This window comes from Streptomyces sp. NPDC056161 (genome assembly GCF_042268025.1).
Lineage (GTDB): Bacteria > Actinomycetota > Actinomycetes > Streptomycetales > Streptomycetaceae > Streptomyces.
In genome coordinates, this window is sequence record NZ_JBHJUV010000074.1 from 1 (window position 1) to 43,091 (window position 43,091).

Genomic DNA, 43,091 nt, shown 5'->3' on the forward strand with positions numbered 1-43,091 from the left:
CCGGTGGCGAGGGACCCCGGCTAGTGGTGAGATGACCCGAATGGAGAGGTACGGGTGTTCGTATCCTGGGATGCCCGGCTCAGCGGATTACCCGGCGGAGAGCTGGGCACAACGCATGAAGGCTTGCTGCGCGGGGGTCGCGGGGCGGGCGGATCGGGCGGCGTGCCCCGTTGCCGCGGGACTCAAGTCGATTTATCGTCCCAGCACGATTCGCGAGCAAGGTCACAATATGTGAAGGGGCCGCGGCCATGGTGGCGAAAAAGAGCGCCGTACGGCAGTCGGCATCGGGCAGGTCCCGGGCCGTCGCCGGGGCCGCGTCCGGCGGCCCGGCGAAGGGCACGAGGAGCAAGAAGAGCGCGCAGGGACGGACCGCCAAGAAGCCGTCCGCGTCGAATCGGGCGCCCTCGAAGAAGGCGGCCGACGCGGTGGTCGTGACCGGCCCGGCCGGGGAGGCCACCGAAGCGACGGCACCTTCCGGGACGGCCCCCGCGCGGCAGCGGACGGCAGGGAAGGCCGTCACGCAGAAGGCAGCAGCTCAGAAGGCAGCAGCTCAGAAGAGAGCCGTCCCGAAGACGGCCGCCAGGAAGTCTGCTGCCGGGAACGTTGTTGCCGCCAAGGCCGTCCCTGGGGAGGCGTCCTCGAAGAAGGGCGCCCTGAAGGAGACGGTCGGCAGGAAGGCGGTCGACAAGAAGGCCGTCGACAAGGTCGACAAGAAAGCGGTCGACAAGGTCGACAGGAAGGCGGTCGACAAGGTCGACAGGAAGGCGGTCGCCGAGGAGGCGTCGGCTGCCGGGACGGCGGCGGCCCCCGGGGAGCAGGCCGCGAAGAAGGCGGCGACCGGGAAGTCGGCCCGGAAGACCACGGCCGGCAAGAAGGCGGCATCGAAGGCGTCCCAGAAGGACGTGGTCGCTCAGCAGGACGCGGTCGCCGGGAAGGACCCAGGCAAGGACACCGGCCGGAAGGCGGCGGCCGGGGGTCCGGCCGGCGGGCGGACGGCGGCCGAGGAGGGCGGCTTGGCGAAGGACACCGCCAAGGGCGCGGGCAGGAAGAGCACGGCCAAGAAAGCGGGCGCGGCGCAGGCCGCGAAGCAGACGGGAGCCACGACGGTGGTTGCGAAGAAGACTCCTGGCACGGCCACGGCGGCCAAGACCGCCGTCCCCAAGGCGCGGGTGGCCGCGGTGGTGGAACCCGGTGAGCTCGCGGTCCGTCCGGGCGAGGACCCCTGGACACCCGAGGAGGTCGAGGAGGCCCGCGCGGAGCTGCTGTCCGAGGACGAGCGGCTGCGCAACGAGATCAGCTCCTCCGAGGCGTCCCTGGTGGGCCTGATGCGTGACTCCGGGGACGGCGCGGGCGACGACCAGGCGGACACCGGGACCAAGAACATCACGCGTGAGCATGAGATGGCGCTGGCCGCCAACGCGCGCGAGATGCTCATCCAGACCGAGCGCGCCCTGCAACGGCTGGACGCGGGCACCTACGGACTGTGCGAGAACTGCGGCGACCCCATCGGGAAGGCCCGGATGCAAGCCTTCCCGCGGGCCACTCTGTGCGTCGAGTGCAAACAGAAGCAGGAACGCCGTTACTGAGAGCACGGGGTGTCGGTGGCGTGCCGTAGTCTCGTCCCAGTCAGGTACCTAGGCTGAGGGACTCACGTGGCAGAGGCGGAGCGCATCATCGGTACGCCGGACACCCCGGACGACAGCGATGAGCTGACGGCCGGAGCGGACGAACAGGACATTCCCGCCGAGCGGCCCCGTGATCGCCGCAGGCTCGCCGTGCTGTTCGCGGTGGCCGTGTTCGCGTACGTCCTCGACCTGGTCAGCAAGATGATCGTGGTCGCGAAGCTGGAGCACCACCCGCCGATCGAGGTCATCGGGGACTGGCTGGAGTTCAACGCGATCCGCAACGCCGGCGCCGCCTTCGGCATCGGACAGGCGTTCACGATCATCTTCACCGCGATCGCGGCCGCCGTCGTTGTGGTGATCGTCCGCCTGGCCCGCAAGCTCTACAGCCTGCCCTGGGCGATCGCGCTCGGCCTGCTGCTCGGCGGCGCGTTCGGCAACCTCACCGACCGGATCTTCCGCTCGCCGGGGGTCTTCAAGGGCGAGGTCGTCGACTTCATCGCGCCCAAGGGCTTCGCGGTGTTCAACCTGGCGGACTCGGCGATCGTCTGCGGCGGCATCCTGATCGTGCTGCTGTCCTTCCGCGGCCTCGACCCGGACGGCACCGTCCACCGGGACTGACCGCACCGGCCCGCACCGGCCGGGCCGCGGCCCCGGGTCCCCTGCCGCGGGGGTTTCGGTCGTACGGTCCCACGGATCTCGTACGAGGCTGTCGGACCCGTCCGGCATACTCGACGCGTGAGCACGATTCCCGAGATCCGTACCCTGCCCGTGCCCGACGGCCTGGAGGGCGAGCGCGTCGACGCCGCCATCTCCCGCATGTTCGGCTTCTCCCGCACCAAGGCGGCCGAACTGGCCGCGGCGGGCAAGGTGCAGGTCGACGGCGCGGTGGTCGGCAAGTCCGAGCGGGTGCGCGGCGGGGCCTGGCTGGAGGTCGAGATGCCGCAGGCGCCCGCCCCGGTGCAGGTGGTCGCCGAGCCGGTCGAGGGCATGGAGATCGTGCACGACGACGAGGACGTCGTCGTGATCGTCAAGCCCGTCGGTGTCGCCGCCCACCCGTCGCCGGGCTGGAGCGGGCCGACGGTCATCGGCGGCCTCGCCGCCGCCGGCTACCGGATCTCCACCTCCGGCGCGGCCGAACGACAGGGCATCGTGCACCGCCTCGACGTCGGCACCTCGGGCCTGATGGTGGTCGCCAAGTCCGAGTACGCGTACACGTCGCTCAAGCGCCAGTTCAAGGAGCGCACGGTCGACAAGCGGTACCACACGCTGGTCCAGGGCCACCCGGACCCGACGAGCGGCACCATCGACGCCCCCATCGGCCGCCACCCCAACCACGACTACAAGTGGGCGGTCACCGCCGACGGAAAGCCCTCCGTCACGCACTACGACCTCATCGAGGCGTTCCGCGCGGCCTCCCTGCTCGACGTCAAGCTGGAGACCGGCCGCACCCACCAGATCCGCGTCCACATGGCCGCCCACCGCCACCCCTGCGTCGGCGACCTGACCTACGGCGCCGACCCCACGCTCGCCAAGCGGCTGCGCCTCGACCGCCAGTGGCTGCACGCCGTACGGCTCGGCTTCGAGCACCCCGGGGACGGCAAGTGGGTCGAGTTCGCCAGCGACTACCCCGACGACCTGCAGCAGGCGCTGGACCGGGTCCGTGAGGAGACCTACGCGTGAGCGCTGACCACGAGGTGCGCACCGCCGAGGACCCGGCGGACCTGGAAGCCTGCTTCGCGGTGCGCAAGGAGGTCTTCGTCGCCGAACAGGGCGTCCCGGAGGACATCGAGTACGACGCGTACGACGCCGTCGCCGTGCACGTCCTGGCGGTCCGCGCGGACGGGGTGCCGCTCGGCACCGGCCGGCTGCTGTACGGCGCCCAGGCAGCCGGGAAGACCGGCGGTGACCCGACGCTCGGCTCGCTGGGGCGGCTCGCCGTCCGGCGGGAGGCGCGCGGGCTCGGCATCGGCGTCGCCCTGGTGCGGGCCATCGAGGAAGCCGCACGCGCGCGTGGCCTCGCGGCGGTCGACCTGCACGCCCAGACGCACGCCCAGGGTTTCTACCAGCGACTGGGCTATGTGCCGTACGGGCCGGAGTACCAGGAGGCGGGGATCCCGCACCAGGGGATGCGGCGCGTCCTGTAGCCGGGGCGTCCCACGGACGGGCGCGAGGGGGGACGTGGCAGGCTGAGCACCGTCGTGTGATCGTCGACTCCCGGAGCGTCGGCCTTGGATCAGTTGGCCCTGTTGTTCGTCCTGCTGCTCGGGGCTCTGGTCAGCGTCCCCGTCGGGGACCGGCTCGGGCTGCCGGCGCCGATCCTGGTGACCCTGCTCGGGATCGTCCTCTCGCTGCTCGACTTCGTCCCGAACGTGAACATCCCGCCCGAGCTGATCCTGCCCGGCCTGCTGCCACCGCTCTTGTACGCGGCGGTGCGGCGGACGTCCTGGCGGCAGTTCGCGGCCAACAAGCGGCCCATCTTCCTGCTGGCCGTGGCCCTGGTGTTCGTCACCACCGTCTCCGTGGCGCTCGTCGCCAACGCGATCGTGCCCGGCCTGCCGATCGCCGCCGCGGTGGCGCTGGGCGCGCTGGTCGCCCCGCCCGACCCGGTCGCCGCCACCGCCGTCGCCGGACAGCTGGGGCTGCCGCGCCGGCTGGTGTCGATCCTGGAGGGCGAGGGGCTGTTCAACGACGTCACCGCCATCGTCCTGTACCACGTGGCGATCGCCGCCGTCGTCAGCGGCGCCTTCTCGCCCTGGCGGGCCGGGCTCGACCTCGTGCTGTCGGCGGTCGTCGCCGTCGTCGTGGGTCTCGCCCTGGGCTGGGGCGCGAACAAGCTGATGGACGTCCTCGGGGACGCGACCCTGCAGATCGGGCTGACGCTGCTCGTGCCGTACGTGTCGTACGTACTCGCGGAGAAGCTGCACGGCTCCGGCGTGCTGGCGGTGCTCACCACCGCGCTGTTCATCTCCGAGTACGCCGCCGATGCCGACGACGTGATGACCCGGCTCGCCGGGCACGCCTTCTGGGACATCGTCGACACGCTCGTCACCGGGGTCGCGTTCGGGCTGATCGGGCTCGAACTGCACAACGCGATCCGGACCGCGTCCGGGCGCTGGCCCGAACTGCTCGGCTGGGCCGCCGCCGTGGTCGGCGTCGTGGTGGTCGTGCGGCTGCTGTGGCTGCTGCCCGCCACCTGGCTCACCAAGCGGATGCACGCGCTGCGGAACTACGACGAGGACATCCCGACCTCGCTGCGGGAGACCGTCGTCATGTGGTGGTCGGGGATGCGCGGGGTGGCCTCGGTGGCGCTGGCCCTGGCCATTCCGCTGACCACCGAGGACGGCTCCCCGTTCCCCGACCGGGACGAGATCGTGTTCGTCGCGTTCGGGGTGATCCTGGCGACGCTGGTGCTCCAGGGGCTGACCCTGCCGTTGCTGGTGAAGCGGCTCGGGGTGCGGTCCGACACCCAGCGGGAGAAGGAGTTCGAGAAACACCTGGCGGTGCGGGCGGCCCGCGCGGCGAAGCGGCGGTTGCAGGAGATCGAAGACGTCGAGGAACTGCCGGACGAGCAGGCCGAGCAGTTGCTGCGGCGGGCCTTCGAGATCGGTGTGCGGATCAGCCCGGACATCGGCGAGGAGGAACGCCGGGAGGCGCATGAGAAACGGGTGCGGCGGGTACGGCGGCTGCGGCGGATCTACGCGGAGATGCTCAGCGCGGCACGGCACGAGGTGCTGGCGGCGCGGAGCGAGCCGGGGGCGGACCCGGAGATCGTGGACCGGGTGCTCCGCCATCTGGACGTGCGCAGCATGCGCTGACCGGCTCGCGCGGACTTGACCCGGTCGGGTTCGCGGGGTCCTCACCCGGTCGGGTTTCCGGGGCCCTGGCCTGATCGGGCTCGGGCTGGTTCGGTCATGTCCGTGCTGTCCCCGTCATGATCGGACTGGCTCGGTCACAGCTGCGGTGGCCAGCCGCGCCTGGGCTGATCCGGTCGGGCCCGTGTGGCGGCCTGGTCACGTCCGCGTCGGCCGGTCGCGCCTGGGTTGCCCCGGTCACGTCCGCGCTGACCCGGTCACCCCAAGACGGTCCGGTCATATGAACACACGGCGGCTGTGGATATCCGGAGGCCCGGGCGGCGTCCCGCTCGTACTCTCGGATCATGGCTCGCAACATTGTGATCAGTGGTGGTGGTACGGGGATCGGGCTCGCGACGGCTCGGGTCTTCGCGGCGGACGGCGACCAGGTGCTGCTGCTCGGGCGGCGCGCGGGGGTGCTGGAGGGAGCGGGAGTACAGGGGGCGCTGACGTACGCCGTCGACCTCGCCGACCCGGCGGGCGTGCGCGGTGTGGCGCGGTTCGTCGCCGAGGAGTTCGGCACCGTGGACGTGCTCGTGCACAGCGCGGGCGGCAACGGACTCCGCGAACCGGAGGCACCCGCCGACGATCCCCTGCAAGCCGTCGCACACAACTGGTCCGTCAACTTCCGGATCAACACCCTGACCGCCGTGCTCCTCACGGAAGCGCTCGCAGAACGGCTCGCCGAGCCCGGCGGCCGGGTGCTGTTCCTCAGCTCCATAGCCGCGTACCGGGGGTCGGGAACGGGGGCCTATGCCGCCGCCAAGGCCGCCCTGCACCCCTACGCCCACGACCTGGCCCGGCGGTTGGGCCCGCGCGGCATCACCGTGAACGTGGTCGCTCCCGGCTATGTGGAGGACACCGAGTTCTTCGGGGACGCGCTCGGGGAGAGACGGCGGGAACAGCTGATCGCCGAGACGTCCACCGGCCGGGCCGGCACACCGGGGGACATCGCCGCCACCCTGCACTGGCTGGCCTCGCCCGGCGCCGGGCACATCACCTCGCAGATCATCCAGGTCAACGGAGGTGCGGAACGCGGCCACTGAACCATCGGGCGCGGCCGCCGGCCGCCGCCGTCATCCGCGGCCGGGCCGCGGCGGTTCGTGCGCACGCCGTGCGGCCGGGCCGTCCTGGGCCGGGATGCCGCCCGGCGGCGGCACGGCGTCCGCCGTGTTCACCCGGGGCAGCGCGTACGGGTGTTCCGCACACAGCCACCGGATCATCTGCTCGCGCACGGTGACCCGGACCGTCCAGATGTCGTCCGCGTCCTTGGCGGTCACCAGGGCACGCACCTGGATGGTGTTCGGCGTCGCGTCGGTGACCGCGATGCCGCCGGAGCGGCCGTCCCAGGCCGGGCACTCGCTCAGGATGTCGCGCAGCTTCTCCCGCATCGCCTCCAGCGGTGCGGAGTGGTCGAGGTGCCAGTAGACGATGCCGCTCATCTGCGGGGTGCCGCGCGACCAGTTCTCGAACGGTTTGGAGGTGAAGTACGACACGGGCATGGTGATCCGGCGCTCGTCCCAGGTCCGTACGGTGAGGAACGTCAGCGTGATCTCCTCGACGGTGCCCCACTCGCCGTCCACGACCACCACGTCGCCGAGCCGCACCATGTCCCCGAAGGCGATCTGCAGCCCCGCGAACAGATTGGCCAGCGTGGACTGGGCGGCGACACCGGCGACGATGCCGAGGATGCCGGCCGAGGCCAGCAGCGAGGCACCGGCCGCGCGCATCGCCGGGAACGTCAGCAGCATCGCCGCCACGGCCATCACGCCGACCACGGCCGCCACCACCCGCATGATCAGCGACACCTGCGTGCGGACCCGGCGCAGCCGGGCCGGATCGCGGTGGACGCGGGCGTAACGGGAGTAGGAGGTCTCGACGATCGCCGCCGCGATCCGCACCACCAGCCAGGCCGCCGATCCGATCAGCACCAGGGTCAAGGTCCGGCCGACCGCGACCCGGTACGCCGGCAGCAGCCGCGCCTGCTCGTAGGAGCCTCTGAGCAGGGCGGCGCACAGCACCAGTTGGTACGGGATCCGGCCGCGCCGCAGCAGGCCCCACAGCGGCGTATCGCTGTGCCGCTCGTCGGCCTTGCGCAGCAGCAGGTCCGTGACCCAGCCGATGAGCAGGGTCAGAACGACGCATCCACCGACCACGATCAGGGGACGGAGCACGTTTTCCATGTCTGAGAACGTAACCGGCACCGGCCGCCGTGCACACGCGGGACCGGCACCGGAACGGATCCGGCCGCACGCCGCTGTCGTACCCGGCTGGCACGATGGCGCCATGAACATCATGCTCTTTCACTCGGCCTACGGCCTCAGACCCGCGGTGCGCGCCGCGGCCGACCGGTTGCGGGCCGCCGGGCACGAGGTGTGGACACCGGACCTCTTCGGGGGGAGCACCTTCGAGACGGTCGAGGAGGGCATGGCCCGCAAGGAGGAGATCGGCAAGGACGAGCTGCTGAGGCGGGCCGTGCTGGCGGCGGCGCCCTACTCGGAGCGCGGGCTGGTGTACGCGGGGTTCTCGTTCGGCGCCTCCGTCGCGCAGACCCTGGCGCTCGGCGACGAGAAGGCGCGCGGGCTGCTGCTCCTGCACGGCACGTCGGACATCGCGCCGGGCGTCTCGGTGGACGGCCTGCCGGTCCAGCTGCACGTCGCCGAACCGGACCCGTTCGAGACGGACGACTGGCTGAGCGCCTGGTACCTGCAGCTGGGCAGAGCGGGAGCGGACGTCGAGGTGTACCGGTACGCCGGGGCCGGCCACCTCTACACAGACCCCGGTCTGCCGGACTACGACGAGGAGGCCGCCGAGGCCACCTGGCGGGTGGCGCTCGGCTTCCTCGGCACCCTGTAGCGCACGGCTGCACCGGGTCGTAGGCGCGGTCTTCTGGGTGCCGCTGCGGGTGCGGTGGATACGCGCCCTGGACGTGATCGCGTCCGCGTCGGCGCGGTCGGACAGCGCGTAGTGGTCCGTCCGCGCGCGGTCGGCGGTGATGTCCGGCGGCTACGAGCGAGGGCGGGCGAACGTGGGACGTTCGCCCGCCCTTCGGCCGGGGGTCGGATCCGACCGGTCGTCAGCCCTTGAGGGCGGCGTCCACCACCCGGTTGAAGTCGTCCACCGTCATCGGCGGGTTGCCCTGGCTGTCGGCGGTGAGCATCTTGCCGTCCATGACGAAGCTCGGAGTGCCGGTCACGCCGTCCTTGTTGGTGTCGAAGCCCTTGGACATCGCCACCGCCCAGGCGTCGTAGGTGCCGTTCTTCACCGCGTTCTGGAACTTGGCGTTGCCCTTCAGGGCGGGAACGGTGTCGGCGACCTCGATCAGGTAGCTGTCCTTCTTGAACTTGTCGTCCGTCTCGTCCGGGTGCCACTTCTTCGAGTACAGGGCGGTCTTGTAGTCGACGAACGCCTCCGGGCTGACGTTCAGCGCGGCCCCCAGGGCGCTCAGCGCCTTCTTGGAGCCCTCGCCGTTGCTGCCGATCTTGCCCTTGCCCAGCGAGTCGCCGTCGATGAAGGTGCCGCCGACGTACTGGATCTTGTACTTGCCGTCGTCGACGTCCTTCTTGACGGTCGCGCCGACGGTCTGCTCGAACTGGGCGCAGACCGGGCAGCGCGGGTCCTCGTAGACCTTGAGGGTCTTCGTCGCGCTGCTCTTGCCGATGGTCACCGTGGTGCCGTCGGTGCCGGAGGTGTTGGCCGGCGCGACGACCTTGGCGTCCTTCTCGGACTCCCAGTAGCTGGGCTTGCCTGCCTGGACGACGGCGTAGCCTATGCCGCCGGCGGCGGCCAGCACGGCCACCACCGAGCAGGCCACGACGATCTGCCGCCTGACCTTGGCCCGCTTGGCCTGCCGTTCGCGCTCCTCGCGCAGCCGCTCCCGGGCCGCCGTCTTCGCCGCCTGGGTGTTCCGCTTGCTCATAGTGATGATCTCCCTGTGGGACGCGCGCCTGAGGTGCGCGCAATACGTGTGAGGGACTTCTGGTGCTCGGCCGTGCCCGCCTCGCCGGACCGGGCCGGCGGCCTCGCTCAGGCGAGGGCCAGGGGTCCCGGGGAAGCCGGAGAGGCCGGGGAGCACGAGCACGGTGGTCCACGCCGTCCCAGGGAGTGCACGAGGATCCGCTCACGGGCGGCGGTCGCGCGCGGCGCGGGGCGCGGCAGCCGGCGTGCCGGGGCGAGCCGCATCACCACCGCCACCACGGCCACCGCCAGCAGCAGCGGCCGGAACGTGGTGGCTACGACCGCACGCAGCAGCTGGGCCAGCGCCCGCTCGCCGCGGCGCAGCCAGACGGCCGCCAGCAGCCCCACGCCGACGTGCGCGGCGAGCAGCAGCCAGGCGGCGGCCGGGTCGGCGTGCGCGAGGAGCCCGGAGGCGCTGCCGGGGCCGCCGGTCACCTGGGCCAGCGGGGCGCCCAGGGGGCCGCCCTGGCACAGCACGTCGAGGCCGACCGCGCGCAGCGGACCGGCGACCGGGCCGCCCGCTCGGCCGTAGCAGGCGTGCTGACCGGTGGTGAACACCGTGTCGGCGGTCAGCTCCAGCGGGATCAGCAGGGCCGCGATACGGCCGAAGCCTCGCTCGCGGCCCGCCAGCGCGTAGGCGGTGACAAAGATGCCCGCGGCGACCGCGGCCACGGTCGCCATCGGCAGCGGGGCCCGGGACAGCAGCACGTGCGACGCGGTGCTGAGCGTCACGACGAAGGCCGTGAACAGCGCCGCGCGCACGGCTCTGAGCTGGGTCCCGGATATGTCCATAGCGGAGGAGAGTCTGTCACGTCCTCAGGTAAAGGACCCCTAAAGGGTGCCTGTGAGTCCTGCTGTTCACAGCCCCGGGATCCGGCCGTTGCGGAACAGGTCGACGAAGATCTGGTGGTCCGCCCGCGCGCGTGCGCCGTAGCGGTGGGCGAAGTCCGTCAGCAGGGCCGCGAAGCCCTCCTCGTCGGCCGCGATGGCCGCGTCGATGGCCCGCTCCGTGGAGAACGGCACCAGGGACTCGCCCGAGGTGTCGTCCGCCGCCGCGTGCATCGTCGCGGTGGCCCGGCCCAGGTCGGCGACGACGGCCGCGATCTCCTCCAGGTCGTCGATGTCGCCCCAGTCCAGATCCACGGCGTACGGCGAGATCTCGGCGACCAGCTGGCCCGCGCCGTCCAGCTCGGTCCAGCCCAGCCACGGGTCGGCGTGCGCCTGCAGGGCACGCTGGGAGATCACCGTGCGGTGGCCCTCGTGCTGGAAGTAGTCACGGATCGCCGGGTCGGTGACATGCCGGGAGACGGCCGGGGTCTGGGCCTGCTTGACGTAGATCACCACGTCGTTCTCCAGGGCGTCGCTGTTGCCCTCCAGGAGGATGTTGTACGACGGCAGACCGGCCGAGCCGATGCCGATGCCGCGGCGCCCGACGACGTCCTTCACCCGGTAGGAGTCCGGGCGCTCCAGCGACGACTCCGGCAGCGTCTCCAGATAGCCGTCGAACGCGGCGAGCACCTTGTAGCGGGTGGCCGCGTCCAGCTCGATGGAGCCGCCGCCGGGCGCGAAGCGGCGCTCGAAGTCACGGATCTCGGTCATGGAGTCCAGCAGCCCGAAGCGGGTCAGCGAGCGTGCGTCGCGCAACGCGTCGAGCAGCGGGCCCCGCGCGGTGTCCAGCGTGAAGGGCGGCACCTCGTCGCGCTTGGCGCCGGTGGCCAGGGCGTGGATGCGCTCCCGGTAGGCGGCGGCGTAGACGGTGACCAGATCGGTGATCTGGGCGTCGCTCAGCGCCTTCGCGTACCCGACGAGCGCGACGGAGGCGGAGAAGCGCTTCAGGTCCCAGGTGAAGGGGCCGACGTACGCCTCGTCGAAGTCGTTGACGTTGAAGACCAGCCGGCCGTTGGAGTCCATGTACGTGCCGAAGTTCTCCGCGTGCAGGTCGCCGTGGATCCACACGCGCGCGGTGCGCTCGTCCAGGTACGGGCCGCTCAGTATCCGCCCGGCGCCCCTTTCGGCGTGCCCGGCGTCGAGGTCGTGGTAGAAGAGGCACGCCGTGCCCCGGTAGAACGCGAACGCCGAGGCCGCCATCTTGCGGAACTTCACACGGAACGCGGCCGGGTCGGCGGCCAGCAGCTCGCCGAAGGCGGTGTCGAAAACGGCGAGGATCTCCTCGCCGCGCTGCTCGTCGTTGAGCTGGGGGACCGACATCGCTGGGTGCCTCCTGGTACGGATGGTGCGTGACATGGGGGCGGATCCTCCCCTCCCGATCAACGTGCGGCGGAGCGGGGGAGTGCCCGTGCTCACCGCACGAAGGTACGCGGGGCAGCCCGCCGGGTGTCAGTGCTCCGGCATAGAATTCGACCCTGTCCCCCCGGACCGTCCGCTGCCGTTCGGAAGACCGTCGACACCCCGCCCGCCCGTCACCCGACCACCACCCCTCAACGAGGCGCTTCGCGCCGCACCGCCCGCCCGTCACCCGACCACCACCCCTCAACGAGGCGCTTCGCGCCGCACCCCTCGATCTCGGAGGCTCGAACCGTGTCAAAGCCGCCCTTCACGCACCTGCACGTCCACACCCAGTACTCGATGCTGGACGGTGCCGCGCGGCTCAAGGACATGTTCAATGCCTGCAACGAGATGGGCATGACGCACATCGCCATGTCCGACCACGGCAACCTGCACGGCGCGTACGACTTCTTCCACTCCGCGAAGAAGGCCGGGGTGACCCCGATCATCGGGATCGAGGCGTACGTCGCCCCGGAGTCCCGGCGCAACAAGCGCAAGGTCCAGTGGGGCCAGCCGCACCAGAAGAAGGACGACGTCTCCGCGAGCGGTTCGTACACCCACCTGACGATGTGGTCGACGAACAGGACGGGTCTGCACAACATCTTCCGGCTCTCCTCGGACGCGTACGCCGAGGGCTGGCTGACGAAGTGGCCCCGGATGGACAAGGAATCCATCGCCAAGTGGTCCGAGGGCATCGTGGCCTCCACCGGCTGCCCGTCCGGCGAGGTGCAGACCCGGCTGCGGCTGGGCCAGTTCGACGAGGCGCTGAAGGCCGCCGCGGACTACCAGGACATCTTCGGCAAGGACCGTTTCTTCCTGGAACTGATGGAGCACGACCTCGAACTGGAGCGCCGGGTCCGCGACGACCTGCTGGAGGTCGGCCGGAAGCTGGGCATCCCCCCGCTGGTCACCAACGACTCGCACTACACCTACGCGCACGAGGCAAGTGCCCACGACGCCCTGCTGTGCATCCAGACCGGCAAGAACCTCTCCGACCCGAACCGCTTCAAGCTGGACGGCGGCGGCTACTACCTGAAGTCGACCGAGGAGATGTACGGCCTGGTGTCCTCGGACATCTGGCGGCAGGGCTGCGACAACACCCGGCTGGTGGCCGAGATGGTGGACACCACGGGCATGTTCGAGAAGCGCGACCTGATGCCCAAGTTCGACATCCCCGAGGGCTACACCGAGGTCACCTGGTTCAAGGAGGAAGTGCGGCGCGGCATGCAGCGCCGCTTCCCGGGCGGCGTCCCCGACGACCGCCAGAAGCAGGCCGACTACGAGATGGACGTCATCATCTCGATGGGCTTCCCCGGTTACTTCCTGGTGGTCGCCGACTTCATCATGTGGGCCAAGAACAACGGCATCGCCGTCGGACCCGGCCGCGGATCGGCGGCCGGCTCCATCGTGGCCTACGCCATGGGCATCACCGACCTCGACCCGATCCCGCACGGTCTGATCTTCGAACGGTTCCTCAACCCCGAGCGCATCTCGATGCCCGACGTCGACATCGACTTCGACGAGCGTCGGCGCGTCGAGGTGATCAGGTACGTGACGGACAAATACGGCGCCGACAAGGTCGCCATGATCGGCACCTACGGCACCATCAAGGCCAAGAACGCGATCAAGGACTCCGCGCGCGTGCTCGGCTATCCGTACGCGATGGGTGACCGCATCACCAAGGCCATGCCCGCCGACGTCCTCGGCAAGGGCATCCCGCTGTCCGGCATCACCGACTCCTCCCACCCCCGCTACTCGGAGGCGGGCGAGGTCCGCGGGATGTACGAGAACGAACCGGACGTGAAGAAGGTCATCGACACCGCGCGCGGTGTGGAGGGCCTGGTCCGGCAGATGGGCGTGCACGCCGCCGGCGTGATCATGTCCAGCGAGACCATCACCGAGCACGTCCCGGTGTGGGTGCGGCACACGGACAACGTGACCATCACGCAGTGGGACTACCCGAGCTGCGAGTCGCTCGGCCTGCTGAAGATGGACTTCCTCGGCCTGCGCAACCTCACGATCATGGACGACGCCGTCAAGATGGTGAAGTCCAACAAGGGCGTCGACATCGACCTCCTCGGTCTCCCGCTCGACGACCCGACGACCTTCGAGCTGCTCCAGCGCGGCGACACCCTCGGCGTCTTCCAGTTCGACGGCGGCCCGATGCGCTCGCTGCTGCGGCTGATGAAGCCGGACAACTTCGAGGACATCTCCGCCGTGTCGGCCCTGTACCGGCCGGGTCCGATGGGCATGAACTCGCACACCAACTACGCGCTGCGCAAGAACGGCCAGCAGGAGATCACGCCGATCCACCCGGAGCTGGAGGCGCCGCTCAAGGAGGTCCTCGACGTCACCTACGGCCTGATCGTCTACCAGGAGCAGGTGCAGAAGGCCGCCCAGATCATCGCGGGCTACTCGCTCGGCGAGGCCGACATCCTCCGCCGCGTCATGGGCAAGAAGAAGCCCGAGGAGCTGGCGAAGAACTTCACCATCTTCCAGACCGGCGCCCGCAAGAACGACTTCAGCGACGAGGCCATCCAGGCCCTGTGGGACGTGCTGGTCCCGTTCGCCGGCTACGCCTTCAACAAGGCGCACTCCGCCGCGTACGGACTGGTCTCCTACTGGACCGCTTACCTCAAGGCGAACTACCCCGCCGAGTACATGGCCGCGCTGCTGACCTCCGTCAAGGACGACAAGGACAAGTCCGCGGTCTACCTCAACGAGTGCCGCCGCATGGGCATCAAGGTGCTCCCGCCGAACGTGAACGAGTCGGTGCACAACTTCGCGGCCCAGGGCGACGACGTGATCCTCTTCGGCCTCGAAGCCGTGCGCAACGTCGGCGCCAACGTGGTCGAGTCGATCATCAGGAGCCGCAAGGCCAAGGGCAAGTACGCCTCCTTCCCCGACTACCTCGACAAGGTCGAGGCGGTCGCGTGCAACAAGCGCACCACGGAGTCGTTGATCAAGGCGGGCGCGTTCGACACCCTGGGGCACACCCGCAAGGGGCTGACGGCGCAGTACGAGCCGATGATCGACAACGTGGTCGCGGTCAAGCGCAAGGAGGCCGAGGGCCAGTTCGACCTCTTCGGCGGCATGGGCGAGGAGACGAGCAGCGAGCCCGGCTTCGGACTCGACGTGCAGTTCACCACCGACGAGTGGGAGAAGACCTATCTGCTCGCCCAGGAACGGGAGATGCTGGGTCTGTACGTCTCCGACCACCCCCTCTTCGGCCTGGAGCACGTACTGTCCGACAAGGCGGACGCGGGCATCGCCCAGCTCACCGGCGGCGAGCACGCGGACGGCGCCGTCGTCACCATCGGCGGCATCATCTCGGGCCTGCAACGCAAGATGACCAAGCAGGGCAACGCCTGGGCCATCGCCACGGTGGAGGACCTGGCGGGCTCCATCGAGTGCATGTTCTTCCCGGCGACGTACCAGCTCATCTCGACCCAACTCGTCGAGGACGCCGTCGTGTTCGTCAAGGGCCGCCTCGACAAGCGCGAGGACGTGCCGCGGCTCGTCGCGATGGAGCTGATGGTCCCGGACCTGTCCAACGCGGGTGCCAACGCGCCCGTGATCCTCACCATCCCCGCCCTGAAGGTGACCCCGCCGATGGTCAGCCGCCTCGGCGAGATCCTCAGCCACCACCGGGGCGACAGCGAGGTCCGGATCAAGCTCCAGGGCCCGCGCAAGACGACGGTGCTGCGCCTCGACCGGCACCGGGTGAAGCCCGACCCGGCGCTGTTCGGCGACTTGAAGGTGCTGCTCGGCCCGTCCTGCCTGGCCGGCTGAGTCTCCTGCCCGGCCGTCCGGCCGGCCGAGCCCTCCGGCCGCAGCCGCAGGCCGAGCGCTCCGGCCGCAGCCGCCGGCGGGCCGAGCCCTCCTGGCACCGGCTGAAGTCCCGCCCGCGACGAGGGGCGCACCCGAGCAGGGTGCGCCCCTCTGCTGCCTGGGCCTCAACGGCCCTGCCGGACCGGGCCAGTCCGAGCCGGCGAGCCTCAGTTGTGGCCGAAGCTCTTCTTCTGCTTACGGGCACCATCCGCGGGGCCGCCCTGGCCGGGCGCCATCGACGACTCGTGGGACTCCGCAGGCGTCCGCTGGGCCTGCTGCTGAGCCTGCTCGGACTGCGAGGCGCGGTTCTGCGGGCCACCCTGCTTGCGGTTCTTGTTCTTGGCCATGGTGATCTGCCTCCTGAGTGGGATCTAGGGGCCAGGGCCGCCATCAGATTCACATAGCCCGACCGGCGGCGCATGTCGGATAATTACCCTGTGTGACAGGCCGGGTAAGGGCGAAAAGAACCGATACGCCACGCCGAAGATCGAGTTCGGGCCGTTAACCTCCGCGTGGTCGGGCAGACTCGAAACACAGCCTGAAGCAAACCTCCCGGGAAGAGGGTGAGTCGCGTGGACCGCTGCATCGTCCTGGTGGACGCCGGGTATCTGCTGGGAGCCGCCGCCAGCCTCCTCGCCGGCGAGCCCTCCCGCTCCCGTATCACCGTCGACCACACCGCGCTCATCCAGGCGCTGCGCGAACGCGCCGAGGCCGAGACGGAACGGCCGTTGCTGCGCATCTACTGGTTCGACGGCGCCCCCGACCGGGTCCCGCAGCCGGAACACCGGCGGTTGCGCGTGATGCCCCGGGTCACCGTCCGGCTCGGCGCCCTGACCCGCAGTGACGGGCGTTGGGCGCAGAAGGGCGTGGACGCCGCCATGCACGCGGAGCTGACCGAGCTGGCCCGCAACCGCGCCTGCTCCGACGTCGTCCTGGTCACCGGCGACGGCGATCTGCTGCCGGGCATGATGGCCGCCAAGGAACACGGCGTCGCCGTCCACCTGTGGGCCGTACAGGCCGCCGACGGCGACTACAACCAGTCCGAGGACCTGGTCGCCGAGGCCGACGAGCGGCGCGTCCTGGACCGTACGTGGATCACCAAGGCCGTACGCGCCAAGGAACTCACCGGCATCTGCGCGCCACCGCCCGCACCCCGGCCCGAGATCGCCGCGATCCTCTCCGCGCCGCTGCCCGAGTCCGCGCCGACCACCCCCGAGCCGACCCCCACCGAGCCCGGCGAGCGCGCCCCGGCGCCCGGGGCGGCGCAGGACGGCAGGCAGGAGCGGGTGCCCGCGCCCAAGGGCGTACCCACCCCCAAGGACCTCGCCGCGCTGCGCGCCCCCGGCGCCCCGGCCGTCCAGCCGCCCACGACCGCGACCCTGCGCTGGTCCTCCGACAAGGGCTGGGTGGACCGGCCGGGCGGCCCGGCGGAGTCCGCCGAGGCCGTCTCCATGCCGACGCTGGCCCAGCTGACCACAGCCGAGCAGCGGTGGGCCGACCGGGAGGAGGACATCACCACGGTCGGCGGTGACCCCTACGAGGTGGGACAGGTCTTCGCCCGGCGCTGGATGTCCCGGCTCGGCGACCAGAGCCAGCTGCAGAAGCTGTCCGCCATGTACCCGCGGGTCCCGCACCGCATCGACGGCGAGCTGCTCCGGTACGCGGCCCGCTTCGGACTCCTGGCCCACAAGGACGACCAGATCGACGAGAACGACCGTTACGCCATCCGGGCGGGGTTCTGGCGGGAGGTCGACGTCCGGACCGCCGCCGAGAACACTCCCGGAGCGGAACGGACCGAACCGGCGGCCCCCAACGGCGATCGGGGCCCGCGCACCCCTTAGGCTCGTCCCTTGTGATGACGCGCACGACCCAGGCACTTCCGGAGCGGGACGACGTCGTGTGCGCGGTGCGCGGACTGACGAAGACCTATCCGGCGGTGCGCGGGCGGCGCGGGGTGCCGGCCACCGCCGAGGTACGGGCCACCGACGGGGTGGAACTGGACGTGCGGCGCGGCGAGATCTTCGGGCTGCTCGGGCCGAACGGGGCCGGCAAGTCCACCCTGGTGCGGCAGCTCACCGGGCTGCTCAGGCCGGACGGCGGCACCGTGGAGATCCTCGGCCACGACATCGTGCGCCACCCCGAGCGGGCCGCGCGCATCCTCGCCTACCTCGGCCAGGAGTCCACCGCCCTCGACGAGCTGACCGTGTCCCTCGCCGCCGAGACCACCGGGCGGCTGCGCGGCCTCGGCGTACGGCAGGCCCGTGCCGAGCGGGACGCCGTCCTCGACGAACTGGGGCTCGCGCCGATCGCCGGGCGGGCCCTGAAGAAGCTGTCCGGCGGGCAGCGGCGGCTCGCCTGCTTCGCCGCCGCGCTGGTGGGCGAGCGCCCGCTGCTCGTCCTCGACGAACCGACCACCGGCATGGACCCGGTGGCCCGGCGCGCGGTGTGGGCGGCCGTCGACCGGCGGCGCGCCGAGCACGGCGCGACCGTGCTGCTGGTCACCCACAACGTCATCGAGGCGGAGACCGTCCTCGACCGGGTCGCCGTACTCGACCGGGGCCGGGTCATCGCCTGCGACACCCCCGCCGGGCTCAAGGAGCGGGTGGCCGGTGCCGTGCGGGTGGACCTCGTCTGGCGGGAGCGGGCACCACTGGAGGTGCCCGAGGTGGCCGTGCTGCGCGAGCAGGCCGTGGAGTCCGGCCGGCGCTGGACGCTGCGGCTCGCCCCCGAGGACGCCCGTGCGGTCGTCGCCACGCTGACCGGGGGGGCCGCGTTCGCCGCGCTGGACGACTTCACTCTCGCCACGCCCAGCCTGGAGGACGTGTACCTGGAACTGGGCGGCGCGGCGCGGCAGGGGCTGGTGAAGGCATGACCGGGACCGCGCGGCGGGCGGTGCGCGCCGTGGCCGCGCCGGGTGCTGTGTCCGTCGGGTCCGCCGGGTCCGCCGGGTCCGCCGGGTCCGTCGGGTCCGTACGGTCTCGCAGAGGCGTACCGGCCGCCGTGGAACCGGCCGCCGCCGGAGGGAAGAGGAGCAGCGCGACGTGAGCGTGGTACCCGTGAAGGTGCCGGTGGGCGGTGCCCCGACCCTGGACGAACAGACGCCGGCGGCGGCTCGGCTCGGGCCGCCCGCACGGCTGCGGCCGTCGTTGGTGGCCGTCTACCGGGCGCAGCTGTCCCGGGCCCGGGTGGCGCGGATCCCGCTGCTGTTCGTCGCGACCTTCCAGTCGGTCGGCATCATGATCATGATGCGCGGGGTGGTGGACACGCAGAGCGAGGCCCAGTCCGTGGTGGCCGGTTCGTCGATCGTGGTCGTCGCCTACGTCGCGCTCAACCTGCTCTCCCAGTACTTCGGCCAGCTCCGGGCCAGCGGCGGTCTCGACCACTACGCGACGCTGCCGGTGCCGCCCGCGTCGGTGGTGCTGGGCGCGGCGGCCGCGTACGCCTCCTTCACCGTGCCGGGGACCCTGGTCACCGCCGTGTTCGGGTGCGTGCTGTTCGGGCTGCCGCTGACCAACCTGTGGATCCTGCTCGCGGTGATCCCGCTCGCGGGCGCCGCGCTCGCCGGTCTCGGCGCGGCCTGCGGACTGCTCGCGCCCCGCCCCGAACTGGCCACCCTGCTCGGGCAGTTGGGCATGTCGGCGGCGCTGCTGCTGGGCGTGCTGCCGCCCGACCGGATGCCGGAGATCGTCCGGCTGGCCCGTGATCTGCTGCCGTCCACCTACGGCGTCGAGGCGTATGCGCGGACCTTCGGGGACCGGCCCGACTGGGCCCTGGTCCTCACTGACCTGGGAGTGTGCGCCGGGGTCGGGGTGATCTCGCTGGCCGTGGCCACCTGGGCGTACCGCCGGGCCGCGGTCCGATGACGCGCCGCACAGCCCGGCCTGGCACGATGTCAGGGTGACCGCACCGCTGACACCGCCTCCGCCACCGCACGACCAGTCCCCGCACCGGACCTGGCACGCGCCGCCTGCCGAAGCAGTCGGGGACGCCCACGAACAGGACGGGCCCGGCATGAAGACCGAAGTCCGGCAGGCCGCCCTGGTGACCGTGGCGATGGTGCTCGGCGGGGTGCTGCTCGGCCTGCTGTGGTGGTGGCTGGCCCCGCACGTGCCGCTGGTCGGCGACGAGGTGGACAAGAAGTGGGTCGTCTACCTCAAGGACAGCGAGGGCGAGCAGGCGATCGGCGTGGACGGCACGTTCACGCTGCTGGCCGCGGCCTTCGGCGTGCTCAGCGCGGTCGTCCTCTTCCTGGTGCGGCGGCGCGGCGGGGTGCCGCTGGTGGTCGGACTGGCCGTCGGAGCGCTGGTCGGATCGCTGCTGGCGTGGCGGCTCGGGGTGTGGCTCGGACCCACGCAGGACGTGGTCGCCCACGCCAAGGAGGTCGGCAAGGGGGTGACCTTCTCGGCTCCGCTGAAGCTGGGCGCGAAGGGCGCGGTGCTGGTGTGGCCCATCGCCGCGCTGGTGGTCCACCTCGGCCTGTCGGCACTGTTCGGACCCCGGGACCCTGATCCGTACCAGCAGGGCCCGTACCAGCCGGGCCAGGGGCCGCACGAGCACGGCGCGTACCAGCCGGGCCAGGGGCCGCACGAGCAGGGACCGCCCCAGCCGGGGACGTACGAGGCGCCCCGGGACCAGCGCCCCGGGACACCGGACTAGGCCCCGGGACCCGGCACGCCGTTCCTACGCCGGTCGGCTTCCGTGGTTGGCGTGGCGCTTCTTGGTGCGCCACTTGCGTTTGCGGGTTCTCTTCGACATGTCTTCCAGTGTTGACCCGCAAGCGGTGTCCGTCGAGCGGTCACGCCCGCCCGATGGGCGCGCGGACGGCGTCGGTGAGCGCGGCCAGGTCGTCCGGCGACAGTTCGACCTCCAGGCCGCGGCGGCCCGCGGAGACGCAGATCGTCGCGTGGGCCGACGCCGAGTCGTCGAGGACCGTGCGGAGCTTCTTGCGCTGGCCCAGGGGGGAGATGCCGCCGCGTACGTAGCCCGTGGTGCGCTCGGCCAGGGCCGGGTCGGCCATCGCCGCGCGCTTGCCGCCCACCGCCGACGCCAGGGCCTTGAGGTCGAGGGAGCCGGCCACCGGGACCACCGCCACGGTCAGCGCGCCGTCCACGTCCGCCACCAGCGTCTTGAAGACGCGGTCGGGGGAGACGCCGATCGCCTCGGCGGCCTCCTCGCCGTAGGACGGATGGGCCGGATCGTGCTCGTAGGAGTGCACGGTGTAGGCGACACCCGCGGCGGTCAGCGCCACCGTGGCCGGCGTGCCGCCCGCCCGGCGCCCGCCGCCGGCCCGGTCCGCCCGCGCGTCGTGCGCGCCGGTGCCGTGCTGCTTCTTCTGCTTCTTCGCCATCTTCGCCATCGGAATCCCGGTGTCAGTTCATGCTGGTCGGGCCGCGGGTCAGCTCCGCCGCGGGCAGCGACGGCAGATGACGGATGACGGCGGTCTCCGAGCGCAGGAGCCTCAGCTCGTCCCGCAGCCGCGAGGCCGTGTCCGGGGCCTGGAGCAGGCGCTGCTTCGTCGGGGTGTCCAGCATCATCGCCGCCGCCACGAGGTAGGAGACGACCGACGGCTCGTCGGGGAGTTCGGAGCCCGGCGACAGGGACCGTTCCCGGGCCCCCGCCAGCCGCTTCTGGTACTGCCGGAACGCCCGCAGCACGCCCTCCGCGAGCGCGCCCGACCCGTCGCCCGGCTCCTCCGGCAGCATCTCCAGCTCAGCGGTCAGGAAGGGGCCTGTGGCGTCCACCGACAGCAGCCGCACCCGCCGGGTGCCGGTCGCCAGCACCTCGAAGGTGCCGCCCGAGCGCTCCCTGATCGTCGCGGCGTCCGCCACGCAGCCCACGCTGTGGAAGGCCCGAGCCGGGTCGGCGCCGAACCCGGCCGTCGGGCCGCGTTCCGGCACGGCCGTGGGGTCCGGCATGCCGGGTGCGGTCGGCGCCACTTCGTGGCCGTCGCGGATCGCCACGACGGCGAACCGGCGCGGTTCGTCCTCGGGCGTCTTCAGCAACTCGCGCATCATGGCGCGATAGCGCTCCTCGAAGACGTTCAGCGGGAGCACCAGCCCCGGGAACAGCACCGAGTTCAGTGGGAAGAGCGGGAGACGGACGGTGGTCACGGCGTCACAGCCTAATGGCCACTGGCACCGGCATGCCCGCCGTCCTCCCTCCGCGGCCGTCGGGGGGAGGGGACCAGCCCGTCGGGGGTGGGCCGGTGGGCCTCCGCCGGCAGCTCCTCGCGCAGCCGCAGAAAGAGCCCCAGCGGGTCGTCCGACGCCTGGTCCCAGGGGACCGACGTGGCGTACGGGCCGATCAGGTGCAGCTGGTCAAGGGCGTCCTGCCGACGGTCGAGGCACACCAGGAGGTACGCCAGGAGATTGCGCACCTCGGCCGGCCACGGGTCGGCCGCGCGGAACCGGGCGGAGAGCGCGATGGCCCGGTCGGCGGCGGCGTCCACCCGCTCGCGGGGCACCTCGGCGCCCCGGCTCAGGCAGCTGAGGGCCGCGTGCGCCGGGAGCGCCTGGACGAGTGCGTCGGGCGGCGCGTCCTGGGCGGCGGACTCGGCGAAGTCGAAGCACTCGCCGTGGGAGCCGTGCCAGGTCGCGGCGAGGTAGCCGAGGGCGGCCACGTGGCAGCCGTAGTGGTGCGGGGAGCGGCGCACCGCCTCCGTCCACAGGTGCTCGAACTCGGTGTGGCCGGCCCGGGTGCCGCACGCGTGGTCCAGCGCGATCCGCCAGGGCACCGGGTCGTGCGGGTCGGCCCGGGTCGCGGCGGCGACGAGCGGGCCGATCTCGGCCAGCAGCTCGGCCCGCGCGGGGGAGGCCCAGCACCGGTCCACGGCGAGCTGGGCGCGCAGCAGCAGGGCGTCCGGGTCGTCGGGGGCGTTCGCGTGCCACTCCTCGGCCCACGCGGGGCGGGAACAGGCGAAGGCGGCCAGCCGCCGCGCGTACCGGTCGCGGTCCTCCCAGCCCGCGGCCTCGCGAGTGGTGGCCAGCAGCTTTGCGGCGGGCCCGTACTCGCCCCGGCCGGCCGCGAGCAGCGCGGGGGCCAGCCGCTCGTCGGGTGCGTCGAGCAGTACCTCGTCGCCGGTCGGCGGTCCGTCGCCGTGGCGCGGGGCGGATCGTGTCCTCCGTGCGGAACGGAGCAGCGCGCGCAGCAGAGACATGGTGTCGACCATTGAAAGACCGCAGGTCGGGGCGGCGCCAGGGGGTTCACGCAACCTACGGAAAGTTGTACGTACGATGGTCAAGTGAGGGTAAAGGTGACGGTTGTACCACTGTTGGGCCCCTGTCGGTTTCCTGTGCCCCCAGAGCAGCACGAGGAACCGCGCGCCCAGCCAACGCCCACCGGCAAGCGCCGCCTGCCCCCAAAGGGGCGCGGGGAACTGCGCGCCCAGCCACAACAGACCCGCGCCCGCCCCTTGGCGTCGCCCCCCCTTGGCCTGGCGCCCTGCCAACGCCCACCGGCAAGCGCCGGCTGCCCTCAAAGGGGCGCGGGGAACTGCGCGCCCAGCCACAACAGACCCGCAGCCGCCCCTTGAAGCCAAGCCCCCGGGCCCTGGCGCGACCACAACAGACCCGCGCCCGCCCCTGACGCCAAACCCCCGGGCCCTGGCGCCCAGCCACAACAGACCCGCAGCTGAACGACGACCTCAAACGCTCCAGACCCCCCCGCCTCACCAGCGGAGCTACCCACGTCGCAACAACCGCGTGGCCCCCGCCGCCACCGTGGTCGCCAGGATCCAGCCCAGCAGGATCATCGCCGCGGCCAGCCACTGCCAGCCGCCGCGCAGTTGCCACTCGCCCGCCTGACCCAGGTCGATGACCGGCAGCAGCAGGTCCAGGGCGAACAGGGCCGGACTCCAGCCGGGATGCCGGTCCGGGTTCATCGGCACGAGGCTGCTGTGCGCGAAGGCCAGCGAGCCCGCCGCCCACAGCACCGCCATCCACACGGCCGCCCGGCCCGGCCGGTACCCGTAGGCGACCGTCCAGTCCTGGACGTACCCCCACAGCTTCCCGGCCAGCGGCAGGGTCTCGCGGCGCCGGCGCTGCTTGGCGAGCAGCACCTCGCGCGCGTCCTCGTCCTCACCGGCGCCGCGCAGCACCGCGGCCAGCCGCTCGTACGGCTCCGGGTTGTACTCGGCGGTGGCCGCCGCGACCCAGTCGAGGCGCCGGGCCAGCGGGAACGGGCCCCGTGGCACGAGGGTCTCGTACCCGAAGCCGCCCATGTGCAGATTTCCCGGGCCCGGCCAACTGCCCGCCCGGTCCACCAGGGTGACCACCCGCGCCCCCGACAGCACCACCTTGCCGCGCTCGGGCCGCTCCCCGAGGAAACGCAGCTCGGGCGTCTGCACCCGGCGCAGCGACAGCTCCTGCTCGTCGGTGAAGGCGAACCGGGCCCGCTCCAGGTCGACCGCGTCGCCGAACCGCCCGTCGTCGAGCCGCACCCCGCCCTGGCACTCGAACCGCTGGACCCGGGTGCCGCGCGCGGGCGTGGTGCCGCTCAGCAGCGGGTTGCCCACCCCGGCCGGGGTCAGGTACAGGGTCCGCCCCACGGACAGCTGGGGCGCGTTCAGGGCGAGCCGGGTGTACGGGTTGACCAGCTTCGCGCCGCGCAGACTCAGCGACACGCCGATCGTGGCGCCGCGCAGGCTCAGCTCGCCGTGCGACTCCAGCAGCTCCGCCTGGAGGTCCTGGCCCACGCTCATGCCGTCCGCGGCGATCGAGCGGCCCGTCCGGTCCCGGTAGACGATGGCCTGGTTGAGCAGCAGGTCGGTGCCGATGTGCGCGTCGGTCAGCCGGATCCCGTTCTGGAACCGGCAGCGCGGCAGGTGCAGATCGCCCTCGGTGTGCACGCGGGCCGCCTCCAGGCGCGGCACCGAGCAGTCCACCAGCCGCAGGGTGGAGAACCGGGCCTCCGGCAGCAGGACCTCCCGCTCGAAGCGGCAGCCCCGCAGCTCCACGTACGGCGTGACCGCGCCGCCCGCCAGGTCCAGGACGCCGGTGATCCGCACACCGGCCAGTTTCAGCGACGACACCCGCCCGGCCAGCGCGGGCGGCCCGTCGAGCAGCAGCCAGGCGATGATGCGGGCCCGCACGGCGCGCTCGGGCCCCCACGGGTGCCCGCCGTGCGGATCGTCCACGATGGGGTCGCCGCTGCTCAAGTCGTAGGTGCTGCCATTCCGGAAGGACTGCCACATCCCGGCCTCGGCGGCGCTCAGGTCGTCCGGCAGGTCCCCGGTGCGCAGCCCGGTCCCCTCGGTCACCGCTGTTCCCTCCTCCCCACGGTCACGCGCGAGTCCATTCCGTTTCGTACCCCGGTCATGCCCGCTGAGTGACGTCCCGAACGCTAGACGTGAAGGGGATCTTCCGGGTTCCCCGTACGGATTCCGATCCGGTTCCGCATCGGCCATTGCGGCAGGTTCTGTATCAGCCATTGATACGCGCGCACGGCCGACCACCCCGGTCTGCGAGAATTGGCCCTGTGATCTCCCGAATCGATCTGCGCGGTGACGCCCTCCCCGAGGGTGCCGCCCTGCGTGACCTGCTGCCCCGAGCCGACTTCGACGTTCAGGCCGCCCTGGAGAAGGTGCGTCCGATCTGCGAGGCCGTGCATCATCGGGGCGACGCGGCGCTGATCGACTTCGCGGAGCGGTTCGACGGAGTGCGGCTGGAAACCGTCCGGGTGCCGGCGAAGGCCCTCACGGACGCGCTCGCGGCCCTCGACCCGGCGGTCCGCGCGGCCCTGGAGGAGTCGATCCGCCGCGCCCGCATCGTCCACCGCGAGCAGCGCCGTACGACCCGCACGACCCAGGTCGTGCCCGGCGGTTCGGTGACCGAGAAGTGGGTGCCGGTCGAGCGGGTCGGGCTGTACGCGCCGGGCGGCCGTTCGGTCTACCCGTCCTCCGTGATCATGAACGCGGTGCCCGCGCAGGAGGCGGGCGTCCCCTCGATCGCCCTCGCCTCCCCCGCGCAGGCCGAGTTCGACGGCCTGCCGCACCCGACGATCCTGGCCGCGTGCGCGCTGCTCGGCGTCGACGAGGTGTTCGCGGCGGGCGGCGCGACCGCGGTCGCCATGTTCGCCCACGGCACCGAGTCCTGCGCCCCCGCGAACATGGTCACCGGCCCCGGCAACATCTGGGTCGCCGCCGCCAAGCGCTTCTTCACCGGCCGGATCGGCATCGACACCGAGGCCGGGCCCACCGAGATCGCGATCCTCGCCGACGACACCGCCGACCCGGTGCACGTGGCCTCCGACCTGATCAGCCAGGCCGAGCACGACCCGCTGGCCGCGGCCGTCCTGGTCACCGACTCCGTCGAGCTGGCCGACGCGGTGGAGAAGGAACTGGCGCCGCAGGTCGCGGCCACCAAGCACGTCGACGACCGGATCGCCCCGGCCCTCGCCGGCAAGCAGTCCGCGATCGTGCTGGTGGACGGCGTCGAGGCGGGCCTCAAGGTGGTCGACGCGTACGGCGCCGAGCACCTGGAGATCCAGACCGCCGACGCCGCCGCGGTCGCCGACCGGGTCAGGAACGCCGGCGCGATCTTCATCGGCCCCTGGGCACCGGTGTCCCTGGGCGACTACGCGGCCGGATCCAACCACGTCCTGCCCACCGGGGGCTGCGCCTGCCACTCCTCCGGCCTGTCCGTACAGTCCTTCCTGCGCGGCATCCACATCGTCGACTACACCAGGGACGCGCTCGCCGAGGTCGCGCACCACGTGGTCACGCTGGCCGAGGCGGAGGACCTGCCCGCACACGGCGCGGCCGTCAAGGCGAGGTTCGGCTGGAAGGTACCGACGAGCAAGTGAACTTCGGAATCGACGACCTCCCCGTACGGGACGAGCTACGCGGCAAGTCCCCCTACGGCGCGCCCCAGTTGGACGTCCCGGTCCGGCTGAACACGAACGAGAACCCGTACCCGCTGCCCGAACCGCTCGTCGAGCGGATCGCCGAGCGGGTCCGGGCCGCCGCCCGCGACCTGAATCGCTACCCCGACCGGGACGCGGTCCAGCTCCGCACGGAACTGGCCGCGTACCTGACGAAGACCGGCAAGTACCCGCTCGGCATGGCGAACGTGTGGGCCGCGAACGGCTCCAACGAGGTCATCCAGCAACTGCTCCAGACCTTCGGCGGGCCCGGCCGCAGCGCGATCGGCTTCGAGCCGTCGTACTCGATGCACTCGCTCATCTCGCGCGGCACCGGGACGGAATGGATCTCGGGCCCGCGCCACGAGGACTTCACGATCGACCGCGCCGCCGCCGAGCGGGCCATCGCCGAGCACCGCCCGGACGTCGTCTTCATCACCACCCCCAACAACCCCACGGGCACCGCGGTTCCGCCCGAGACGGTCCGCGCGCTCCACGACGCCGCGCAGGCGGCCAAGCCGTCCATGGTGATCGTGGACGAGGCGTACATCGAGTTCAGCCACGGCGACTCGCTGCTGCCACTGCTCGAAGGACGGCCCCGCCTGGTCATCTCGCGGACCATGTCCAAGGCGTTCGGCGCGGCGGGCCTGCGGCTCGGCTACCTGGCCGCGCACCCGGCGGTGGTGGACGCCGTCCAGCTCGTCCGGCTGCCGTACCACCTGTCGGCGATCACCCAGGCGACCGCGCTGGCCGCCCTGGAGCACACCGACACGCTGCTGAAGTACGTCGAGCAGCTGAAGACGGAGCGGGACCGGCTGATGCGCGAACTGCGCGCGATCGGCTACGACGTCACGCCGTCCGACGCCAACTTCGTCCAGTTCGGGCGGTTCGAGGACGCGCGGTCCGCCTGGCGGCAGATCCTCGACCGGGGCGTCCTGGTCCGGGACAACGGCGTACCGGGGTGGCTGCGGGTGTCCGCCGGAACCCCCGAGGAGAACGACGCGTTTCTCGACGCGGTACGCGCACTGAAGAAGGAGCAGAGTTCATGAACCGCGAAGGGCGCGTCGGACGCGTCGAGCGCACCACCAAGGAGACCTCGGTCCTGGTCGAGATCGGTCTCGACGGCACCGGGCGGACCGACATCGCCACCGGCGTCGGCTTCTACGACCACATGCTCGACCAACTCGGCCGGCACGGCCTGTTCGACCTCACCGTGAAGACCGACGGCGACCTGCACATCGACTCCCACCACACCATCGAGGACACCGCCCTCGCGCTCGGCGCCGCCTTCAAGCAGGCGCTCGGCGACAAGGTGGGCATCTACCGCTTCGGCAACTGCACGGTCCCGCTGGACGAATCCCTCGCCCAGGTCACCGTCGACCTCTCCGGCCGCCCCTACCTCGTGCACACCGAGCCCGCGGACATGGCGCCGATGATCGGTGAGTACGACACCACGATGACCCGGCACATCCTGGAGTCCTTCGTCGCCCAGGCGCAGGTCGCGCTGCATGTGCACGTGCCCTACGGGCGCAACGCCCACCACATCGTGGAGTGCCAGTTCAAGGCGCTGGCCCGGGCCCTGCGCTACGCGAGCGAGCGCGACCCGCGCGCGGCCGGCATCCTCCCGTCCACGAAGGGCGCGCTGTAGACCATGACCGGACTGTCCACCCTGCTGATCGTCGTCGGCCTCTTCCTCGTCGGCGGCATCATCTCCTTCGTCAAGCAGAAGATGCCCACCAGCCTGATCGTGCTGGTGTCCATCGGCGCCGCGATGTGCCTGGTGGCGGGCGTCATGCGGCTGGAGGTATGGAATTGAGCCCAGCCCGGAAGGTCGTCGTCCTCGACTACGGCTTCGGCAACGTCCGCTCCGCCGAACGAGCCCTCGCCCGCGCCGGCGCCGAGGTGGAGATCACCCGTGACTTCGACCGGGCGATGAACGCGGACGGGCTGCTCGTGCCGGGCGTCGGCGCCTTCGCCGCCTGCATGCGCGGCCTGCGCGCGGCCCGCGGCGACTGGGTGATCGACCGCCGGCTGGCCGGCGGCCGCCCGGTGCTGGGCATCTGCGTCGGCATGCAGATCCTGTTCGCCCGCGGCATCGAGCACGGCGTGGAGAGCGAGGGTCTCGACGAGTGGCCCGGCTCGGTCGAGCCGCTCGAAGCCGAGGTCGTACCGCACATGGGCTGGAACACCGTGACCGCGCCGCCCGGCTCCGAACTGTTCGCCGGCCTGGACGCGGACGCCCGCTTCTACTTCGTGCACTCCTACGCCGTCCACGACTGGACCCTTCCCACCCACAACGCGACGCTGCGCGCCCCCAGGGTGACCTGGTCGACGCACGGCAGGCCGTTCGTGGCGGCCGTGGAGAACGGCGCCCTGTGGGCGACCCAGTTCCACCCCGAGAAGTCCGGCGACGCCGGAGCCCAGCTCCTCACCAACTGGATCGGAACCCTGTGAGCAAGCTCGAACTCCTCCCCGCCGTCGACGTCCGGGACGGCCAGGCGGTACGCCTCGTGCACGGCGAGTCCGGGACCGAGACCTCGTACGGCTCCCCGCTCCAGGCCGCCCTGGCCTGGCAGCGCTCGGGCGCCGAGTGGCTGCACCTGGTCGACCTGGACGCCGCGTTCGGCACCGGCGACAACCGCGCGCTGATCGCCGAGGTCACCGACGCGATGGACATCAAGGTGGAGCTGTCCGGCGGCATCCGGGACGACGACACGCTCGCCGCCGCGCTCGCCACCGGCTGCACCCGGGTGAACCTCGGCACCGCCGCGCTGGAGACCCCCGAGTGGGTCGCCGGGGTGATCGCCGAGCACGGCGACCGGATCGCGGTGGGCCTGGACGTCCGCGGCACGACGCTCCGCGGACGCGGCTGGACCCGGGACGGCGGTGACCTCTACGAGACGCTGGAACGCCTCGACAAGGAGGGCTGCGCCCGCTACGTCGTCACCGACATCGCCAAGGACGGCACGCTCCAGGGCCCCAACCTGGACCTGCTGAAGAACGTCTGCGCGGCCACCGATCGCCCGGTCGTGGCCTCCGGTGGCGTGTCGTCGCTGGACGACCTGCGGGCCATCGCCTCTCTGGTACCTCTCGGTGTCGAGGGCGCCATCGTCGGGAAGGCCCTGTACGCGAAGGCGTTCACCCTGGAAGAAGCCCTGGAGGCAGTGTCGTCATGACGTCCGAAGCCGTGCGGCGGGTGCAGAGCGGAAGTCCCTGGGAGGAGAGCTTCGGCTACGCGCGCGCCGTCGCGGCGGGCGACCGCGTGCTGGTGGCGGGCACCTCCTCCTTCCGGGGCCCGGTGCTGTACGGGGAGGGTGACCCGTACGAGCAGACGAAGGTGGCCTTCGCCGGCGGGCTGGAGGCGCTCGCCGAGTTCGGGCTCGGACCCGACTCGGTGATCAGGACCCGGATGTACCTGACCCATCTGCGGGACGTCGACGAGGCGGGCCGGGCCCACAAGGAACTCTTCGACTCCGTACGCCCGGTCTCGACCCTGCTGGTCGTGGCGGGCTTCGTCGACCCGCGCATCCTGGTCGAAGTGGAACTGGAAGCCTTCAGAGGCTAGAAGCAGTACGAGCAGTACGAGCAGTACGAGCAGCAAGAGGAGCCGTGGATTCATGACCCTGGCGGTCCGAGTCATCCCCTGCCTGGACGTGGACGGCGGCCGGGTCGTCAAGGGCGTCAACTTCCAGAACCTGCGCGACGCGGGCGACCCCGTCGAGATGGCCAAGGTCTACGACGCCGAGGGAGCCGACGAGCTGACGTTCCTGGACATCACCGCGTCCTCGGGCAACCGGGAGACGACGTACGACGTGGTGCGCCGCACCGCCGAGCAGGTGTTCATCCCGCTGACGGTCGGCGGCGGCGTCCGTACCGCCGAGGACGTGGACAAGCTGCTGCGGGCCGGCGCCGACAAGGTGGGCGTGAACACGGCCGCCATCGCCCGCCCCGAGCTGATCCGCGAGATCGCCGAGCGGTTCGGGCGCCAGGTGCTGGTCCTCTCGGTCGACGCGCGCCGCTCCACGGCGGGCGGCTTCGAGGTCACCACCCACGGCGGGCGGCGCGGCACCGGCATCGACGCCGTCGAGTGGGCGCACGAGGCCGCCGAACTGGGCGCGGGGGAGATCCTGCTGAACTCCATGGACGCGGACGGCACCAAGGACGGCTACGACCTGGAGATGATCGCGGCCGTGCGCAAGCACGTCACCGTGCCGGTGATCGCCTCCGGCGGCGCGGGCAAGCTGGCGGACTTCCCGCCGGCCGTCGCCTCGGGCGCCGACGCGGTGCTGGCGGCCTCCGTCTTCCACTTCGGCGACCTGCGGATCGCCCAGGTCAAGCAGGCACTGCGGGAGGCCGGTCACCCCGTGCGGTGACACCTGGCGCCCGACTTCCCCCGACACCGCCCAGAGAAGCGAAAGAAAAGTTGCGCAAGACATGTTGTGCAACTTTTCTTTCGTATCTACGGTGAGGGCATGGCATCCGAGAAGAACCGCCCCATCACCGACCTGGGCACGCTCAAGGCCCTGGCCCACCCGTTGCGCATGCGGCTGTACCGCCTGCTGTGCGTCGCCCGGACGGCCACCGCCTCCCAGCTGGCCGACCAGGTCGACGAGGCGGTCTCCCTGGTCAGCTACCACCTGCGCAAGCTGGCCGAGCACGGGCTGATCGAGGAGGCCCAGCGGCAGAGCGAGGACGGCCGCGAGCGCTGGTGGCAGCCCTCCTCGCAGGGCGTGAGCATCCGGGACAAGGACTTCCGCGACGGCCCCGAGCGGGCGGCGGCACACCTGGCGGCCACCCGGCTCTTCCACGACCAGCGCGCCGACATGTACCGGCAGTACCTCGACGAGCGGGCCACCTGGAGCGCCGAGTGGAACACCGCCGCACCGGACAGCGAGTCGCTGCTCAGGCTCACCGCCGCCGAACTGACCGAGCTGCGTGAGAAGCTGCTCGACCTGCTGCGCGCGTACGACGAGAAGGGCCGGTCCGCCGAGGCCGCCGGCGAGACCGAGGGACGCGAACACGTCGCGCTGCACCTGTACGGATTCCCGTTCCGCGTCTGACGCCCTTGCGTGTCTGACGCTGTTCCGTGTCCGACCCCGGTCGGTGTCCGACTCCGTCCTGCGTCCGATCCGGTTCCGCGTCGAACCCCGTCCCGCGCCCGATCCCGATCCGCGCCCGATCCCGATCCGGGTCCGACCCCGTCCCGCGTCCGGCTCCGCTCGGCGTCCGGCTCCGATCCGCGTCCGGTTCCGTTCCGCGTCCGGTTCCGTTCCGTTCCGCCCCGAGAGGCCGCCGTCTTGTCCACCGTCACCGGCCCGCCCGCCGCGCTCGGCACCGCCGCCGCCCGCCCCGCCCACCGTGACCCCAACGTCCTGCGCTGGCTGGGCGCCTACTCCTGTTCCATGCTCGGCGACAGCGTCTACTACATCGCCCTGTCCTGGGCCGCCGTCCAGACCGGAACACCCGCCCAGGCCGGCCTCGTCATGTCGGCCGGCGCCCTGCCGCGGGCCGTGCTGATGCTCGGCGGCGGTGTCGTCGCCGACCGGCTCGGGCCGCGCCGCGTCGTCATCGGCAGCGACGCGGTGCGCTGCGCGGCCGTCGCCGCGGTGGCCGCGCTGCTGTACCTCACCAGCCCCGGCCTGTGGCCGCTGGCCCTGCTCGCCCTCGTCTTCGGCACCGTCGACGCCGTGTTCATGCCCGCGGTCGGCGCGCTTCCGGCCCGTATCACCGGCACGGACCAGCTCGCCCGGGTCCAGGGCATGCGCGGGCTCTGCATCCGCCTGGCGAGCGTGGTCGGCGCCCCGCTCGGCGGCCTGGGCGTGGCGCTCGGCGGCGCACCGGCCGCGTTCGCCCTCTCGGGTCTGCTCATAGCCGGGTCGGTGCCGCTGCTGGTCTCGGTACGGATCCGCGCCCTGCCGGCCGACGACACGACACCCGGGCGGAACGCCGAACAGATACCCGGGCCGCGCCGCGGGGCACCGCCGCGGACGGCCTCCGCGTCATCCCCGGCGGAGGAGCCGCGCCCCGCCCTCCCGGCCGCCTCCGAGTCGGTCGTTTCCGAACCGGCTGCCTCCGAACCGACGGTCTCCGCACCGGCTGCTTCCGAACCTCTCGAAACCCCCGCCCCCGCCCCCGCGCCCCGGTCGTCCGGTGCCTGGGGTGATCTGCTGGCCGGGCTGCGCTACATCCGGCGGCACCCGGTGCTGGCCCCGCTGATGGCGGCCATCGCACTCGGCGACATCGGGTTCGTCGGGCCGCTCAACGTCGGGCTGACCCTGCTGGCCGACCGGCGCGGCTGGGGTGCCTCCGGGATGGGCTGGGTGCTCGCCGGATTCGGCGTCGGCGCGGGCGCCGTCTCCCTGCTGCTGGCCGTCCGGGGCCGGCTGCCGCGGGCGGGCCTGGTCGCCGGGTGCGCCTGCCTCGCGGGCTCCGTCGCGATCGGCGCCCTCGGCCTCGTCCCGTACCTCGTGGCCGCCGTCGGGGTCGCCCTGCTCGTGGGACTGCTGGCCGGGCTCAGCGGCGCCCTGTGCGGCGCCCTGCTCCAGACCCGGTCCGACCCCGCCTACCTGGGCCGCGTCACTGCCGTCGCCAGTCTGGTCAGCCTCGGCCTCGCCCCGCTGAGCATGCCGTTCACCGCCGCCGCCATCGGCGCCTGGGGCCTCGGCCCGGTGTTCGTGGCCAGCGCCGCGGTGTGCGGCCTCGGCGGCGTCGTCTGCCTGGGCGCACCGGGGCTGCGCCGGGCCGAACTGCCCCGCTGACGACGCCCGGCCGGGCAGGACTCAGATGCCCAGCTGCTTCGACTCCCGCAGCTCGGCGATGGCGTTCTCGTCGCCCGCCAACTCCACCTTGGCCGCGCGCTGCCGGCCGAACGCGAACAGCAGCAGCTCCGAAGGCTCGCCCGTGGCCGTCACCACCGGCGCGCCCCGGTGGGCGACCGCCGTCTGACCGTCCGGCCTGCGCAGCACCAGTCCGGTCGGCACGCCCCGGCCGAGCAGCCGCGCGGTCCGCTCCAGCCGGGACCACAGGGCCTCCTGGAAGACGGGGTCGAGTTCGCGCGGCGTCCAGTCCGGCTGGGCACGGCGGACGTCCTCCGTGTGGACGTAGAACTCGACCGTGTTGGCAGCCTCGTCGATCTGCTTGAGCTGAAAGGGTGAAAAACGCGGCGGGCCCGTACGGATCAGCTGGATCAGTTCCTCGTACGGCTTCGCGGCGTACTCGTCCATCACCTTCTGAAGCCGCGGCGCGAGCTGCTTGACCAGCGCACCCCCCGCGGCGTCCGGGCGGCGCTCGCGCACCACCACGTGCGCGGCCAGATCACGGGTCTGCCAGCCCTCGCAGAGGGTCGGCGCCTCGGGGCCGGTGGTTTCCAAGAGGTCGGCGAGCAGAAGCCGTTCACGCTTTGCGAAGGTCGACATACTGTCAGCGTACGACCAGGCTTCCGCTCCGCCCACCCGTCGCCGACACCACCGGCCGTCGTGCGCCCACCCACCGGACAGGTCCGGGCACTGTCGGTGCCGCGCGGCACAATGGCACCCATGAGCAGCACGCACCGGACCAGCAGCCTCGACCCGGAGATCGCCGCGCGCCTCAAGCGCAGCGCCGACGGACTCGTCCCCGCCATCGCCCAGCAGTACGACACCGGGGAGGTGCTGATGCTGGGCTGGATGGACGACGAGGCACTGCACCGCACGCTGACCACCGGCCGCTGCACCTACTGGTCCCGCAGCCGCCGGGAGTACTGGGTCAAGGGCGACACCTCCGGACACGTCCAGTGGGTCAGATCGGTCTCCCTGGACTGCGACGCCGACACCCTGCTGGTCAAGGTCGACCAGGTGGGCGCCGCCTGCCACACCGGGGCCCGCACCTGCTTCGACGCCGACGTGCTCCTCAAGGACACCGGTTCGGGCGCGACGGCCCCCGCTCAGTAAGGTCTGCCGCCATGGATCTTGAGACGTTCCGCGAACTGGCGGCCGACCGCCGGGTCATCCCGGTCACCCGCAAACTGCTCGCCGACGGAGACACCCCGGTCGCGCTCTACCGCAAGCTCGCCGCCGAGCGCCCCGGCACCTTCCTGCTGGAATCCGCGGAGAACGGCCGCGCCGCGTTCCAGTGGTCCCGCTACTCCTTCGTCGGCGTCCGCTCCGCCGCCACCCTGACCGAGCGGAACGGCCAGGTCCACTGGCTCGGCACCCCACCCGTCGGCGTCCCCGTCGAGGGCGACCCGCTGGTCGCCCTGCGCGCCACCGTCGAGGCCCTGCACACCCCCCGCGACCTCGCCGCCGACCTCGGCCTGCCGCCGTTCACCGGCGGCATGGTCGGCTACCTCGGCTACGACATCGTCCGCCGTCTGGAGCGCGTCGGACCCGGCGAGCGGGACGACCTGCGCCTCCCCGAACTGACCATGCTGCTCACCAGCGACCTGGCCGTCATGGACCACTGGGAGGGCTCGGTCCTGCTGATCGCCAACGCGATCAACCACAACGACCGCGCCACCGGCGTCGACGAGGCCCACGCCGACGCCATGGCCCGCCTCGACGCCATGGAGGCCGACCTCTCCCGCCCGGTCGCCCAGCCCCCCGCGGTGCTGCCGCCCTCCGAACTGCCCCCGTACACCGCGCGCTGGGGCGGCCCGGACTTCCAGAAGGCCGTCGAGGACGTCAAGGAGCGCATCCGGGCCGGCGAGGCGTTCCAGGTCGTCCCCTCACAGCGCTTCGAGACGCCGTGCACCGCGACCGCCCTGGACGTCTACCGGGTCCTCAGGGCCACCAACCCCTCCCCGTACATGTACCTGCTCCGGCTGCCCGACGGATCCGGCGGCGCCTTCGACGTCGTCGGCTCCTCCCCGGAGGCGCTGGTCAAGGTCGAGGACGGGCAGGCCATGGTGCACCCGATCGCCGGCACCCGGCCGCGCGGCGCCACCCCGCAGGAGGACCAGGCCCTCGCCGACGACCTGCTCGCCGACCCCAAGGAGCGCGCCGAGCACCTCATGCTCGTCGACCTCGGCCGCAACGACCTCGGCCGGGTCTGCGAGCCCGGCTCGGTCGAGGTCGTCGACTTCATGTCCATCGAGCGGTACTCGCACGTCATGCACATCGTCTCCACGGTCACCGGCAAGGTCGCCGCCGGCCGCACCGCCTTCGACGTGCTGACGGCGTGCTTCCCCGCGGGCACCCTCTCCGGCGCGCCCAAGCCCCGCGCCCTGCAGATCATCGACGAACTCGAACCGTCCCGGCGCGGCCTGTACGGCGGCTGCGTCGGCTACCTGGACTTCGCGGGCGACTCCGACACCGCCATCGCCATCCGCACCGCCCTGCTGCGTGACGGCACCGCCTACGTCCAGGCCGGCGCGGGCATCGTCGCCGACTCCGATCCGGCCGCCGAGGACGAGGAGTGCCGCAACAAGGCGGCGGCGGTACTGCGCGCCGTGCACACCGCGAACCGCCTCGGCGGGCGCCGAGCGAACCCCGGATGACGTATCGCACGGGGCGCAGGCGATAGTGGAGTACGTGACAGCCCTACCTCACCCCCGTTCCGAAGCCGCGGAACCCGCGCGGGCCGGCCGCCGGAGCCTCGCCGTGGCGCTGCTGTGCGGCGCGCTCGGCGCGGGCGTGGCGCTCCTCGCCACGCGCCAGCGCTGGGCGGAGGGCACCGCGTCGGTGGCCGGCGGCGCCTTCCCGCTGACCGCCAGGGGCAGCGACGTGACGGGCGTCCCCGCGGCCCTCGCCATAGTGGGCCTCGCCGCGCTCGTCGCCGTCTTCGCCGTCCGCAAGGCCGGCCGTCTGCTGGTCGCCGCCGTCCTCGCGCTCTCCGGCGCCGGCACGGTCCTCGCCGCCCTGACCGGCGCCTCCGACGGCTCCGCGCTCGACGAGAAGGCCGCCGAGGCCACCGGCGACACCGCCGCCCAGGTCGCCGCCCTCAGCCACACCGCCTGGCCCTACGCGGCGGCCGTCGGCGGCCTGCTGATCCTGCTCGCCGGACTGCTCGCGCTGCGCTACGGCCGGCTGTGGCCCGCCATGTCCGGACGCTACGAGCGCGGCCCGGCCCGCCCCCGGCGCACCGCGGCCACCGTCGACCCCGACCGGCCCGAGGACCTGTGGAAGGCCCTCGACCGCGGCGAGGACCCCACCGGGGCCTGAACACTTCCCGGCCCACCGGCCCCGCCCGCCCCGGAGAACCGGTCCGGGTGTGGCCAATCAGACGCACACCGGGAGCCACCCCCGCGCACACCGGGCCCACCCGTACGGGACAATGGGCGGTGATGAGCGTCCGGCTCACACACGCACACAGCAACGAGGAGCAAGCAATGGCGGGCAGCAGCCACGGTCACACCCCGGCCGCCTGGACCGGTGTCATCATCGCCGTCATCGGGTTCTGCGTCGCAGGCGCCTTCATGGTGATGGCACAGCCGCTCGGCTTCTGGGCGGGCATGGTGATCGTGGTCCTCGGCGGTGTCGTCGGGCTCATCATGCGCTCCATGGGCCTCGGCCAGCCGAAAAGCGCGCACGCGGCTTCCCTGCCGCAGCCGCAGGCCACGGTGACGCCCGAACCGGCCGGCGTCGAGAGCTGACTCCGCCGCACGACCCCCTCGTACGGACCCCGGCCCCACGAACGGCCTCGTACCCGCCCGTACGAACGCCCGGCCCGACCTCATGGAGGGGCGCCACGGCACCGCACCGGCCGCCGCAGCGCCCCTCGCGCGCGCCCGGCCGGACGGGGACAATACGAGACGTGAACGCCGACATTGAGCACCTGGTGCCGCCCTTGGCCCGCACCCGCGCCCTCGGCCGGCTGGCGGCCCCCGCGGGCGTCCTCGCGGCCGTCGCGGGCGCCTTCGCCTACGTCGCCACGGTGAACCCGTACCAGCCCGGCCACTACCCGGTGTGCCCGCTGTACGCGTGGACCGGCCTCTACTGCCCCGGCTGCGGCGGACTGCGCAGCGCACACGCCTTCGCCCACGGGGACTTCACGGCCGCGCTACAGGCCAACGCGCCGGCCGTGGCCGCCTACCTGGGCTTCGCCGTCCTGTGGGCGGTCTGGGCGGTCCGCGCGGCCCGCGGCCGGCCGATCCGGCTCAGCCCGGGACCGGCGCAGCTGTGGGGTCTGGGCGCCGTACTGCTGGTGTTCACCGTCGTCCGCAACCTGCCGTTCGGCGCCTGGCTGCATCCCTGACCGAACCGTGCGGGCCCAGGTGACGGGACCGCCGGCAGCCGGATGCGAGCCCTTCGCCGTCCTGCGGATACCATCGCAGTGACCACGGGTTTCCACCCGCAGGAACAACCGTCCGGAAGGGGACCGCTCGCGTGAGTGTGCTCGACGAGATCATCGACGGAGTCCGTGCCGACCTGGCGGATCGGCAGGCGCGCGTCAGCCTCGACGAGCTCAAGGAACGCGCCGCGAAGGCCCCGGCCGCCAAGGACGGCCTGGCCGCACTGCGCGGCGAGGGCGTCAAGGTCATCTGCGAGGTCAAGCGCTCCAGCCCGTCCAAGGGCGCGCTGGCCGCCATCGCCGACCCGGCCGGGCTCGCCGCCGACTACGAGGCGGGCGGCGCGGCCGTCATCTCCGTCCTGACCGAGCAGCGCCGGTTCGGCGGTTCGCTCGCCGACCTGGAAGCCGTCCGCGCCCGCGTGGACATCCCGGTGCTGCGCAAGGACTTCATCGTCACCTCCTACCAGCTGTGGGAGGCCCGCGCGTACGGCGCCGACCTCGTGCTCCTCATCGTCGCCGCCCTCGACCAGTCGGCCCTGGAGTCGCTGATCGAGCGGGCCGTCTCCATCGGCCTCACCCCCCTCGTCGAGGTGCACGACGAGGACGAGGTGGAGCGCGCGGTGGACGCCGGCGCCACGGTGATCGGCGTCAACGCGCGCAACCTGAAGACGCTGGAGGTCGACCGGAGCACCTTCGACCGGGTCGCTCCGGAGATCCCGGCCGCCGTGGTCAAGGTCGCCGAGTCCGGCGTCCGCGGCCCGCACGACCTGATCGCCTACGCCAACGCGGGCGCCGACGCGGTCCTGGTCGGCGAGTCCCTGGTCACCGGGCGCGACCCCAGGACCGCGGTCGCCGACCTGGTGGCGGCCGGCGAGCACCCCGCACTGCGGCACGGCCGCGGCTGACCTCCCGCTAGGCTTGGCCCCGATGACGCCCACCACCGACCCGGCCGCCCGGGACCCGTACGCCCGCCTCGCGCGCGGCTGCCGGCCCCGGGGCTGTCGCGCGCCCGCCCGCCGGGTGCACGGCCGCCGGGTCCGGTACGTCATCGGCGACGAGCCCGGCCAGGTGAACGGCATGCGATGGCAGCGCCCCGCAGGGGGCGCGGGCAACTGCACGAGCGACCACACCGGTCCCGCAGACGACTGACATCACCCGCCCCCACGGCGACGAGTTTCCTTCCACAGACTCACCGTGAGGTTTCCGCATGCCCAGCGAGTTCTTCATCCCCGACCCGGAAGGTCGGACGCCCAGCGCCGAGGGCTACTTCGGCGCGTTCGGCGGAAAATTCATCCCGGAGGCGCTCGTCGCCGCCGTGGACGAGGTCGCCGTCGAGTACGACAAGGCCAAGCACGACCCGGAGTTCGCCCGCGAACTCGACGGCCTGCTCGTCGACTACACCGGACGGCCCAGTGCCCTCACCGAGGTACCGAGGTTCGCCGAGCACGCCGGCGGCGCCCGGGTCTTCCTGAAACGGGAGGACCTCAACCACACCGGCTCCCACAAGATCAACAACGTGCTGGGCCAGGCCCTGCTCACCAGGCGGATGGGCAAGACCCGCGTCATCGCCGAGACCGGCGCGGGCCAGCACGGCGTCGCGACCGCCACCGCCTGCGCCCTGTTCGGCCTCGACTGCACCATCTACATGGGCGAGATCGACACCAGGCGGCAGGCCCTGAACGTGGCCCGCATGCGCATGCTGGGCGCCGAGGTCATCGCCGTGAAGTCCGGCAGCCGCACCCTGAAGGACGCCATCAACGAGGCGTTCCGGGACTGGGTCGCCAACGTCGACCACACCCACTACCTGTTCGGGACCGTGGCGGGCCCGCACCCGTTCCCCGCCATGGTGCGCGACTTCCACCGGGTGATCGGCGTGGAGGCACGCCGCCAGATCCTTCAGCGGGCGGGCCGGCTGCCCGACGCCGCGGTCGCCTGCGTCGGCGGCGGCTCCAACGCCATCGGCCTGTTCCACGCGTTCATCCCCGACACCTCCGTCCGCCTCATCGGCTGCGAACCCGCCGGGCACGGCGTCGAGACCGGCGAGCACGCGGCCACCCTCACCGCCGGCGAGCCCGGCATCCTGCACGGCTCCCGCTCCTTCGTGCTCCAGGACGACGAGGGCCAGATCACCGAGCCGTACTCCATCTCGGCCGGCCTGGACTACCCGGGCGTCGGCCCCGAGCACTCCTACCTCAAGGAGACCGGCCGCGGCGAGTACCGCGCCGTCACCGACGACGCGGCCATGCAGGCGCTGCGCCTGCTGTCGCGCACCGAGGGCATCATCCCGGCGATCGAGAGCGCGCACGCGCTCGCCGGCGCCCTCGACGTCGGCAGGGAACTGGGCCCGGACGGACTGATCGTGGTCAACCTCTCCGGCCGCGGCGACAAGGACATGGACACGGCCGCCCGCTACTTCGGCCTGTACGACACCGACACGGACACCGCGGACAGCGGGGCCGCCGCGGGCACGGACGGCACGCACGCCGGGACCGAGGGGGACGCCAAGTGAGCGGGAACATCCAGCTGTTGACCGACACCCTCGCCGCCGCGAAGGCGGACGGGCGGTCCGCCCTCATCGCCTATCTCCCGGCCGGGTTCCCGACCGTGGACGGCGGCATCGAGGCGATCAAGGCCGTCTTCGACGGCGGCGCGGACGTCGTCGAGGTCGGGCTGCCGCACAGCGATCCGGTCCTGGACGGCCCGGTCATCCAGACCGCCGACGACATCGCGCTGCGTGGCGGCGTCCGGATCGCCGACGTCATGCGCACGGTCCGCGAGGCCCACCGGGCGACCGGGAAACCCGTCCTCGTCATGACCTACTGGAACCCCATTGACCGCTACGGCGTGGAACGCTTCACCGCGGAACTCGCCGAGGCGGGCGGCGCCGGCTGCATCCTGCCCGACCTGCCGGTCCAGGAGTCCGCGCTGTGGCGCGAACACGCCGTGAAGCACGGCCTCGCCACGGTCTTCGTGGTCGCCCCCAGCAGCAAGGACGCCCGCCTCGCGGAGATCACCGCGGCGGGCAGCGGCTTCGTCTACGCCGCTTCACTGATGGGCGTCACGGGCACCCGCGAGTCGGTCGGCGCGCAGGCCCAGGACCTGGTGGAGCGCACCCGCGCCACCGGCACCGACCTGCCCGTCTGCGTCGGTCTCGGCGTCTCCGGCGGTGCCCAGGCCGCCGAGGTCGCCGGATTCGCCGACGGGGTGATCGTCGGCTCGGCCTTCGTCAAGCGGATGCTGGACGCGCCGGACCACACCACCGGGCTCACGGCCGTCCGCGAACTGGCCGCGGAACTGGCGAAGGGCGTCCGCGGACAGGCATAGCGACACCCCGCTCGGCGGACCGGAGCGACCGCACACCGGACACCCGGGACAACCGCATACGGAAAATTCGGTCACCCGAACGGGTGGACCTGGGACCGGGGAGGCGCGCTGTGCCTCCCCGGTTCGTTCTGGGGGTGTGAGCGAGAAGAATCGTGACGGAAAGCGCTCCGCCCGTGAGCGGCTGGCGGTCGAGCGAGAGAAGCAGAAGTCAGCGGAGAAGCGGCGGCGTGCGCTGATCGTGGGCGTGAGCGTCGTCTGCGTCCTCGGCGTCGCGGCGGCGATCGGCGTGCTCGCCGCGAACGCGGGCAAGAAGAAGAGCAGCGCGGGCACGGGCCCGGTCGTGGCGCCCTCCGGTGCCCAGGGCAAGGACAGCCTCGCGATCCCGGTCGGCAAGGACAGCGCCAAGTCCACGCTCACGATCTGGGAGGACTTCCGCTGCCCGGCCTGCCAGGCGTTCGAGACGGCGTACCGCCCGACGCTGCACGAACTGACCGACGCCGGCAAGCTCAGGATCGACTACCACCTCGTCACGCTCATCGACGGCAACCTCGGCGGCAGCGGCTCCCTGCGCGCGGCCAACGCGGCGGCCTGCGCACAGGACGCCGGAAAGTTCCGCGACTACCACGACGTGCTCTACGAGAACCAGCCCAAGGAGACCGACGACGCCTTCGCCGGCAACGCCAAGCTGATCGAACTGGCGGGCAAGGTGAACGGCCTGGACACGCCGACGTTCCGCAAGTGCGTCGACGGCGGCACCCACAACAGCTGGGTCGCGAAGTCCAACCAGGCATTCCAGGCGGGCGGCTACAGCGGCACGCCGACGGTCCTGTTGAACGGCAAGAACATCTACCAGGACCAGACGATGACCCCGGCGAAGCTCAAGCAACTGGTGGAGGCGGCCGACAAGGGGTAAGCGATTCTCACGCCCCTGTTATGGACCCGTAGCCGGGGTGATTGCCGTGTGCACGGCCCGGCACGGTAGCGTCGACCCTGCCATGGACCTCTCCTACATTCCCAGCCCTTCGCGCGGTGTGCTGCATCTCGGCCCGATTCCGCTGCGCGGCTACGCGTTCTGCATCATCATCGGCGTGTTCGTCGCCGTCTGGCTCGGCAACAGGCGCTGGGTCGCCCGCGGCGGCCGGTCCGGCACGGTGGCGGACATCGCCGTCTGGGCCGTGCCGTTCGGACTGGTCGGCGGCCGGCTCTACCACGTGGTGACGGACTACGAGCTGTATTTCAGTTCGGGCCGTGACTGGGTGGACGCCTTCAAGGTGTGGGAGGGCGGCCTCGGCATCTGGGGCGCGATCGCGCTGGGTGCGCTGGGCGCGTGGATCGGCGCCCGGCGACGGGGCATCCCGATGCCCGCGTACGCCGACGCCGTCGCCCCCGGTATCGCCCTGGCGCAGGCGATCGGCCGCTGGGGCAACTGGTTCAACCAGGAGCTGTACGGGCGCGAGACGCACGTTCCCTGGGCCCTGCACATCACCTCCTCCGAGGGCGGCCGGGTGCCGGGCTACTACCACCCGACGTTCCTCTACGAGTCCCTGTGGTGCATCGGCGTGGCCATCCTGGTCATCTGGGCCGACCGGCGCTTCAAGCTGGGCCACGGCCGGGTGTTCGCCCTGTACGTCGCCGCGTACTGCGTGGGGCGCGCCTGGATCGAGTACATGCGCGTCGACGACGCCCACCACATCCTGGGGCTGCGTCTGAACGACTGGACCGCGCTGATCGTGTTCCTGCTGGCGGTGGCGTACATCGTCGTGTCGGCGAAGAAGCGGCCCGGCCGGGAACCCGTGGTGGAACCGGCCGCCGTCGCCGCCGGTGCCGTGGGCGAGGACAGCGGCACGGAGACCGTGTCCGCCGCAGAGGCCGACGACGAGGCGAAGGGCCCGGCACTGGACAAGACCGGGGACGGTCCCGCAGCCGACGCGACGGACGAGGCGTCGGACGCGGCCCGGGACACGCCGGACGCGGCCCGGGACACGCCGGATGAGGGGGCCGGTGGCCGGGCGGACGCCGAGGCCGGGACCGCCGCCGTCCCCGAGGGCCGGACCGGGACCGCGCAGGTCGAGGACGCGAAGGACGAGGCTCCGGCCACCAAGAACAGCTGAGCCGTGACCGCGGTACGACGACGAGGGCGCCCCCTGCCGTGCGG

42 protein-coding genes and 1 pseudogene are annotated in these 43,091 nt (G+C 72.2%); 33 read left to right on the forward strand and 10 right to left on the reverse strand.

Annotated features, from left to right (window positions below):
- The first annotated feature begins 248 nt into the window (after positions 1 to 248).
- From ACFC09_RS40705 to ACFC09_RS40730, 6 genes are all read left to right on the forward strand, one after another.
- The gene (locus tag ACFC09_RS40705; RefSeq protein WP_376537255.1) at positions 249 to 1,586 is read left to right on the forward strand and encodes a TraR/DksA C4-type zinc finger protein; all 1,338 of its coding nucleotides are present in this window, start codon (positions 249 to 251) and stop codon (positions 1,584 to 1,586) included.
- Positions 1,587 to 1,652: 66 nt separating this feature from the next.
- Positions 1,653 to 2,243: a signal peptidase II gene (gene lspA, locus ACFC09_RS40710; RefSeq protein ID WP_376537257.1), complete on the forward strand. Its 591-nt coding sequence runs from the start codon at positions 1,653 to 1,655 to the stop codon at positions 2,241 to 2,243.
- Between the two features lie 117 nt (positions 2,244 to 2,360).
- Positions 2,361 to 3,305, forward strand: a complete 945-nt coding sequence (locus ACFC09_RS40715) for an RluA family pseudouridine synthase (protein ID WP_376537259.1) — start codon at positions 2,361 to 2,363, stop codon at positions 3,303 to 3,305.
- Complete coding sequence (locus ACFC09_RS40720; RefSeq protein WP_376537261.1) at positions 3,302 to 3,769, forward strand: GNAT family N-acetyltransferase; 468 nt, start codon at positions 3,302 to 3,304, stop codon at positions 3,767 to 3,769. Before ACFC09_RS40715 ends, ACFC09_RS40720 begins: the two co-directional genes overlap by 4 nt.
- 84 nt (positions 3,770 to 3,853) lie before the next feature.
- Positions 3,854 to 5,440 carry a Na+/H+ antiporter gene (locus ACFC09_RS40725; protein ID WP_376537263.1) on the forward strand — a complete coding sequence of 529 codons (1,587 nt, stop codon included), beginning with the start codon at positions 3,854 to 3,856 and terminating at the stop codon, positions 5,438 to 5,440.
- Positions 5,441 to 5,781: 341 nt separating this feature from the next.
- Positions 5,782 to 6,522, forward strand: coding sequence for an SDR family NAD(P)-dependent oxidoreductase (locus ACFC09_RS40730; RefSeq protein WP_376537265.1), 741 nt, complete (start codon positions 5,782 to 5,784; stop codon positions 6,520 to 6,522).
- A 30-nt stretch (positions 6,523 to 6,552) separates the two neighbouring features.
- Here the strand turns inward: ACFC09_RS40730 and ACFC09_RS40735 are convergent, their stop codons facing one another.
- Positions 6,553 to 7,659, reverse strand: coding sequence for a mechanosensitive ion channel family protein (locus tag ACFC09_RS40735; RefSeq protein WP_376537267.1), 1,107 nt, complete (start codon positions 7,657 to 7,659; stop codon positions 6,553 to 6,555).
- Positions 7,660 to 7,762: 103 nt separating this feature from the next.
- On the opposite strand from ACFC09_RS40735, the gene ACFC09_RS40740 reads away from it, so the two are divergent.
- A complete protein-coding gene (locus ACFC09_RS40740; protein ID WP_376537329.1) occupies positions 7,763 to 8,332 on the forward strand; it encodes a dienelactone hydrolase family protein in 570 nt (189 codons plus the stop codon).
- 220 nt (positions 8,333 to 8,552) lie between these two features.
- On the opposite strand, the gene ACFC09_RS40745 is transcribed toward ACFC09_RS40740, so the two are convergent.
- From ACFC09_RS40745 to ACFC09_RS40755, 3 genes are all read right to left on the reverse strand, one after another.
- Complete coding sequence (locus ACFC09_RS40745; RefSeq protein ID WP_376537269.1) at positions 8,553 to 9,395, reverse strand: thioredoxin domain-containing protein; 843 nt, start codon at positions 9,393 to 9,395, stop codon at positions 8,553 to 8,555.
- A gap of 107 nt (positions 9,396 to 9,502) precedes the next feature.
- Positions 9,503 to 10,225: a hypothetical protein gene (locus ACFC09_RS40750; protein ID WP_376537271.1), complete on the reverse strand. Its 723-nt coding sequence runs from the start codon at positions 10,223 to 10,225 to the stop codon at positions 9,503 to 9,505.
- Positions 10,226 to 10,291: 66 nt separating this feature from the next.
- A complete protein-coding gene (locus ACFC09_RS40755; protein WP_376537273.1) occupies positions 10,292 to 11,641 on the reverse strand; it encodes a DUF2252 domain-containing protein in 1,350 nt (449 codons plus the stop codon).
- A gap of 330 nt (positions 11,642 to 11,971) precedes the next feature.
- Between ACFC09_RS40755 and dnaE the strand changes: the two genes are divergently transcribed.
- A complete protein-coding gene (gene dnaE / locus ACFC09_RS40760; protein WP_376537275.1) occupies positions 11,972 to 15,511 on the forward strand; it encodes a DNA polymerase III subunit alpha in 3,540 nt (1,179 codons plus the stop codon).
- Between the two features lie 206 nt (positions 15,512 to 15,717).
- Here dnaE and ACFC09_RS40765 read toward each other — a convergent pair whose 3' ends face one another.
- Positions 15,718 to 15,897, reverse strand: a complete 180-nt coding sequence (locus tag ACFC09_RS40765; protein WP_376537277.1) for a hypothetical protein — start codon at positions 15,895 to 15,897, stop codon at positions 15,718 to 15,720.
- A 225-nt stretch (positions 15,898 to 16,122) separates the two neighbouring features.
- On the opposite strand from ACFC09_RS40765, the gene ACFC09_RS40770 reads away from it, so the two are divergent.
- The 4 genes from ACFC09_RS40770 to ACFC09_RS40785 all read left to right on the forward strand — a co-directional run bounded on the left by ACFC09_RS40770 (position 16,123) and on the right by ACFC09_RS40785 (position 20,206).
- Positions 16,123 to 17,391, forward strand: a complete 1,269-nt coding sequence (locus ACFC09_RS40770; protein ID WP_376537279.1) for an NYN domain-containing protein — start codon at positions 16,123 to 16,125, stop codon at positions 17,389 to 17,391.
- 56 nt (positions 17,392 to 17,447) lie between these two features.
- Positions 17,448 to 18,422 carry an ABC transporter ATP-binding protein gene (locus tag ACFC09_RS40775; protein ID WP_376537331.1) on the forward strand — a complete coding sequence of 325 codons (975 nt, stop codon included), beginning with the start codon at positions 17,448 to 17,450 and terminating at the stop codon, positions 18,420 to 18,422.
- Between the two features lie 169 nt (positions 18,423 to 18,591).
- Positions 18,592 to 19,413: an ABC transporter permease gene (locus tag ACFC09_RS40780; RefSeq protein WP_376537281.1), complete on the forward strand. Its 822-nt coding sequence runs from the start codon at positions 18,592 to 18,594 to the stop codon at positions 19,411 to 19,413.
- Positions 19,414 to 19,447: 34 nt separating this feature from the next.
- A complete protein-coding gene (locus tag ACFC09_RS40785; RefSeq protein ID WP_376537283.1) occupies positions 19,448 to 20,206 on the forward strand; it encodes an AAA family ATPase in 759 nt (252 codons plus the stop codon).
- A 139-nt stretch (positions 20,207 to 20,345) separates the two neighbouring features.
- Here the strand turns inward: ACFC09_RS40785 and ybaK are convergent, their stop codons facing one another.
- The 4 genes from ybaK to ACFC09_RS40805 form a co-directional block, all read right to left on the reverse strand.
- Positions 20,346 to 20,897, reverse strand: a complete 552-nt coding sequence (ybaK, locus tag ACFC09_RS40790) for a Cys-tRNA(Pro) deacylase (RefSeq protein WP_376537285.1) — start codon at positions 20,895 to 20,897, stop codon at positions 20,346 to 20,348.
- 22 nt (positions 20,898 to 20,919) lie between these two features.
- Positions 20,920 to 21,660 (reverse strand): LON peptidase substrate-binding domain-containing protein, encoded by a 741-nt coding sequence (locus ACFC09_RS40795; protein WP_376537287.1) that lies wholly within the window; start codon positions 21,658 to 21,660, stop codon positions 20,920 to 20,922.
- Positions 21,661 to 21,671: 11 nt separating this feature from the next.
- A complete protein-coding gene (locus ACFC09_RS40800; RefSeq protein ID WP_376537289.1) occupies positions 21,672 to 22,706 on the reverse strand; it encodes a hypothetical protein in 1,035 nt (344 codons plus the stop codon).
- Between the two features lie 522 nt (positions 22,707 to 23,228).
- Positions 23,229 to 24,806, reverse strand: coding sequence for an oxidoreductase (locus ACFC09_RS40805; protein ID WP_376537291.1), 1,578 nt, complete (start codon positions 24,804 to 24,806; stop codon positions 23,229 to 23,231).
- A gap of 218 nt (positions 24,807 to 25,024) precedes the next feature.
- Between ACFC09_RS40805 and hisD the strand changes: the two genes are divergently transcribed.
- The 10 genes from hisD (at position 25,025) to ACFC09_RS40855 (ending at position 33,165) form a co-directional block, all read left to right on the forward strand.
- The gene (hisD, locus tag ACFC09_RS40810; protein ID WP_376537292.1) at positions 25,025 to 26,350 is read left to right on the forward strand and encodes a histidinol dehydrogenase; all 1,326 of its coding nucleotides are present in this window, start codon (positions 25,025 to 25,027) and stop codon (positions 26,348 to 26,350) included.
- On the forward strand, positions 26,347 to 27,456 hold the full coding sequence (locus tag ACFC09_RS40815; protein ID WP_376537294.1) for a histidinol-phosphate transaminase: 1,110 nt from the start codon (positions 26,347 to 26,349) through the stop codon (positions 27,454 to 27,456). Before hisD ends, ACFC09_RS40815 begins: the two co-directional genes overlap by 4 nt.
- Positions 27,453 to 28,055 carry an imidazoleglycerol-phosphate dehydratase HisB gene (hisB, locus tag ACFC09_RS40820; protein ID WP_376537296.1) on the forward strand — a complete coding sequence of 201 codons (603 nt, stop codon included), beginning with the start codon at positions 27,453 to 27,455 and terminating at the stop codon, positions 28,053 to 28,055. The genes ACFC09_RS40815 and hisB overlap by 4 nt, the downstream gene beginning before the upstream one ends.
- Before the next feature lie 3 nt (positions 28,056 to 28,058).
- Positions 28,059 to 28,223, forward strand: coding sequence for a hypothetical protein (locus ACFC09_RS40825; protein ID WP_376537298.1), 165 nt, complete (start codon positions 28,059 to 28,061; stop codon positions 28,221 to 28,223).
- The gene (gene hisH, locus ACFC09_RS40830; RefSeq protein ID WP_376537300.1) at positions 28,214 to 28,861 is read left to right on the forward strand and encodes an imidazole glycerol phosphate synthase subunit HisH; all 648 of its coding nucleotides are present in this window, start codon (positions 28,214 to 28,216) and stop codon (positions 28,859 to 28,861) included. Before ACFC09_RS40825 ends, hisH begins: the two co-directional genes overlap by 10 nt.
- Entirely contained in the window at positions 28,858 to 29,583 is a 726-nt protein-coding gene (priA, locus tag ACFC09_RS40835) for a bifunctional 1-(5-phosphoribosyl)-5-((5-phosphoribosylamino)methylideneamino)imidazole-4-carboxamide isomerase/phosphoribosylanthranilate isomerase PriA (RefSeq protein WP_376537302.1), read from the forward strand. The genes hisH and priA overlap by 4 nt, the downstream gene beginning before the upstream one ends.
- Positions 29,580 to 29,972 (forward strand): RidA family protein, encoded by a 393-nt coding sequence (locus ACFC09_RS40840; RefSeq protein WP_376537304.1) that lies wholly within the window; start codon positions 29,580 to 29,582, stop codon positions 29,970 to 29,972. The genes priA and ACFC09_RS40840 overlap by 4 nt, the downstream gene beginning before the upstream one ends.
- A 52-nt stretch (positions 29,973 to 30,024) precedes the next feature.
- A complete protein-coding gene (hisF, locus tag ACFC09_RS40845; RefSeq protein ID WP_376537306.1) occupies positions 30,025 to 30,780 on the forward strand; it encodes an imidazole glycerol phosphate synthase subunit HisF in 756 nt (251 codons plus the stop codon).
- A 99-nt stretch (positions 30,781 to 30,879) separates the two neighbouring features.
- A complete protein-coding gene (locus tag ACFC09_RS40850) occupies positions 30,880 to 31,467 on the forward strand; it encodes an ArsR/SmtB family transcription factor (protein ID WP_376537308.1) in 588 nt (195 codons plus the stop codon).
- A 237-nt stretch (positions 31,468 to 31,704) separates the two neighbouring features.
- Positions 31,705 to 33,165 (forward strand): MFS transporter, encoded by a 1,461-nt coding sequence (locus tag ACFC09_RS40855; RefSeq protein ID WP_376537310.1) that lies wholly within the window; start codon positions 31,705 to 31,707, stop codon positions 33,163 to 33,165.
- A 21-nt stretch (positions 33,166 to 33,186) separates the two neighbouring features.
- On the opposite strand, the gene ACFC09_RS40860 is transcribed toward ACFC09_RS40855, so the two are convergent.
- The gene (locus ACFC09_RS40860) at positions 33,187 to 33,822 is read right to left on the reverse strand and encodes a TIGR03085 family metal-binding protein (RefSeq protein WP_376537312.1); all 636 of its coding nucleotides are present in this window, start codon (positions 33,820 to 33,822) and stop codon (positions 33,187 to 33,189) included.
- Between the two features lie 111 nt (positions 33,823 to 33,933).
- Between ACFC09_RS40860 and hisI the strand changes: the two genes are divergently transcribed.
- From hisI to lgt, 11 genes and pseudogenes are all read left to right on the forward strand, one after another.
- Positions 33,934 to 34,335, forward strand: a complete 402-nt coding sequence (gene hisI, locus ACFC09_RS40865) for a phosphoribosyl-AMP cyclohydrolase (RefSeq protein ID WP_376537314.1) — start codon at positions 33,934 to 33,936, stop codon at positions 34,333 to 34,335.
- Between the two features lie 11 nt (positions 34,336 to 34,346).
- On the forward strand, positions 34,347 to 35,879 hold the full coding sequence (locus ACFC09_RS40870; protein ID WP_376537316.1) for an anthranilate synthase component I: 1,533 nt from the start codon (positions 34,347 to 34,349) through the stop codon (positions 35,877 to 35,879).
- Positions 35,880 to 35,904: 25 nt separating this feature from the next.
- A complete protein-coding gene (locus tag ACFC09_RS40875) occupies positions 35,905 to 36,543 on the forward strand; it encodes a TIGR02234 family membrane protein (RefSeq protein ID WP_376537318.1) in 639 nt (212 codons plus the stop codon).
- 167 nt (positions 36,544 to 36,710) lie between these two features.
- Entirely contained in the window at positions 36,711 to 36,974 is a 264-nt protein-coding gene (locus ACFC09_RS40880; RefSeq protein WP_376537333.1) for an HGxxPAAW family protein, read from the forward strand.
- 152 nt (positions 36,975 to 37,126) lie between these two features.
- Positions 37,127 to 37,576 (forward strand): DUF2752 domain-containing protein, encoded by a 450-nt coding sequence (locus ACFC09_RS40885; protein WP_376537335.1) that lies wholly within the window; start codon positions 37,127 to 37,129, stop codon positions 37,574 to 37,576.
- Positions 37,577 to 37,707: 131 nt separating this feature from the next.
- Positions 37,708 to 38,517: an indole-3-glycerol phosphate synthase TrpC gene (gene trpC, locus ACFC09_RS40890; protein ID WP_376537320.1), complete on the forward strand. Its 810-nt coding sequence runs from the start codon at positions 37,708 to 37,710 to the stop codon at positions 38,515 to 38,517.
- Positions 38,518 to 38,539: 22 nt separating this feature from the next.
- Positions 38,540 to 38,761, forward strand: a complete 222-nt coding sequence (gene trpM / locus ACFC09_RS40895) for a tryptophan biosynthesis modulator TrpM (protein ID WP_376537322.1) — start codon at positions 38,540 to 38,542, stop codon at positions 38,759 to 38,761.
- Positions 38,762 to 38,819: 58 nt separating this feature from the next.
- Positions 38,820 to 40,121 (forward strand): tryptophan synthase subunit beta, encoded by a 1,302-nt coding sequence (gene trpB / locus ACFC09_RS40900; RefSeq protein ID WP_376537323.1) that lies wholly within the window; start codon positions 38,820 to 38,822, stop codon positions 40,119 to 40,121.
- The gene (gene trpA / locus ACFC09_RS40905; RefSeq protein ID WP_376537325.1) at positions 40,118 to 40,936 is read left to right on the forward strand and encodes a tryptophan synthase subunit alpha; all 819 of its coding nucleotides are present in this window, start codon (positions 40,118 to 40,120) and stop codon (positions 40,934 to 40,936) included. The genes trpB and trpA overlap by 4 nt, the downstream gene beginning before the upstream one ends.
- Positions 40,937 to 41,072: 136 nt before the next feature.
- Positions 41,073 to 41,849, forward strand: coding sequence for a DsbA family protein (locus ACFC09_RS40910; protein ID WP_376537327.1), 777 nt, complete (start codon positions 41,073 to 41,075; stop codon positions 41,847 to 41,849).
- 82 nt (positions 41,850 to 41,931) lie between these two features.
- A pseudogene (gene lgt, locus ACFC09_RS40915) lies at positions 41,932 to 42,769 on the forward strand (prolipoprotein diacylglyceryl transferase); the annotation flags it as partial.
- Positions 42,770 to 43,091 lie beyond the last annotated feature (322 nt).

Excerpts from the sequence above, each read along its gene's own strand:
- trpB (WP_376537323.1), top strand. The coding sequence starts at position 38,820 with ATGCCCAGCGAGTTCTTCATCCCCGACCCGGAAGGTCGGACGCCCAGC.
- ACFC09_RS40765 (WP_376537277.1), bottom strand. The coding sequence starts at position 15,897 with ATGGCCAAGAACAAGAACCGCAAGCAGGGTGGCCCGCAGAACCGCGCC.
- ACFC09_RS40755 (WP_376537273.1), bottom strand. The coding sequence starts at position 11,641 with ATGTCGGTCCCCCAGCTCAACGACGAGCAGCGCGGCGAGGAGATCCTC.
- ACFC09_RS40740 (WP_376537329.1), top strand. The coding sequence starts at position 7,763 with ATGAACATCATGCTCTTTCACTCGGCCTACGGCCTCAGACCCGCGGTG.
- ACFC09_RS40730 (WP_376537265.1), top strand. The coding sequence starts at position 5,782 with ATGGCTCGCAACATTGTGATCAGTGGTGGTGGTACGGGGATCGGGCTC.
- ACFC09_RS40870 (WP_376537316.1), top strand. The coding sequence starts at position 34,347 with ATGGATCTTGAGACGTTCCGCGAACTGGCGGCCGACCGCCGGGTCATC.
- ACFC09_RS40825 (WP_376537298.1), top strand. The coding sequence starts at position 28,059 with ATGACCGGACTGTCCACCCTGCTGATCGTCGTCGGCCTCTTCCTCGTC.
- ACFC09_RS40850 (WP_376537308.1), top strand. The coding sequence starts at position 30,880 with ATGGCATCCGAGAAGAACCGCCCCATCACCGACCTGGGCACGCTCAAG.
- ACFC09_RS40735 (WP_376537267.1), bottom strand. The coding sequence starts at position 7,659 with ATGGAAAACGTGCTCCGTCCCCTGATCGTGGTCGGTGGATGCGTCGTT.
- trpM (WP_376537322.1), top strand. The coding sequence starts at position 38,540 with ATGACGCCCACCACCGACCCGGCCGCCCGGGACCCGTACGCCCGCCTC.
- ybaK (WP_376537285.1), bottom strand. The coding sequence starts at position 20,897 with ATGGCGAAGAAGCAGAAGAAGCAGCACGGCACCGGCGCGCACGACGCG.
- hisI (WP_376537314.1), top strand. The coding sequence starts at position 33,934 with ATGGCACCCATGAGCAGCACGCACCGGACCAGCAGCCTCGACCCGGAG.
- ACFC09_RS40750 (WP_376537271.1), bottom strand. The coding sequence starts at position 10,225 with ATGGACATATCCGGGACCCAGCTCAGAGCCGTGCGCGCGGCGCTGTTC.
- hisF (WP_376537306.1), top strand. The coding sequence starts at position 30,025 with ATGACCCTGGCGGTCCGAGTCATCCCCTGCCTGGACGTGGACGGCGGC.
- hisB (WP_376537296.1), top strand. The coding sequence starts at position 27,453 with ATGAACCGCGAAGGGCGCGTCGGACGCGTCGAGCGCACCACCAAGGAG.
- hisH (WP_376537300.1), top strand. The coding sequence starts at position 28,214 with ATGGAATTGAGCCCAGCCCGGAAGGTCGTCGTCCTCGACTACGGCTTC.
- ACFC09_RS40860 (WP_376537312.1), bottom strand. The coding sequence starts at position 33,822 with ATGTCGACCTTCGCAAAGCGTGAACGGCTTCTGCTCGCCGACCTCTTG.
- ACFC09_RS40880 (WP_376537333.1), top strand. The coding sequence starts at position 36,711 with ATGGCGGGCAGCAGCCACGGTCACACCCCGGCCGCCTGGACCGGTGTC.
- ACFC09_RS40705 (WP_376537255.1), top strand. The coding sequence starts at position 249 with ATGGTGGCGAAAAAGAGCGCCGTACGGCAGTCGGCATCGGGCAGGTCC.
- ACFC09_RS40800 (WP_376537289.1), bottom strand. The coding sequence starts at position 22,706 with ATGTCTCTGCTGCGCGCGCTGCTCCGTTCCGCACGGAGGACACGATCC.
- ACFC09_RS40745 (WP_376537269.1), bottom strand. The coding sequence starts at position 9,395 with ATGAGCAAGCGGAACACCCAGGCGGCGAAGACGGCGGCCCGGGAGCGG.
- ACFC09_RS40840 (WP_376537304.1), top strand. The coding sequence starts at position 29,580 with ATGACGTCCGAAGCCGTGCGGCGGGTGCAGAGCGGAAGTCCCTGGGAG.